The organism is Streptomyces sp. RFCAC02 (genome assembly GCF_004193175.1).
GTDB lineage: Bacteria > Actinomycetota > Actinomycetes > Streptomycetales > Streptomycetaceae > Streptomyces.
Genome location: NZ_SAUH01000001.1, coordinates 460,864 through 515,878, shown reverse-complemented (window position 1 = coordinate 515,878; position 55,015 = coordinate 460,864). Strand labels below are relative to the sequence as shown.

The window sequence follows — 55,015 nt, the reverse complement described above, 5'->3', positions numbered from 1 at the left end:
TGCTCACCGAGGAGGACGGCCGCGACGGCGTCCTGCTCGGCGTGCGCGGCTCAGCCCCGGCCGGATGACCGGCGCCGGCCACGTGACCGGCTCCCCGCCCACTCCCGTGCGCTTCGCCGTGCCCGCCTGACGCCCGCCGGGCCGCACCGCCACGCCGCACCCCGCCACGCCCCACGGAAGGCACCTGATGAAGCGCCACCTCATCTCGGCCGCCGATCTGACGCGCGACGACGCCGTCCTGGTCCTCGACACCGCCGAGGAGCTGGCCCGCGTCGCCGACCGGCCGATCAAGAAACTCCCGACCCTGCGCGGCCGGACGGTCGTCAACCTGTTCTTCGAGGACTCGACCCGCACCCGCATCTCGTTCGAGGCGGCGGCGAAACGTCTCTCCGCCGACGTCATCAACTTCTCCGCCAAGGGCTCGTCGGTCTCCAAGGGCGAGTCCCTGAAGGACACCGCCCTCACGCTGGAGGCCATGGGCGCCGACGCCGTCGTCATCCGGCACCACGACTCCGGCGCGCCGCACCGGCTGGCCACCGCCGGCTGGATCGGCGGCTGCGTCGTCAACGCCGGCGACGGCACCCACGAGCACCCCACGCAGGCCCTGCTCGACGCGTACGCGATCCGCCGCCGCCTCGTCGCGGGACCCGGCGGCGGCGCGGGCCGGGACCTGTCCGGGCGCCGCGTCACGATCGTCGGCGACATCCTGCACAGCCGCGTGGCCCGCTCCAACATCCGCCTGCTCACCACGCTCGGCGCCCAGGTCACCGTGGTGGCTCCGCCGACGCTGCTGCCCGTCGGCATCGAGGGCTGGCCCTGCGAGGTGTCCTACGACCTCGACGCCGTCCTGCCCGCGTCCGACGCCGTGATGATGCTGCGGGTGCAGCGCGAGCGGATGAACGCCGCCTACTTCCCGACCGAGCGCGAGTACGCGCGCCGCTACGGTCTGGACGGCGACCGCATGGCGCGCATGCCGGAGCACGCCATCGTCATGCACCCCGGCCCGATGAACCGCGGCATGGAGATCACCGCCGAGGTCGCCGACTCGCCCCGCTGCACCGCCGTCGAGCAGGTCTCCGGCGGCGTCAGCGTCCGGATGGCCGTCCTGTACCTGCTGCTCGGCGGCTCGGAGCCGGCCGTGAGCACCACCCGCACCGAGGAGAACACCCTGGCATGAGCGCTGAAACGAACGAAGCGACCGGCGCGAGCGGCACCACCGGCCGGACCCTCATCCGGGGCGCGAGCCTCCTCGGCGGTGCCCCGGCCGACGTCCTGATCGACGGCGGCACCGTCGCCGAGGTCGGCACCGGCGTCGCCGCCGGCACGGACACCACCGTCATCGACGCGGCGGGCCTGGTGCTGCTGCCCGGCCTCGTGGACCTGCACACCCACCTGCGCGAGCCGGGCCGCGAGGACTCCGAGACCGTCCTCACCGGCACCCGGGCCGCGGCGGCCGGCGGCTACACCGCGGTGCACGCCATGGCCAACACCTTCCCCGTCGCCGACACGGCCGGCGTGGTCGAGCAGGTGTGGCGCCTCGGCCGCGAGCACGGCTACTGCGACGTCCAGCCCGTGGGCGCCGTCACCGTCGGCCTCGGCGGCAGACAGCTGGCCGAGCTCGGCGCGATGCACGACTCGGCGGCCGGCGTCACCGTCTTCTCCGACGACGGCAAGTGCGTCGACGACGCCGTGATCATGCGCCGGGCGCTGGAGTACGTGAAGGCGTTCGACGGCGTGATCGCCCAGCACGCCCAGGAGCCCCGGCTGACCGAGGGCGCCGAGATGAACGAGGGCGTCGTCTCCGCCGAGCTGGGTCTCGGCGGCTGGCCCGCCGTCGCCGAGGAGTCGATCATCGCCCGCGACGTCCTGCTCGCGGCGCACGTCGGCTCCCGCGTCCACATCTGCCACCTGAGCACCGCCGGGTCCGTCGAACTGGTGCGCTGGGCCAAGTCCAAGGGCTGGCGGGTCACCGCCGAGGTCACCCCGCACCACCTGCTGCTGACCGACGAGCTGGTCCGTTCGTACGACCCGGTCTACAAGGTCAACCCCCCGCTGCGCACCGAGGCGGACGTCCTCGCGGTGCGGCGCGGGCTGGCCGACGGCACCATCGACTGTGTGGCCACCGATCACGCGCCCCACCCGCACGAGGACAAGGACTGCGAGTGGGGAGCCGCGGCCATGGGCATGGTGGGCCTGGAGACGGCGCTGTCCGTCGTCCAGCACACGATGGTGGACACCGGCCTCCTCGACTGGGCGGGTGTCGCCGACCGCATGGCGGTCCGCCCCGCGGCGATCGGCGGGCTCGGCGGCCACGGCCGGCCGGTCGCGGCGGGCGAGCCGGCCAACCTGACGCTGATCGACCCGGCCCACCGCGCCCCCGTCGACCCGGCGGCCTTCGCCTCCCGCAGCCGCAACTCGCCCTACCGCGGTCTCGATCTGCCGGGCCGGGTCGTGCACACGTTCCTGCGCGGGCGGCCCACCGTCCGGGACGGTGAGCTCGTATGAACGCCGCCCTGGTCCTCGCCGACGGGGGCCGCACGTCGCAGGAGGTCACCGACTGGGGTGCCCGCGTCGCCTGGATCATCGGCATCCTCCTCTTCCTCGCGCTGGTCTACTGGCTGATGCGTGAGGGCTGGAAGTGGCGCGCCACCCTCCAGGGCGACCTGCCCGAGCTGCCGGCGCCCCCGGCCGGGGACGACCCGGCGGCCGGCGCCCGGCTCACCCTCACCGGCCGCTACCACGGCTCGACCACCGCCGGCCGGTGGCTCGACCGGATCGTGGCGCGCGGCCTCGGCGTCCGCAGCCGCGTCCGGCTCGACCTGACGGACGCCGGGGTCACCGTCCGTGGCACCGGCGCGGGTGACTTCCTGATCCCGGCCGAGCGGCTGCGCGGCGCGCGGCTCGACAAGGGCATCGCCGGCAAGGTCCTCACCGAGGGCGGCCTGCTGGTGATCACCTGGGAGCACGGCGACCGCCTGCTCGACTCCGGCTTCCGCTCGGACACCGCCGCCGAGCACACCGCCTGGGTGGACGCCCTCGGCTCCTACACGCCCCCCGCCTGGGAACCCGATCCGGTCCCGGCGCAGCACCACAGCGAAGAAGGCGCACGATGACCACAGCCAGTCCGACCCCCGCGCTGCTCGTCCTTGAGGACGGCCGCACCTTCCGCGGCCAGGCGTACGGCGCTGTGGGGGAGACCTTCGGGGAAGCGGTCTTCTCCACCGGCATGACCGGGTACCAGGAGACCCTGACCGACCCTTCGTACCACCGTCAGATCGTCGTCATGACGGCCCCGCACATCGGCAACACCGGTGTCAACGACGAGGACCCCGAGTCCCGCCGCATCTGGGTCTCCGGGTACGTCGTCCGCGACCCCGCCCGTACGCCGTCCAACTGGCGGTCCGTCCGCACCCTGGACGACGAGCTGACGGCCCAGGGCGTCGTCGGCATCAGCGGCGTGGACACCCGCGCCCTCACCCGCCACCTGCGCGAGCGCGGCGCGATGCGGGCCGGGATCTTCTCCGGTCCCGCGCTCGCCGGCGCCGGCGAGGAGACACTCCTCGCACGCGTGCGGTCCGCGCCGGCGATGTCCGGCGCCGACCTGTCCGCCGAGGTGGCCGTCACCGAGCCGTACACCGTGCCGGCCATCGGCCGCAAGCGGTTCGCGGTCACCGCCGTCGACCTCGGCATCAAGGGCATGACGCCCCACCGCATGGCGGAGCGCGGCATCGAGGTCACCGTCGTGCCCGCCACCGCGAGCCTGGACGAGGTGTACGCCACGTCGCCCGACGGCGTGTTCTTCTCCAACGGCCCCGGCGACCCGGCGACCGCCGACCACCCCGTCGAGCTGATGCGCGGCGTCATGGAGCACAACACCCCGCTGTTCGGCATCTGCTTCGGCAACCAGATCTTCGGCCGCGCCCTCGGCTTCGGCACCTTCAAGCTGAAGTACGGCCACCGGGGCATCAACCAGCCGGTGAAGGACCTGGTCACCGGCAAGGTGGAGGTCACGGCCCACAACCACGGCTTCGCCGTGGACGCCCCCCTGGACGGCCCGTCCGAGACCCCCTACGGGCGCGCCGAGGTCTCCCACGTCTGCCTCAACGACAACGTGGTGGAGGGCCTGCGGCTCCTGGACCGGCCCGGCTTCTCCGTCCAGTACCACCCCGAGGCGGCTGCGGGTCCGCACGACGCCGCCTACCTGTTCGACCGTTTCGTTTCCCTGATGGAGGACCCGCGTGCCTAGGCGTTCGGATATCCAGTCCGTATTGGTGATCGGCTCCGGGCCGATCGTGATCGGCCAGGCCGCCGAGTTCGACTACTCGGGCACGCAGGCGTGCCGGGTGCTCAAGGCCGAGGGACTGCGCGTCATCCTCGTGAACTCCAACCCGGCCACGATCATGACCGACCCGGAGATGGCCGACGCCACGTACGTCGAGCCGATCACCCCCGAGTTCGTCGAGAAGATCATCGCCAAGGAGCGGCCGGACGCCCTGCTGCCGACCCTCGGCGGTCAGACCGCGCTCAACACCGCGATCTCCCTGCACGAGGCCGGCACCCTGGAGCGCTACGGCGTGGAGCTGATCGGCGCCAGCGTCGACGCCATCCAGAAGGGCGAGGACCGCGAGGCGTTCAAGGGCGTCGTGGAGGCCGTGCGCGAGAAGGTCGGCCACGGCGAGTCCGCGCGCTCCGTCATCTGCCACACGCTGGACGACGTCCTGGCGGGCGTCGACGAGCTCGGCGGGTACCCGGTCGTGGTCCGCCCCTCGTTCACCATGGGCGGCGCCGGCTCCGGGTTCGCGCACGACGAGGACGAGCTGCGGCGCATCGCCGGGCAGGGCCTCGCGCTGTCCCCGACGACCGAGGTCCTGCTGGAGGAGTCCATCCTCGGCTGGAAGGAGTTCGAGCTGGAGCTGATGCGTGACCGCAACGACAACGTGGTCGTCGTCTGCTCCATCGAGAACTTCGACCCGATGGGCGTCCACACCGGTGACTCGATCACGGTCGCCCCGGCCATGACGCTCACCGACCGCGAGTACCAGATCCTGCGCGACATCGGCATCGCCGTCATCCGCGAGGTCGGCGTCGACACCGGCGGCTGCAACATCCAGTTCGCCGTCAACCCGGACGACGGGCGGATCGTCGTCATCGAGATGAACCCGCGCGTCTCCCGCTCGTCGGCGCTCGCCTCCAAGGCCACCGGTTTCCCCATCGCGAAGATCGCCGCGCGCCTCGCCATCGGCTACACGCTCGACGAGATCCCCAACGACATCACCGAGAAGACCCCGGCGTCGTTCGAGCCGACGCTCGACTACGTCGTCGTCAAGGTCCCGCGGTTCGCGTTCGAGAAGTTCCCGGCCGCCGACGCCACGCTCACCACGACCATGAAGTCCGTCGGCGAGGCCATGGCGATCGGCCGCAACTTCACCGAGGCACTCGGCAAGGCCCTGCGGTCCCTGGAGAAGAAGGGCGCCGCGTTCGACTTCGGCGGCGACCCGGCCTCCCTCGGCGACAAGGACGCCCTGCTGCGCCTCGCCGCCGTCCCCACCGACGGCCGCCTCGCCACCGTCATGCGTGCCATCCGCGCCGGGGCGACGCCCGACGAGGTCTTCGCCGCGACGCACATCGACCCGTGGTTCGTGGACCAGCTCTTCCTCGTCCACGAGATCGCCCGGGAGATCGCCGACGCCGAGCAGCTGGAGCCCGGCCTGCTCGCCACCGCCAAGCGGCACGGCTTCTCCGACGCGCAGATCGCCGCCATCCGCGGCCTGAGCGAGGAGGTCGTCCGCCAGGTGCGGCACGCCCTCGGCGTGCGCCCGGTCTACAAGACGGTCGACACGTGCGCCGCCGAGTTCGCCGCCCGCACCCCGTACCTCTACTCGTCCTACGACGAGGAGACCGAGGTCACCCCGCGCGAGCGGCCGGCCGTCCTCATCCTCGGCTCGGGACCCAACCGCATCGGCCAGGGCATCGAGTTCGACTACTCCTGCGTCCACGCCTGCTTCGCGCTCAGCGAGGCCGGCTACGACACGGTCATGGTCAACTGCAACCCGGAGACCGTCTCCACCGACTACGACACCTCCGACCGGCTGTACTTCGAGCCGCTCACCCTGGAGGACGTCCTGGAGATCGTCCACGCCGAGACCCTCGCCGGACCGGTCGCCGGTGTCATCGTGCAGCTCGGCGGCCAGACGCCGCTGGGCCTCGCGCAGGCCCTGAAGGACAACGGCGTGCCCGTCGTCGGCACCTCGCCCGAGGCGATCCACCTCGCCGAGGACCGGGGCGCGTTCGGCCGCGTCCTCGCGGAGGCCGGGCTGCCCGCGCCCAAGTACGGCACCGCGTTCTCCTTCGAGGAGGCCGCCGAGACGGCCGCCGGCATCGGCTACCCGGTGATGGTGCGCCCGAGCTACGTCCTCGGCGGGCGCGGCATGCAGATCGTGTACGACGAGCCCGCGCTCGCCGCCTACCTGCGCGAGCACGCCGGCCTCATCGAGGAGCACCCGGTCCTCATCGACCGGTTCCTCGACGACGCGATCGAGATCGACGTGGACGCCCTGTACGACGGCGATGAGCTGTTCCTCGGCGGCGTGATGGAGCACATCGAGGAGGCCGGCATCCACTCCGGCGACTCGGCCTGCGCCCTCCCGCCGATGACGCTGGGCGCCCACGACATCAAGCGGCTGCGCGCCTCCACCGAGGCCATCGCCAGGGGCGTCGGCGTCCGCGGACTGATCAACATCCAGTTCGCCCTGGCCGGCGACATCCTCTACGTCCTGGAGGCCAACCCGCGCGCCTCCCGGACGGTCCCGTTCACCTCCAAGGCGACCGCCGTGCCGCTCGCCAAGGCGGCGGCCCGCATCTCGCTGGGCGCCACCGTCGCCCAGCTCCGCGCCGAGGGCATGCTCCCGGCCGAGGGGGACGGCGGCACCCTCCCGCTCGACGCGCCGATCTCCGTCAAGGAGGCCGTCATGCCGTGGTCGCGCTTCCGCGACGTCCACGGCAGGGGCGTCGACACGGTGCTCGGCCCCGAGATGCGCTCCACCGGCGAGGTCATGGGCATCGACACGGTCTTCGGCACGGCGTACGCCAAGTCGCAGACCGCCGTCTACGGGGTGCTGCCGACGAAGGGCCGCGCCTTCGTCTCGGTCGCCAACCGCGACAAGCGCGCGATGATCTTCCCGGCCCGCGCCCTCGTGGAGCACGGCTTCGAGCTGCTGGCCACCGCGGGCACCGCCGAGATCCTGCGGCGCAACGGCATCCACGCCACCGTCGTCCGCAAGCACGGCGACGGACCGGGTCCCGAGGGCCAGCCGACCATCGTCCAGCTCATCCACGACGGCCAGGTCGACCTCATCGTCAACACCCCCTACGGCACGGGCGGCCGCCTCGACGGCTACGAGATCCGCACCGCCGCCATCGCGCGCGGCGTGCCGTGCCTCACGACGGTCCAGGCGCTCGCCGCGGCCGTCCAGGGCATCGACGCGCTCGGCCGGGGCGACATCTCGGTGCGTTCGCTCCAGGACCACGCGCGGGACCTCACCGCCGCCCGCGCCAGGTGAGCCGCGTGAGTCTCTACGACGCGCTCTACCGGCGAGTCCTCGTCCGGATCGAGGCCGAACGCGCGCACCGGCTCGCGTTCGGGCTCATCCGCACCGCCGCCCGCGTCCCCGTGGCGCGGGCGGCGGTGGCGGCGGCCTTCGCGCCGCCGCACCCGGAGCTGGCCGTGACGGCGTTCGGCCTGCGGATGCCGGGTCCTTTCGGCCTCGCGGCCGGCTTCGACAAGAACGCGGTCGGCATCGACGGGCTCGCCCTGCTCGGCTTCGACCACGTGGAGATCGGCACCGTCACCGGCCGCCCGCAGCCCGGCAACCCGCGGCCCCGCCTCTTCCGGCTGGTCCGCGACCGCGCCCTGCTCAACCGCATGGGCTTCAACAACGACGGGTCGGCGGCCGTGGCGGTCCGCCTGGCCCGCCGGGGCCGGCGGCGCGGCGGGCCCGTCGTCGGCGTCAACATCGGCAAGACCAAGGCCGTCCCGGAGGCCGAGGCCGTCGCCGACTACGTCACCTCGGCGGAACGCCTCGCCCGGTACGCCGACTACCTGGTGGTCAACGTCTCCTCTCCCAACACCCCGGGGCTGCGCGACCTCCAGGCCACCGACCGGCTGCGGCCCCTGCTGACCGCCGTACGGGAGGCCGCCGACCGCACGGTGACCGGCCGCCGTGTCCCGCTGCTGGTCAAGATCGCGCCCGACCTCGCCGACGAGGACATCGACGCGGTCGCCGACCTCGCCGTGGAACTGGGACTCGACGGCATCATCGCCACCAACACGACGATCTCCCGCGCGGGGCTGACCACCTCCCCGGAGGCCGTCGCCGCCCTCGGCGCCGGCGGCGTCTCGGGCGCCCCGCTCAGGGCACGGTCCCTCGCCGTCCTGTCCCGCCTGTACCGGCGGGTCGGCGACCGGGTGACGCTCGTCGGCGTCGGCGGCATCGAGACCGCCGACGACGCGTGGGCGCGCATCCTCGCCGGCGCGACCCTCGTCCAGGGGTACAGCGGCTTCATCTACGCCGGCCCCGCCTGGGTCCGCACGCTGCACCGCGGCCTCGCCCAGCGGCTCGCGGCCAGCCCGTACACGACCCTCGCCGACGCGGTCGGCGCCCACGCAGGAAGGACCCCCGCATGACGGCAGCCCCCGCCCCGCGCACACCGCAGGACGCGGCAGCGCCCGAGCCGTTCGGCGCGCGCCTGCGCCGCGCCATGGACACGCGCGGCCCGCTGTGCGTCGGAATCGACCCGCACGCGGCGCTGCTGGAGCGGTGGGGCCTCACCGACGACATCGCCGGGCTCGAACGCTTCGCCGGCACCGTCGTCGAGGCCCTCGCCGAACGGGTCGCCGTCCTCAAGCCCCAGAGCGCGTTCTTCGAGCGGTTCGGCTCCCGTGGCGTGGCCGTGCTGGAGCGCACCGTGCGGGACGCCCGCGCGGCCGGGGCGCTCGTCCTCATGGACGCCAAGCGTGGCGACATCGGCTCCACCCTCGCGGCCTACGCGGCCACCTACCTCGGCGACGGCGCCCCCCTGCGCTCCGACGCGGTGACCCTCAACCCGTACCTGGGCTACGAGGCGCTGCGCCCCGCCCTCGACCTCGCCGCCGCCACCGGCGCCGGAGTCTTCGTGCTCGCCCTCACCTCCAACCCCGAGGGCGCCGAGGTGCAGTCGGCCGTCACCGCCGACGGCACACCGCTCGGCCGGCTCGTCCTGGACCGGCTGCGCGCGGAGAACGGGGACGCGGCGCCCATGGGATCGTTCGGCGCGGTCGTGGGCACCACGCTCGGTGCCGCGCCGCCCGACCCGGCCGCGCTCGCCGTCAACGGGCCGCTCCTCGCGCCCGGCATCGGCGCGCAGGGCGCCACGGCGGCCGATCTCCCGCGGGTGTTCGGCCCCGCCGTGGGGAACGCGCTGCCCTCCATCAGCCGCGGTGTCCTCAAGCACGGCCCCGACACTGGGGCGCTGCGTGACGCGGCGGCCCGTGAGGTGGAACTCATCGCGCGCCACACCGGATGCGGAGCGTGACCACCCGGAACCCCTCGCACACGGCCGGGGCGCGGCGCGGTGATATGTCCGACATGTCACCGGCGTTGCGGAGCTGACCTGGACTTTTTGTCGATTCCCGCTGACTAAACGCCGTGCGCACCGCTAGTCTCCACCGAGAGCGGGGCAGCCGGGCGCGTTGCTCGTTGCCCCGCCGGTGCGGTGCCGTTAGGTTCCTCACCGTTCCGTATCCGACAGTTCGACAACCGAGGTGACGTAGGCGTGGCTCTTCCACCCCTTACCCCTGAACAGCGCGCAGCCGCGCTTCAGAAGGCCGCCGCGGCTCGCCGGGAGCGCGCCGAGGTCAAGAATCGGCTCAAGCACTCCGGCGCCTCGCTGCACGAGGTCATCAAGCAGGGCCAGGAGAACGCTGTCATCGGCAAGATGAAGGTGAGCGCCCTGCTGGAGTCGATGCCCGGCGTCGGCAAGGTGCGCGCGCGGCAGATCATGGAGCGCCTCGGCATCTCCGAGAGCCGCCGGGTCGGCGGTCTCGGCTCCAACCAGATCGCCGCGCTGGAGCGCGAGTTCGGCTCCGGCGCCGCCTGAGGTTTCCCCCTCGTGCCGGGAACCGCGATAATCGCCGCATGACCGATCGTCCGCGACTGACCGTGCTCTCCGGCCCCTCAGGGGTCGGCAAGAGCACGGTCGTCGCCCATCTGCGCAACGCCCACCCCGAACTGTGGCTGTCCGTCTCCGCCACCACACGGCGGCCCCGGCCCGGTGAACGCCACGGTGTCCAGTACTTCTTCGTGGACGACGAGGAGTTCGACAAACTGGTCGCCAACGGCGAGCTGCTGGAGTGGGCCGAGTTCGCGGGCAACCGCTACGGCACCCCCCGCCGCGCCGTGCTGACACGGCTGGAGCGGGGGGAGCCGGTGCTCCTGGAGATCGACCTCCAGGGCGCCCGCCAGGTCCGCGCCTCGATGCCGGAGGCGCGGCTCGTGTTCCTCGCGCCGCCCAGCTGGGACGAACTGGTGCGCCGCCTCACCGGCCGCGGCACGGAGCCGCCCGAGGTCATCGAACGCCGCCTCGCCGCGGCCCGTACGGAGCTGGCGGCCGAGCCGGAGTTCGACGTCACCCTGGTGAACACCTCGGTCGAGGACGTCGCGGCCGAACTGCTAGCCTTGATTCGTTGAGTCACGACTGTCCGCAGTTGTGACCGTCCGCGGCGGGATCCGCCCGGACCGTCCGGAGATACCGTCCAGGAAAGGCGAAGCGTGTCCTCCTCCATGACCACGCCCGAGGGCATCATCAACCCGCCGATCGACGAGCTCCTGGAGGCCACCGACTCCAAGTACAGCCTGGTCATCTACGCGGCCAAGCGCGCGCGGCAGATCAACGCCTACTACTCCCAGCTCGGTGAGGGCCTCCTGGAGTACGTCGGCCCGCTCGTGGACACCCACGTGCACGAGAAGCCGCTGTCCATCGCGCTGCGCGAGATCAACGCGGGCCTCCTCACCTCCGAGGCCGTCGAAGGCGCCACGGACTAGGCCCGGGGTCTTCCACGAACCCGTCGCGAGCCCGGCAGCCGACCGCTGCCGGGCTCGACGTGTGACCACCGCCGAGTCAGAGAGGGCCGAGGATGGGCCAGCCCAGGATCGTGCTGGGGGTGGGCGGCGGAATCGCCGCCTACAAGGCGTGCGAGCTGCTGCGGCGGTTCACCGAGTCGGGGCACGCCGTACGGGTCGTGCCGACGGCGTCGGCGCTGCGGTTCGTCGGCGCAGCCACCTGGTCGGCGCTCTCGGGGCAGCCGGTCGCCACCGAGGTCTGGGAGGACGTGCACGAGGTCCCGCACGTGCGGCTCGGGCAGGAGGCCGACCTCGTCGTCATCGCCCCCGCCACCGCCGACGTGCTCGCCCGCGCGGCCGGCGGGCGGGCCGACGACCTCCTGACCAACGTCCTGCTCACCGCCCGCTGCCCGGTCGTCTTCGCGCCCGCCATGCACACCGAGATGTGGGAGCACCCCGCGACCGTGGAGAACGTCGCCACGCTCCGCCGCCGCGGCGCGCTCGTGATCGAGCCGGCCGAGGGGCGGCTCACCGGTGCCGACACCGGCCGGGGCCGGCTGCCCGACCCGGCGGAGATCTTCGCGTTCTGCCGCCGGGTCGTCGCGCGCGGCGCGGGCGCCGGCGCGCGGGACCTCGCCGGCCGGCACGTCGTCGTCAGCGCCGGCGGCACCCGCGAACCCCTCGACCCGGTCCGCTACCTCGGCAACCACTCGTCCGGCAAGCAGGGGTACGCCCTCGCGGCGACCGCCGCCGCGCGCGGTGCCCGGGTCACCCTGGTCGCCGCCAACACGGCGCTGCCCGACCCGGCCGGCGTCCGGGTCGTGCCGGTCGGCACCGCCGAGGAGCTGGGCGCCGCGGTCCGCGCGGCCGCCGCCGGGGCCGACGCCGTCGTGATGGCCGCCGCCGTCGCCGACTTCCGCCCCGCCGAGACGTCAGCGCGGAAGATCAAGAAGCGTGACGGCGAGGACCCGGCGCCCATCGCGCTGGTCCGCAACCCCGACGTCCTCGCCGGGCTCGCGGCCGACCGCAGCCCCGGCCGGGTCGTGGCCGGCTTCGCCGCCGAGACGGACGACGTCCTCGCGAACGGCCGCGCCAAGCTCGCCCGCAAGGGCTGCGACCTCCTCGTCGTGAACCGCGTCGGCGGCGGCCTCGGCTTCGGCAGCGACGAGAACGAGGCGGTCATCCTCGACGCGGACGGCGGTGAGACGCCCGTCCCGCGCGGCCCGAAGGAGGACCTCGCCGACCGGGTCTGGGACGCGGTGGCGCGCCGCTGGGCCGCGGCCTGACCGCCCGCGCGCGACCACCCGCGCCGGGAGCGCGTCTCGCGGAGCGGTCCGCGCCTTCCGGTGCCCGGACGGCGCCGGATACCCTGAACCGGCCGGTGAGGGGCGGCGGTGCCGGACACGGCCACCGCAGGTCCTTCGCGCCGGGCCGACCGCACGCCGGATAGACTGACGCCGGCCCCGTGCCCGTCACGGGCGGTCGTCAGCCATATCAGTCAGCAGCCGCTGCAACCCAGGGAGCGATGTGTCCCGCCGCCTCTTCACCTCGGAATCGGTGACCGAGGGTCACCCCGACAAGATCGCCGACCAGATCAGCGACACGATCCTCGACGCGCTCCTCAAGGAGGACCCGGCGTCCCGGGTCGCCGTCGAGACCATGATCACCACCGGTCTGGTGCATGTCGCCGGCGAGGTCACCACGCAGGCGTACGCGGACATCGCGACGCTGGTGCGGGGCAAGATCCTGGAGATCGGGTACGACTCGTCCAAGAAGGGCTTCGACGGCGCGTCCTGCGGCGTCTCGGTGTCCATCGGCTCCCAGTCGCCCGACATCGCGCAGGGCGTGGACACCGCCTACGAGACCCGCGTCGGCGGCGAGGAGGACGAGCTCGACCGGCAGGGCGCCGGCGACCAGGGCCTCATGTTCGGCTACGCCTGCGACGAGACGCCCGAGCTGATGCCGCTGCCGATCCGGCTGGCGCACCGTCTCTCCGCCCGCCTGTCCGAGGTCAGGAAGAACGGCACCATCCCCTACCTGCGGCCCGACGGCAAGACGCAGGTCACCATCGAGTACGACGGGGACAAGGCCGTCCGCCTCGACACCGTGGTCGTCTCCAGCCAGCACGCCTCCGACATCGACCTGGACTCGCTGCTCGCGCCCGACATCCAGGAGTTCGTCGTCGAGCCGGAGCTGAAGGCGCTGATCGGCGACGGCATCAAGCTCGACACCGAGGGCTACCGCCTCCTGGTCAACCCGACCGGCCGCTTCGAGGTCGGCGGCCCGATGGGCGACGCGGGCCTGACCGGCCGCAAGATCATCATCGACACGTACGGCGGCATGGCCCGCCACGGCGGCGGCGCGTTCTCCGGCAAGGACCCGTCCAAGGTCGACCGCTCCGCCGCGTACGCGATGCGCTGGGTCGCCAAGAACGTCGTGGCCGCGGGCCTCGCCGGCCGCTGCGAGGTCCAGGTCGCCTACGCCATCGGCAAGGCCGAGCCGGTCGGGCTGTTCGTGGAGACCTTCGGCACGGCCACCGTGCCCGTCGAGCGGATCGAGCAGGCCATCACCGAGGTCTTCGACCTGCGGCCCGCCGCGATCATCCGGGACCTCGACCTCCTGCGCCCCATCTACTCGCAGACCGCCGCCTACGGCCACTTCGGCCGCGAGCTGCCGGACTTCACCTGGGAGCGCACCGACCGCGTCGACGCGCTGCGGGCCGTCGCCGGGGTCTGACCGGACACCTCCGGCCCGCCGCTCCGGGCGGCGGGCCGTGTCCGAGCCGTCTGCTTCACTGGACACCGTGAGCGGGGAAGAGCGCGGGCCGGGCGGCGGGGAGCAGCTCGCCCTCGTCGGCCGGGCGGCGCACCGCGCCCGTCCGCCGCGCGCCCGGCCCCGTACCTGGCGCGACGCGCCCCTCGCCGAGCACCTGCCGGTGGCCCGTGTCCTCGTCGACAAGGGCCTCGCCCACCTCGACCGTCTCTTCGACTACGCGGTCCCCGCCGCCATGGACGCCGACGCCCGCCCCGGGGTGCGGGTGCGCGTCAGGTTCGGCGCGGGCCAGCGCGACGGCCGCCGCGAGGGCGGCCGGCTGATCAACGGCTTCGTCGTCGAGCGCCGTGCCGACAGCGACTTCCCCGGCGTCCTGGCGCCCCTCGCGCAGGTCCTGTCGCCCGAGCCCGTCCTCACGCCCGCGCTCCTCGGGCTGTGCCGGGCCGTCGCCGACCGGTACGCCGGCTCCCTCGCCGACGTGGTGCAGCTCGCCGTCCCGCCGCGGATGGCCCGCGCCGAACGGGCGCCGTCGCCCCCGGCACCGGCCCCGCCGCCCGTGCCGGAGCCCGCCGGCTGGGCACGCTACCCCGGCGCGGCCGGCTGGTTCGGGGCGCTGGCGGACGGCCGCGCGCCGCGCGCCGTGTGGACGGCCCTGCCCGGCCCCGGCTGGCCGCGTGAGCTGGCCCGCGCCCTCGCCGCCGCGCTCGCCGCCGGCCGGGGCGCCATCGCCGTCCTGCCGGACGGCCGCGCCGCCGCGCGCGTGGACGCCGCGCTCACCGGCCTGATCGGCCCGGGGCACCACGTCCTGCTGACCGCCGACGCCGGCCCCGAGGCCCGCTACCGCAGATGGCTCGCCGTCAACCGGGGCGCCGTGCGCTGCGTCGTCGGCACGCGGGCGGCGATGTTCGCGCCGGTCACCGGCCTCGGCCTGGTCGTCCTGTGGGACGACGGCGACACCGCCCACCACGACGACAACGCGCCGCGCCCCCACGCCAGGGACGTCCTCGTGCTGCGCTCAGCCCAGGAGCACACCGCCCTCCTCCTCGGCGGCCACAGCCACACCGCCGAGGCCGCCCAGCTCGTCGAGACCGGCTGGGCGCGCCCCCTCGCCGCCGACCGGGCGACGGTCCGCGCCGTCGCCCCCCTGGTCCGCACCACCGGCGACGGCGACGAGTCTCGCGACCCGGCCGCCCGTACCGCCCGGCTGCCCAGCCTCGCCTGGGGCACCCTGCGCGACGGCCTCGCGCACGGCCCGGTCCTCGTCCAGGTCCCCCGGCGCGGCTACGCCCCCCGCCTCGCCTGCGACCGGTGCCGCGCCCCCGCCCGCTGCGCGCGCTGCCACGGGCCGCTCGCCGCCACCGGCCCCGCCGAGGCCCTGGCGTGCGCCTGGTGCGGGACGCCGGAACCCGCCCGGCGGTGCCCCGAATGCGGCGCGACCGGGCTGCGCGCCGTCGTCATCGGCGCCCGGCGCACCGCCGAGGAGCTGGGCCGCGCGTTCCCCGCCGTGCCGGTGCGCACCTCCGGCCGCGACCACGTCCTCGCGACCGTGCCCGACCGGCCGGCCCTCGTCGTCAGCACCCCCGGCGCCGAGCCCGTGCCCGAGGGCTCCGGGTACGCGGCCGCGCTGCTGCTCGACGGGTGGGCGCTGCTCGGCCGTCAGGACCTGCGGGCCGGGGAGGAGGCCCTGCGCCTGTGGATGAACGCGGCCGCCCTCGTCCGGCCGCGCGCCGACGGCGGCACCGTCGTGGTGCTCGGGGAGCCGGGGGAGCGGCCCGTCCAGGCCCTCGTGCGCTGGGATCCGGCGGGCCACGCCCTGCGCGAACTGGCCGACCGCGCCGCGCTCGGTTTCCCCCCGGCCGCGCGGATGGCCGCCGTCACCGGAACGCCGGACGCCGTCGCCGGCCTGCTGGCCACGGCGGAGCTGCCGCCGGGCGCCCAGGTCCTCGGCCCGGTGCCGCTGCCCGTGCTCCCGCCGGGCCGCCCCCGCCGCGTCGGTGACCCGCCCCCCGGCGAGCAGTGGGAACGCGTGCTCGTCCGCGTGCCGACCGGCGGCGGCCACGCGCTCGCCGCCGCCCTCAGAACGGCCCAGGCCCTGCGGCTGGCCCGTCGCGACACCCCCCCGGCGCGGATCGTGATCGATCCGCGCGACATCGGCTGACCCCGCCCGCGGGCGGGGGCGGTCAGACGTTCCGCTGGCCGGGGAGCGCGCCCGCGCGGGAGTCGCCGGGCGCCGGCCGCCCCGGCAGCGCGCGGCCCGGCAGCCCCCGGGACGGCGGCGGCACCGCGGGCTGCGCCTGCTCGGCGCGGGCGCCCTCGCGCGCGGCGGTCTGCCCCTGCGGCGCGTTCGCCGGCCGCCGGGTGCCGTACCGGCGGTGCACGGCCTGCTTCGTCACCCCGAGCGCGGACCCGACGGCGTCCCAGGAGAAGCCGAGGGACCGGTCGAAGTCGACGGCCGCCGTGACGAGCGCCTCCACGCTGTCCCGCAGCTCCTGCGCGAGACGGACGGTCGGCGCGGGCGCCCGGCCGTAGACGACGAAACCGGCGGACGGGCCGGTACGGCGGGGGCGGTAGACATTGCCCAGCTGTGCGGTGAGGGTGCGCAGCGCGTCAACCTGCCGGCGCACCCGCTCGATGTCGCGTACCAGGAGGTGCAGACTGGTGCGCGCCTGTGCGTCGGGGGTGGCGTTGTCGGCCATGAACAAGCCTCTCGAACCGGTGGTCAAGGGAAACAGGCCCGGCCGGGCCCGTATCGGTCAATCTGTCTTGACCAACGCGCCATGCGTGCAGGAGTCACGCATCCGGGGCGCATCGTCAACTCCGTGGCGCCGGACGCCTCCTGCACGCCCCTGACCTGGGCGTGCGGCGGCGGACATAGACTGACCCGCCAGTCGCCCCGCTTCACCCGTCCGAGAGGTCGAACACCCACGATGAGGCTCGTCTTCGCCGGTACCCCCGAGGTCGCCGTCCCCGCCCTGGACGCCCTGCTCGCGTCGGACCGGCACGAGGTCGCCGCCGTGGTCACCCGGCCGGACGCGCCGGCCGGACGCGGCCGCCGCCTGGTCGCCAGCCCGGTCGCCGAACGGGCGCGGGAGGCGGGCATCGAGATCCTGCGCCCCGAGCGCCCGCGCGACCCCGCCTTCCAGGACCGGCTGCGCGCCATCGCGCCCGACTGCTGCCCCGTCGTCGCGTACGGCGCGCTGCTCCCGAAGTCGGCGCTGGAGATCCCGCGCCACGGATGGGTGAACCTCCACTTCTCCCTGCTGCCCGCCTGGCGCGGCGCCGCGCCCGTGCAGCACGCCGTCCTCGCGGGCGACGACATGACGGGCGCCAGCACGTTCCTCATCGAGGAGGGCCTCGACTCGGGACCCGTCTACGGCGTGCTCACCGAGGAGATCCGGCCCGACGACACCAGCGGTGACCTGCTGACCCGGCTCGCCCTCGCCGGCGCCGGGCTGCTCGCGGCGACGATGGACGGCATCGAGGACGGCTCGCTGCGGCCCGCCCCGCAGCCGGCGGACGGCGTCACCCTGGCACCCAAGCTCACGGTCGAGGACGCGGCCGTCGACTGGTCCGTCCCCGCGCTCGCCGTCCACCGCCGCGTGCGCGCCTGCACCCCGGCGCCCGGCGCGTGGACCCTTTTCCGGGGCGAACGGCTCAAGATCAGGGCGCTCACCCCCGCGCCGGATCGCGAGGGCCTCGCCCCCGGGGAACTGGCCGCCGCCAAGCAGACCGTGCACGTCGGCACCGGCTCGCACGCCGTCGCGCTGGAGTGGGTGCAGCCGCAGGGCCGGAAGCCGATGCGCGCCGCCGACTGGGCGCGCGGTGTCCGGGTGGCGGCGGGCGAGCGCCTCGGCGTCTGAGCGCGCCCCGCACCCGCCCCCCGTGACGCGGGACGGGTCGGGCGTCACCCGTACGCTTGACCGTGCCCCGCCCCGCCCGACCAGCCGGAGTGACCGTTCACGTGAGCAATCGGCCGCGCAGCCAGCCCAGGCCCTACCGCCGTCCCCGCCGCGACCCCGCGCGGATCCTCGCCTTCGAGGCCCTGCGGGCCGTCGACGAGCGCGGCGCCTACGCCAACCTGGTCCTCCCGCCGCTGCTGGCCCGCGCCAAGGAGGCGGGCGGGTTCGACAGCCGCGACGCCGCCCTCGCCACCGAGCTGGTCTACGGAACGCTCCGCCGCCAGGGCACCTACGACGCCGTCATCGCCGCCTGCGTCGACCGGCCCCTGCGCGACGTCGACCCGCCGGTCCTCGACGTCCTCGCGCTCGGCGCGCACCAGCTCCTCGGCACCCGCATCCCCGGCCACGCCGCCGTCAGCGCCACCGTCGAACTGGCCCGCTGCGTCCTGGGCGACGGCCGCGCCAAGTTCGTCAACGCCGTGCTGCGCCGCCTGTCCGCGCACGACCTCGACGGCTGGCTGGAGCGCGTCGCGCCGCCCTACGACGAGGACCCCGAGGACCACCTCGCGCTCACCCACGCCCACCCCCGGTGGATCGTCTCCGCCCTGTGGGACGCCGTCGGCGGCGGACGCGACGAGATCGAGGCCCTCCTCGCCGCCGACAACGAGCGCCCCCACGTCACCCTCGCCGCCCGGCCGGGCCGCAGCACCGCCGACGAGCTGCTGAAGGAGCCGAGCGCCGAGCCGGGCCGCTGGTCGCCCTACGCCGTCCGGCTCGCCGACGGCGGAGAGCCGGGCGCCGTCGACGCCGTGCGGGACGGCCGCGCCGGCGTGCAGGACGAGGGCAGCCAGCTCGTCGCCCTCGCGCTCGCGAACGCTCCCGTCACCGGCCGCGACGACCGCTGGCTCGACGGCTGCGCGGGCCCCGGCGGCAAGGCGGCCCTCCTCGCCGCCCTCGCGGCCGAGCGCGGCGCGACCCTCCTCGCCGCCGAGCGGCAGCCGCACCGCGCCCGCCTCGTCGCCCGCGCCCTGTCCGGCAACCCCGGCCCGTACCAGGTCGTCACCGCCGACAGCACCCGCCCCGCGTGGCGGCCCGGCGCCTTCGACCGCGTGCTCGTGGACGTCCCCTGCACCGGCCTCGGCGCCCTGCGCCGCCGCCCCGAGTCGCGGTGGCGCCGCCGCCCGGAGGACATCGACGGCCTCACCGCCGTGCAGCGCAGACTGCTGCGCGGCGCGCTCGAAGCCGTGCGGCCCGGCGGCGTCGTCGGCTACGCCACCTGCTCCCCGCACCTCGCGGAGACGCGCGTGGTCGTCTCCGACGTCCTGCGGCACCTGTCCGGCATCTCGGCGGAACGCCTCGACGCCCGCCCGCTCCTGCCCGGCGTCCCCGACCTCGGCGACGGTCCCGACATCCAGCTGTGGCCCCACCGGCACGGCACCGACGCGATGTACCTGACGCTGCTGCGCCGCACCGCGTGATCACCGGTGGGCGCAAGCCGGGGGCCGACTGTGATACTTGGCCAATGGCACAGATCAACCCCAGCATGCTGTCAGCCGACTTCGCCCGGCTCGCCGAGGAGGCGGAGGCCGTCCGGGGCGCCGACTGGCTGCACATCGACGTCATGGACAACCACTTCGTTCCCAACCTGACGCTCGGCGTGCCCGTCGTCGAGTCCCTGGCCAAGGCCACCGGGACCCCGCTGGACTGCCACCTGATGATCGAGCAGCCCGACCGCTGGGCGCCGGCGTACGTGGAGGCGGGCGCCGGGTCCGTCACCTTCCACGCCGAGGCGGCGGCGGCGCCGGTGCGGCTGGCCCGCGAGATCCGGGCCAAGGGCGCCCGCGCCTCCCTCGCCCTCAAGCCGGCCACCCCGATCGAGCCGTACGAGGACCTCCTGCCCGAGCTGGACATGATCCTGATCATGACGGTCGAGCCGGGCTTCGGCGGCCAGGCGTTCCTCGACATCATGCTGCCCAAGATCCGGCGCACCCGGCAGCTCATCGACCGGCACGGCCTCGACCTGTGGCTCCAGGTCGACGGCGGCGTCTCCGCGGCCACGATCGAGCGCTGCGCCGAGGCCGGCGCGGACGTGTTCGTCGCCGGGTCCGCCGTCTACGGGACGGACGACCCGGCCGCCGCCGTCGGCGCGCTGCGCCGGCAGGCCGAGGAGGCGGCCGCCCGCGCGGCCGCCGGGTGAACGGCGGGCGACCATCCGGCAGCGTCCCGCCCCCGCCGCGCCGGGTGCGGACCGGCATCCCCGTGGATCTGCGAGGATGAGGAACGCGACGCGTGAGCGGGATCACGAGATGCCGAGGACAGTGAGGTGAGTGCGGTGCCGACCGGGAGGTCAGCCCCACGGATGGGGCCCGCCGAACTGATGCAGGCGGCGGCCATGGCGCGCCGCTTCTATCTGGAGGGCAAGTCCAAGATCCAGATCGCCGACGAGTTCGGGGTCAGCCGGTTCAAGGTGGCGCGGGTCCTGGAGTCGGCCGTGGAGCACGACCTGGTGCGCATCGAGATCCGGGTCCCGGCCGAGCTGGACGCCGACCGGTCCGACGCCCTGCGCGCCCGCTACGGCCTGCGGCACGTGGTGGTCGCCGAGTCCCCGGCCGAGGCGGTCGACGACACCCCCGACCCGGAGCACCTGGGCGAGGTGGCCGCCGAACTCCTCGGCGAACTCGTCAGCGAGGGCGACGTCCTCGGCCTGGCCTGGGGCCGGTCCACCATCCACATGGCGCAGGCGCTGCGGTCCCTGCCGCCGTGCACGGTGGTGCAGCTCACCGGCGTCTACGACGCGGGCACCGCCGAGCGCGGCTCCGTCGAGGCGGTCCGCCGCGCGGCGGCCGTCTCCGGCGGCGAGGCGCACCCGATCTACGCGCCGATGCTGCTGCCCGACTCGGCCACGGCGGCGGCGCTGCGCCGGCAGGCCGGGATCGCCGCCGCGTTCGAGTACTTCGACAAGGTGACGATCGCGGCGGTGTCGATCGGCTCCTGGCAGCCGGGCATCTCCACCGTGCACGACATGCTCGGCCGGGCCGAGCGCGAGCAGTACGCCTCGCTCGGCATCGCCGCCGAGATGTCGGCGCACCTCTTCGCCGCCGACGGCCGCCGGATCGGCCGTGACCTGGGGGAGCGCTGCATCACCGTGGAGGCCGAGCGGCTGCGGCGCATACCGGAGGTCGTCGCGATCGCCGGCGGCCGGCGCAAGGCCGACGCGATCGGCGCGGTGCTCAGGTCCGGCCTCGTCACCAGCCTGGTGACGGACGTGGCGGCCGCGGACCGGCTGCTGTCCCAGCCGGCCGGCCGCCGCCCCGCCCTGGAGCGTGCCGACCCCGACGCCTGACGCGCGTCGCGGAACCGGTCAGGGCGCCCCGGCGGGCGCGGACAGCCCGGCCAGCACCGGTTCGATGATCTCCTCGGCCGCCCAGCGGGCGGGGGAGGGGGCGAACGGCGGCGTCAGGCTCAGCACGATGTGCGTGAAGCCGGCCGCGATCAGATCCCGCACCACGGCGCGCGTACGGCCCGGGTCGGCCGCCGACGCGTGGGTCTGCACGGAACGGACGACGGCCTCCGGCGCGCGGCCCGCGGCCTCGCAGTGCCGGTCGAGGAGGCGGGAGCGCTCGGCGAGGAACGCCACGTCGTTGTGCGGGGGGCCGGGCGCGTTCCAGATGTCGGCGTGCTCGGCGGCGACCCGCAGGGTCCGCGTCCCCGCGCCGCCGACGAGCAGCGGCAGGTGGCGGCGCGGCCGGGGTTCGAGGTGGCCGCCGCGCAGGCGGTAGTGGCGGCCGTGGAAGTCCACGCGCTCCTCGGTCCACAGGCGTCGCATGATCTCGCAGGACTCCGCCAGCCGCTCGACGCCCTCCGCGGGCGGGACGAGACCGATGCCGTACGCCGCGTACTCGTCGACCGCGGGGTTGCGCGCCGGTACGCCGCCGCCGGCACCGCCGGCGCGGGCGGTCGCGCCGACACCGACGCCGACGGTGAGCCGGCCCCCGGAGATCACCTCGACGGTGGCCGCCATCTTGGCGAGCAGCGCGGGCGGGCGCACGCGGTTCCCCGAGACGAGGAGACCGAGCCCGATGCGCCCGGTCCGCGCGGCGAGCGCCGACAGCAGGGTCCAGCCCTCGAGGACCGGGCCGTCGGCCGGGCCGAAGACCGGCAGCAGGTGGTCCCACAGCCAGGCGTGCTCGATGAGCGGGACGCCGTCGGCCTCCTCCCAGATGCGCAGCAGGTCCTCGTAGGGGATGTGGGCGGGGGTGGTCTTGATGCCGAAGCTCACACGGCCGGTGACCGTGCTCCTGTGCTGCTCGCTCATCCCGCGGGGCCGCCTTCCGTGCGTCGTGCCCCCGGTCGCCGCCGTGCGCCGGTGGAGGGGCGCTGGCACCGGCCGCGGATGCCTACCCGGGCCGGCCGGCGCCCAGACCCACCCGTTCGGGGGGACGGCGCGCCGCCGGGCTGACCGTTCCGCGCGTGTGTCCCCGCTTCGGCCCCTTGTGCGGTCATCGGTGACAATGGCGTAGGAGCCGCAGCTCCCCACCCGCCGGATCGACCTACGCAGCAGGTGAGAGAGCGACATGCAGTTTCTGAACGGTTCCGTGCCCGCGCACGACCTGACGTACGACGACGTCTTCATGGTCCCCCGCCGTTCCGCGGTCGGGTCCCGGCTCGCGGTGGACCTCGCCGCGCCCGACGGCACGGGGACGACGATCCCCCTCGTCGTCGCCAACATGACGGCCGTCGCCGGCCGCCGGATGGCCGAGACGGTCGCCCGCCGCGGCGGTCTCGCCGTCATCCCGCAGGACATTCCCCTGGACGTCGTGACCGAGGTCATCGGCTGGATCAAGCAGCGGCACCTCGTCCTGGACACCCCGATCACGCTGGCGCCGACCCAGACCGTGGGCGACGCCCTCGCGCTGCTGCCCAAGCGCGCCCACGGCGCGGGCGTCGTCGTCTCGGCGGAGCGGCCGGTCGGTGTCGTCACCGAGGCCGACCTGACCGGCGTCGACCGGTTCACGCAGGTGGGCGAGGTCATGTCGACAGATCTGCTGGTGCTGGACGCGTCGCTCGACGCGCGGGAGGCATTCGGCCGGCTGGACGCCGCGCACCGCAGGATCGCGCCCGCCGTCGGTCCTGACGGCCGGCTCGTCGGCATCATCAGCCGCAAGGGCGCCCTGCGCGCCACCCTCTACCGGCCCGCCACCGACGCCGGGGCCGGCTGCGGGTCGCCGCGGCCGTCGGCATCAACGGGGACGTCGCGGGTCGCGCGGAGGCGCTGCTCGCCGCCGGAGTGGACACCCTCGTCGTGGACACGGCGCACGGGCACCAAGAGCAGATGATCAGCGCGCTGCGCGCCGTCCGGGCGCTCCGTCCCGGGGTGCCCGTCGTCGCGGGCAACGTGGTCTCCGCCGAGGGCACGCGCGACCTGATCGAGGCGGGCGCCGACATCGTGAAGGTCGGGGTCGGTCCGGGCGCGATGTGCACGACGCGGATGATGACGGGCGTCGGCCGGCCGCAGTTCTCCGCCGTGCTGGAGTGCGCCGCCGAGGCGCGGCGCCTCGGGCGGCACGTGTGGGCGGACGGCGGGGTGCGGCATCCGCGCGATGTGGCGATGGCGCTGGCGGCGGGCGCGTCGAACGTGATGATCGGTTCCTGGTTCGCCGGCACGCACGAGTCGCCCGGGGATCTCCAGCAGGCGGCGGACGGCCGGCTGTACAAGGAGAGCTTCGGCATGGCGTCCGCCCGCGCGGTCCGCAACCGCACCGCCGAGGAGTCGGCGTACGACCGGGCGCGCAAGGGGCTCTTCGAGGAGGGCATCTCGACGTCCCGGATGTTCCTCGACCCGGCGCGGCCGGGCGTGGAGGACCTGATCGACTCGATCGTCGCGGGCGTGCGGTCGGCGTGCACCTACGCGGGAGCGGCGACGCTCGCTCAGTTCGCGGAGCGGGCCGTCATCGGTGTGCAGAGCGCGGCCGGCTACGCGGAGGGCAAGCCGCTGCACGCGAGCTGGCAGTAGCCGGTACCCGTCCCGGCGGTGGCCCGCCGCCGGGACGGGGCTCCCTTGCTTTACGCGGTCTTGACCAACTCCGGGTGGGGCTCCGATAGTTGAGTCAGGAAACGGGACGAGGGGGGCTTCTGCATGCCGAAGAGGAACACGGTACGGCTCGGTTTCGTCGGCGGGGTCGCCATGGCGGCGGCCGTCGCCGGGCTGATCATGCCGAGCACGGCGCAGGCGAGCGTCGCCCAGGGGTATGTCGTCGGCGCCGGTGTCATCACGGACGACTTCGGGGACGAGGGACCGCTGTCGACCTCGCAGAACTCGTACAACAACGTGGTGGGGATGTGGCAGGGCATCCTCTGGGCCGACGGCTATCTCGAGAGCTCGGACCGTGACTGCATGTTCGGGCCGGTGACCCACGCGGCGACCGTGGCCTGGCAGGAGGACCACGGCCTGGACGGCGACGGCATCGTCGGTCCCAAGACCTTCGGCACGGCCGACGACTTCCTCTTCTGGGACGGCAACGAGATCAAGTACGACGGGGCGGAGCGCAACCTGTCCGGCATGTACCGGGACAGCCAGGGCCGGTACTACGGCGACGGCGTTCAGGGGCAGATCGTCTACGTGTCCTACACCGCGACCGACGCCCCGATCTGCTCATAGGGCCTGTCCGGACGGCGGGCCGGTGTGGTGTGCTGGCGCGCATGACCACCACCCACCGGCCCGGGTACGGCGGCACCGGCCCAGGCGCCATCACACCGGACGGCTGCGCCGTCGACCTCTACCTGCGCCTCGCGCCGGGCGACGAGCCCGATGTCGTCGCCGGCGCCGTCCCGGCCGGCGCCCGCCTCCTCGAACTGGGTTGCGGCGTCGGCCGGATCACCCGGCCGCTGGCCGAACGCGGCTTCACCGTCACGGCGGTGGACGAGTCGGCGGAGATGCTGGCGCATGTGACGGGCGCGCGGACGGTGCGCTCGGCCATCGAGGCGCTCGACCTCGGCGAGCGGTTCGACGCCGTGCTGCTCGGGTCGTTCCTCGTGCACGCGGGCGACCCGGCGGTGCGGCGGGGGCTGCTGCGTACCTGCCGCCGCCATGTCGCGGACGACGGCTGCGTGCTGATCCAGCGCGAGGGCGCGGACTGGCACGACCGCGTGCCGAGGGAGAGCAGGTCGGGGGACATGCTGGTGCGGGTCGCCGCCGCCGAGCCGGCCGGCCCCGGGGTCTCCTCGATACGGGTGGAGTACGTCCTCCCGGACGCGGTGTGGACCCAGACGTTCCTCTCCCGCCGGTACACGGACGAGGAGTTCGCGGCGACGCTGGCCGAGGCCGGGCTCGCCGTGGACGCGTACCTCACCTCCGACCGGACCTGGGTGCGGGCACTGCCCGTCTGACGCCCCCGCGGCCAACTGCCGGGGCGGGACGACGGGTTCGCCTTGCCACTCAACACCTGGACGTCTAATATCCAGATAATGCAGGACCGCGCCCGCCCCCGGGGAACGCAACCGGGGGAGCGGCGTGCTTGCGCGCACCGAACCTGGATATCGAAGCTACAGGAACACCCGAATGAGGAGACCCGCATGCGTCTGAGCATCCGCAAGCCCGCCGCCGACGGCCTGAAGGCGATGTACGCCCTGGAGTCCTCCATCGGCGCCGGGCCGGTCCCGCGCACGACGCTCGACCTGATCCGGCTGCGGGTCAGCCAGATCAACGGCTGCGCCTTCTGTGTCGACATGCACGCCCGTGAGGCGGCCGAGGCCGGCGTGTCCGACCAGCGCCTCCACGCGCTCGCCGCCTGGCGGGACGCGCCCTTCTACTCCGAGGCGGAACGCGCGGCCCTGGCCCTCGCCGAGGCCGCCACCCGCATCCCCGACAATCCCGCGGGCGTCCCCGACGACGTGTGGGAGGCCGCGGCCGCCCACTACGACGAGGAGTCGCTGGCCGTCCTCGTGATGGCGATCGCCGCCATCAACGCATGGAACCGCATCAACGTGACCGTGCAGAACGCCCCGACCGCCGCCTGACGGCCCGGCCTCGTCTCGCGGGGGAAACTCCACATTCCGGTCGGGAAGTCGTACACGCTCGCCGAGGCCGCCGCCGCGCACATCGACAGCAAGGCCGGTCACACGCGCGGGCGCCGGGTCATCCTCGTCTGAGCCGGTCCGGCGGCGAGACGCGCCATCGCCACCGGTCGCCCGCGAGCACGGGCGGCCGGTGGCGGGACGGTGTTCTCCGAGCGGTCAACTCGTGTGCATGCGCGGAGGGTTGGCCATTGCCCCGGTCGGTCGTAGCGTCATTCTCCGGATGCGCGGCCCCTCGCGCGGGCCGCCGGAAACCGGAGGTCCCCCATGCGTACGCGCCACCGGCTCGCCACCGCCCTGTCCGCCTCCCTGCTCGCGGCCGGCACGGTCCTCGTCTCGTCGGCGCCCGCCGGCGCCGCGCCGGCCGACAAGGCCCAGGTGCTGGCCGGCTTCACGCAGTCGAGCGCCGCCAGTTACCAGTCCTGGGCCGCCGCCAGGGCCGACCGGTCCGCCTGGAGCGCCTACGGCTTCGACTGGAGCACCGACCACTGCTCCACCTCGCCGGACAACCCGCTCGGGTTCCCCTTCGAGACGTCCTGCGCGCGCCACGACTTCGGGTACCGCAACTACAAGGACCTCGGCGCCTTCGATGCCAACAAGGCCCGGCTCGACAGCGCCTTCTACGCCGACCTCGGACGGGTCTGCGACCGGTACTCCGGCATATCGGGAGCGTCCTGCGACGCCCTGGCGTGGACGTACTACCAGGCCGTCCGCGCCTTCGGCTGACCGCGCCGGCTCAGACCGCCGAGTCGCCCACTCCGGCCACCGGCACGGGGGACGCGGCGACCGGCCCCGTCCGCTCCCGGCGCGGACCGAGCACGCCGGCGGCCAGGCCGAACACGGCCGTCCCCGCCGTGACCACCACGAACGACACCCGCAGCGTCGCCATGTCACCGATCAGGCCGATCACCGTGGGGGCGAGCAGGTTCATCGTGTAGGTCACGGTGGCGACGCCGGCTATGGCCTGACCCGGGTTCGAACCGCTGCGCCCGGCGGCCGCGAAGGCCAGGGGCACCACGGTGGCGATCCCGATGCCGAGCAGCGCGAACCCCGCGATGCCCTGGACCGGCGTCCTCGCGGTCACCACGAGCAGACCGCCCGTGAGCGCCACGACCGAGCCGGTCCGCGCCGTGCGCACCGGGCCGATGCGCCGCACCACCATGTCGCCGGTGAGCCGCGCCGCGCCCATCATGCAGGCGAACGCCGTGAAGCTGGCCGCCGCTATCGTCTCGGACGCGCCCGCCATGTCCCGCAGATAGACGCCCGACCAGTCCATGCTGGCGCCCTCCGCCAGCACCGCGCTCATGCCCACGACGCCGATCAGCAGCGCGGAGCGCGGCGGGAGCGCGAACCGGGGCGGCGGCTCCTCCTCCGGTTCGGCCCGCACGTCGATCAGGTGCCGGCACACCACCGGTCCCACGAGCGTCAGGGCGAGGGCGACCAGGGGCAGGTGCACCCGGGCGTCCACGCCGATGTGCACGACGGCGACGCCGAGCGCCGAGCTGAGCAGCGTGCCGACGCTCCACAGGCCGTGCAGCCCGGACATGATCGAGCGGCCGTGGTGCCGTTCCACCTCGACGCCCTGGGCGTTCATCGCGACGTCGGACACGCCGGAGGCGGCGCCGTACACCATCAGCGCGGCGCACAGCACCGGCAGGGAGGGCGCGAGGGCGGGCAGCGCCACGGCGGCCGTCCACATCGCGAGCAGCCAGCGCAGGGCGGCCCGCGCGCCGAAGCGGTGCATCATCCGGCTCGCCAGCGGCATGGCGAGCGCGGCGCCGAAGGCGGGGAACGCGAGGGCGAGGCCGAGCTGGGCGGCGCTCAGGTCGAGCTGCTCCTGGATCCAGGGGATGCGCGTGGCGAAGCTGCCCGCCACCGCCCCGTGCAGGGCGAAGACGGTGCCGACCGCCCGGCGGGCGCGGCGTACGCGCTCCCGGTCGGGTGCGGCTGATGGCTGCGACATGTGCGGTCCGTCTTCCTGCTCGGGCCCGGGATCGGGGCGCGGGGCGTGGGTGCGAGGCGCCGCTAAACTATCAGGAAACCTTCCTGATAAAAAAACTGCGAGGATCCCCCGCATGACCGCGCGTACCGCGACGCCCAGGACAGCCCGTGCCATCAACGACCGCATCGCCCTCGACCTGCTCACCGCGCAGGGACCCCTCACGGCGGCCGCGCTGCGCGAGCTGACGGGCCTCTCCCGTCCCAGCGTCGCCGACCTCCTCGCCCGGCTCGGCGACGACGGCCTGGTCACCGTCGTCGGCGAGGCGGGCGAGGAGCGCAGGGGACCGAAGGCGCGGCTCTACGGGCTGGTCGCCGACCGCGCGCACGTCGCCGCGTTCGACGTGCGCACCACCTCGGTCGCCTTCGCCGTCGCCGACCTCGCCGGGCGGACCGTCGCCCGGCGCACCCTGCCCGTGCCGCCCGGGGGCGCCGACCCGGGGCGGCACATGGTCCCGGCGGTCCTCGGCGCCCTCGACGACGCGGTCTCGGCCGCCGGAGTCCCCGCCGTGCACACCGCCGTCGTGGGCGCGCCGGGCCTCGCCGACCCCGCGAGCGGCGCCCTGCGCCCGTCCCACTCGCTGCCCGGCTGGCACGGCGATCTCGTCACCGCCCTGCGCGCGCGGCTCGAAGGCCCCCTCGTGCTGGAGAACGAGGTGAACCTCGCCGGCATCGCCGAGCACCGCGTCGGCGCGGCCGCCGGGCGGGACACGTTCGTCCTGCTGTGGCTCGGGCACGGGATCGGCGCCGCCGTCGTCCTCGACGGCGCGCTGCGGCGCGGCGCGTCGGGCGGCGCCGGCGAGATCGGTTTCCTCCCGGTGCCCGGCACGGGGGGCCTGCCGTCCGCCGACGACTGCGACAGCGGATTCCACGCCCTGGTGGGCAGCGCCGCCGTGTGCGACCTCGCCAGGCGGCACGGCCTCGACGTGCCGGACGGGGACGACGCGCCCGCCGCCGAGGCCGCCGTGCGCGCCGCCGTGGACGGCACCGGGCCCGGGGAGGCCGCCGCGTTCCTCGACGGGCTGGCCGGCCGTGTCGCGCTCGGCGTGGCCGGCGTCGCCTCCGTCCTCGACCCCGGCTGCGTCGTCCTCGGCGGCGAGATCGGCCGGGCCGGCGGCACCGCGCTCGCCGGCCTGGTGGCGCGCGGGCTGGCCCGGCTCTCGCCGCTCGACACGGAGGTGCGCCCGGCGACGGTGACGGGCAGCCCGGTGCTCGGCGGCGGCCTCCTCACCGCCCTCGACGCGGCACGCGACGACCTGTTCGGCCCGGCGATCCCGCACTGACCGCCCGCCACGGGCTGTGACGCCGACCACAGTGGGTGTGGGGCGCGCAGCCGCGTGGCAGACTGGACGCGTACCAGTGACGAACGCGCACTCCGGGGTCGGTGAAAGTCCGAACCGGCGGTTACAGTCCGCGACCCGGCCGCTGCCAGCGGCCGGTTGACCAGGTGAAATTCCTGGACCGACGGTTAAAGTCCGGATGGGAGGCAGTGCGCGGCGGATCAGGTGCCGTCCGTGCCGCGACGCCGTGCCTCCCCCGTGGAGCGCGCCCCCGCCGGCGCGAGCGCGCCCGTTCCGTCCTGTGTCCCGCAACGCCCCGGAGTCGTGCCCAGACGGCAGGAGACCCGGTGGCAGCCCGCCAGCACGATGCCGCCCCGGCCGCACGGCCGGGGCCTCGCCGTGCCCGCGACCCTCGCACGACCGCGGACCGGCCCGGCCACGGCCGGGGAATCCCGCACGGCGCGCCGGTGTTCCCGCCGCATGCCGCACCGGACGCCCGTCGCAGGACCGCGCGGTCGCACCACCGTTCCGTCTCCCGCGAGGAGTTGTGAGATGTTCACGGGAATCGTCGAAGAGCTGGGCGAGGTCGTCGCCCTGGAGAGCACCGGCGCGTCGGCCCGGCTGCGGCTGCGCGGCCGCCTCGTCACCGAGGACGCGGGACACGGCGACTCGATCGCCGTCAACGGCGTCTGCCTCACCGTGGCCGCCCACGGGGAGGGAGAGTTCACGGCGGACGTGATGGCCGAGACCCTGCGCCGCACCACGCTCGGCTCCCTCGCCCCGGGCGACCGCGTCAACCTGGAGCGTCCCGTCGCCCTCGGCGGCCGGTTCGGCGGCCATCTCGTGCAGGGCCACGTAGACGGCGTCGGCACGGTCGTCGACCGCACCCCGGGCGACGCGTGGGAGAGCGTCACGGTGGCGCTCCCGCCCGGCCTCGCGCGCTATGTCGCGGACAAGGGCTCCGTCGCCGTCGACGGCGTGAGCCTGACCGTCGTGGCCGCCGGCGACGACAGCTTCACCGTCGGCCTCATCCCCACCACCCTCGCCTCGACCACCCTCGGCCTGCGCCGCCCGGGGGAGCCGGTGAACCTGGAGGTGGACGTCCTCGCCAAGTACCTCGCCCGGCAGTTCGACCTGCAGACGGGGGCCGCCCCGGAGCCCCGACAGGAGACCACGCGATGAGCTTCATCGACCCGCTCAACTCCGAGGCGTTCGAGGTGTTCGGCCAGCACGTCATCTGGTCCGACATGATCGGCAACCTCGCCGGCCTCGCCGCTCTCGCCCTCGGCTGGCGGCGGTCCGTCCTCACCTGGCCCGTGCAGCTCCTGTCCGGCCTGATCCTGCTCGCCGCCAACTACTCCGCCGACCTCAGCGGCGGCATGGGCAAGCAGCTCGTCGTCATCGTCGTCGCCGTGTGGGGCTGGCGGAGCTGGCGCGCGGGCCGCCGCCCCGGCGACGGCGAGGCCGCCGCCGCGGGCACGGGGGTCCGGGTCAGGTTCGCCACCTGGCGGGAGCGTGCCGTGCTGGCCGCGGGCGCCGCCGTCGGCACCCTGGCCGTCGGCTCCCTCTTCAGCGCCTACCCCGACCTCTCGTGGAACCCGTGGCCCGACGCCTACATCTTCGTCGGCACGCTCGTCGCGATGGTCGCCCAGGCCCGCGGCCTCGTGGAGTTCTGGTTCGCCTGGATCCTCGTCGACCTCGTCGGCGTCCCGCTGAACTTCGACAGCGGCCTGCCCTTCTCCGGGCTCGTCTACATCGTCTACTTCGCCCTCGTCCTGTGGGGCATGCGCGCCTGGTGGCTCCAGACCAGGACCGCGCAGGCGCCCGCCACCACCGCGCCCGCGCAGGGAGTCGCCGCATGACCGCGCCCACCGCCGCTCCCGGGCCGCCCGACCCCGCCCGGCCGCTCGACCCGGTCGACCGGGCCGTCGCCGACATCGCCGCCGGCCGGCCGGTCGTGGTCGTGGACCGCGCCGACCGGGAGAACGAGGGCGACCTCGTGGTGGCCGCCGAGCACATCACGCCCGAACTCGTCGCCTTCATGATGAGCGAGTGCCGCGGCCTGATCTGCGTGCCCATGGACGGCGACGACCTGGACCGCCTCGACCTGCCGCAGATGGTCGACAAGAACACCGAGTCGATGGCCACCGCCTTCACCGTCTCGGTCGACGCCGGCGCCGCCCACGGCGTCACCACCGGCATCTCGGCCGCCGACCGCGCCGCGACGATCCGGCTGCTCGCCGACCCGGCCGCGACACCCGCCGACCTCTCCCGCCCCGGCCACGTCTTCCCGCTGCGCGCCCGCACGGGCGGCGTCCTCGTGCGCCCCGGCCACACCGAGGCGGGCGTGGACCTCGCCCGCATGGCCGGGCTGCGCCCGGCGGCCGTCGTCGTCGAGATCGCCGGTGAGGACGGCACGATGCTGCGGCTCCCCGCCCTGCGGACGTTCGCCCGCAGGCACGGCCTCACGATCATCTCCATCGAGGACCTGATCGCCCACCGCAGGGCGGCCGAGGCCGCGGAGGCCGCCGGCGGCGAGGCGGCGCCGGCGGTGCACCGCGAGGCCGTCACCGCCCTGCCGACCACCCACGGCGACTTCCGCGCCCACGGCTACCGCGCCGGCCCGGACGGCGTCGAGCACATCGCGCTCGTCACCGGCGACCTCGGCGACGGCGAGGACGTGCTGGTCCGCATGCACTCCGAATGCCTCACCGGCGACGTGTTCGGCTCACGGCGCTGCGACTGCGGCCCCCAGCTGCGCGCCTCCCTGGAACGCGTACGGTCCGAGGGGCGCGGCGTCGTCCTCTACCTGCGCGGCCACGAGGGGCGGGGCATCGGCCTGCTGTCCAAACTCCGCGCCTACGAACTGCAGGAACGGGGCCGCGACACCCTCGACGCCAACGTCGAACTCGGCCTGCCCGCCGACGCCAGGGACTACGCGGCCGGCGCCCGGATCCTCGCCGACCTCGGCGTCAGGTCCGTCCGGCTGCTCACCAACAACCCCGCCAAGGGGGAGGCCCTCGCCCGCCACGGCCTGCGCGTCACCGGGCGCGAGGCCGTCCCCGTCACCCCCGGCGAGCACAACCTGCGCTACCTGCGCACCAAGCGCGACCGCATGGGCCACGACCTGCCCTGGCTCGACGCCGACCCGGTCGCCGGCCCCTGCCGCAACGCCTGACCCCCGACACCGACATCGCAGAATGGAGAACGCCATGAGTGGCGCAGGTGCCCCCGACGTGACCGTTGCCGAGGCCGGCGGGCTGCGCGTCGCCGTCGTCGCCGCCCAGTGGCACGAGACGGTGATGGACGGCCTGTTGGCCGGCGCACGCCGCGCCCTGGACGGCCTCGGCATCCCCGACCCCACCGTCGTCCGCGTCCCCGGCAGCTTCGAACTCCCCGTGGCCGCCGAGGCCCTGGTCCGCTCCGGCCATGACGCGGTCGTCGCCCTCGGCGTCGTCATCCGCGGCGGCACACCGCACTTCGACTACGTCTGCCAGGGCGTCACCCAGGGCCTCACCCGCGTCGCCGTCGACCACGCGGTCCCCGTCGGCTTCGGCCTCCTCACCTGCGACACCGAGGAGCAGGCCCGCGACCGCGCCGGCCTGCCCGGCTCGCGCGAGGACAAGGGCCACGAGGCCGCCACCGCCGCCGTCGCCACCGCCGCCGCGCTGCGCGCCGTCACCGTACCCGCGCGCGTCCCGGCCTCCGGCACGCCGTAGGGTTGGTACCACCATGGCCAACAAGACATTCGACGAGCTGTTCGCCGAACTGCGGCAGAAGGCCGCCACCGGCGACCCAGGAACCTCCCGCACTGCGGAACTGGTGGCCGCCGGCGTCCATACGATCGGCAAGAAGGTCGTCGAGGAGGCCGCCGAGGTGTGGATGGCCGCCGAGCACGAGAGCACCGACCGCACGGCCGAGGAGATCTCGCAGCTCCTCTACCACCTCCAGGTCATGATGGTCGCCCGGGGCATCTCCCTGGACGACGTATACGCTCACCTCTGACGCCCGCCGGCCGCGTCCGCACGCGACGCGGCCGCCGTCGCCCCGCCCGCTCCGCACCCCACCGACACCAGGAAAGAAGCCCGACCCATGCTGCGCATCGCCGTTCCCAACAAGGGGTCTCTCTCCGAGCCTGCGGCGGCCATGCTCCATGAGGCCGGCTACCGGCAGCGCAAGGACCGCCGCGAGCTGGTCCTCATCGACCAGGACAACCAGGTCGAGTTCTTCTACCTGCGGCCCCGCGACATCGCCATCTACGTCGGCTCCGGACGCCTCGACATCGGCATCACCGGCCGCGACCTGCTCCTCGACTCGCGCGCCGACGCCGAGGAGATCATGCAGCTCGGGTTCGCCGCCTCGACCCTGCGCTACGCCACCCGCCCCGGCGGCGTGACGGACGTGAGCGAGTTCGGCGGCCTCTCGATCGCCACCTCCTTCGCCGGCGTCGTCGCCGCCCACCTCGCCGAGCACGAGGTCGACGCCTCCGTCGTCCACCTCGACGGCGCGGTCGAGACGGCCATCCAGCTCGGGGTCGCCGAGGTCATCGCCGACGTCGTGGAGACCGGGACCACCCTGCGCAACGCCGGCCTGGAGATCATCGGCGAGCCCATCCTCCACTCCGAGGCGGTCGTGATCCGCCGCGCCGGCGAGGAGACGCAGGAGGCGAAGGTCCGGCAGTTCCTGCGCCGCCTCCAGGGCGTCCTCGTCGCCCGCCGCTACGTGATGATGGACTACGACATCCGCGCCGAACTGGTCGACAAGGCGGTCGCCCTCACCCCGGGCCTCGAATCGCCGACCGTCTCCCGCCTGCACGACGAGGGCTGGGTCGCCGTCCGCTCGATGGTGCCCGTCCAGGACGCCCAGCGCGTCATGGACGAACTGTACGAGCTGGGCGCCCGCGCCATCCTCAGCACCGGCATCCACGCCGCCCGCCTGTGACCGCCCCCGGCCCCCGGCAGGCCGTCCCCGCACTCCCCGTCACGTTCCGCCCGACCGTGACCCGGGCCGTGCTGCTCACGATCGGCGTGGCCGTCCTCCTCGCCCTGACGCTGGTCGCCGTCCTCCTGCCGCAGGAGGGCGCGGTCAGCTGGGGCTGGGGCGACCGGAGCGCGTTCATCGGCTGCGGCCTCCTCGTCCTCGCCGGCACCGTGCTCCTCAGCAGGCCCCGCGTCACCGCCGACCGCGACGGCGTCACGGTCGTCAACCTCACGACGACGCGCCGCCTCGCCTGGGCGCAGGTGCTCCGTGTCACGCTGCGCCCCGGCGACCCCTGGGCCGGCCTCGACCTGGCGGACGGCACGACCCTGCCCGTCATGGCCATCCAGCCCGGCGTCTCCAGGGCCCGCGCGCTCTCCGACGCCCGCGCCCTGCGCGCGCTCGTCGAGTCCGGCGGGGCGCGGGAGGCGTCAGGGCAGGGGTAGTCCGCCCTCGGGCGGGCGCGCCCTGCCGCGCGACGCCAGCACCTCCCCGTACGCCTGCATGAGGTCGGGGAGGCGGAGCGTCGCCAGCTCCTGCCGCGTGGGGGCGCCCGCCGACTCCGCGAGCCGCAGGTCGCGGAAGGCGCACGCCGCCTCGTACAGCGTGCGGACGAAACGCCCGTTGCCCAGCTCGTCGATCCAGCCCTGCCCCACCACATGGCCGGCGATGCTGCGCAGCTCCTCCAGCGCCTCCGGGTCCCAGGTGTCGCCCTGCCCGGACGCCAGCAGCTCCCCGATCGCCGTCAGCTCGTCGGGCCGGTAGCTCGGGAACTCCACGCGCGTGGAGAAGCGGGAGCCGAGCCCGGGGTTGGCCGCGAGCAGCCGGTCCATGCCCTCGGGGTAGCCGGCGAGGATGACGACGAGGTGCTCCCTGCTGTCCTCGGCACGCTTCAGCAGCACCTGGAGGGCCTCGTCGCCGTACGCGTCGCCCTTGCTGTAGCCGGAGTGCACCAGGCCGTACGCCTCGTCGACGAACAGCACGCCGCCGAGCGCCGAATCGATGAGCCGGTTCGCCTTGACCGCCGTCTGGCCGAGGAACTCGCCCACCAGATCGGCCCGCTGCGCCTCCACGAGCCGGTCCGACGCCAGCAGCCCCAGCGCGTGGAACACCCGGCCGAGGAGCCGCGCGACGGTCGTCTTGCCGGTGCCGGACGGGCCGGAGAAGACGAAGTGCCGCTTCGGCGGCTGCACCGGCAGGCCCTGTCCCGACCGCAGCCGCGCCATCCTGAGCTGCGCCGACAGGGCGCGGACCTGCTCCTTCACGGGACCGAGGCCGACCATGCGCTCCAGCTCGGCCAGCGCGCTGGCCAGCAGCTCGGGGTCGGCGGGCACCGGCGCCGCGCGCAGCCCGGACGGGACGGGGCCGCCGTACGGGTCGTCGCCGGTGCTCGTGCCTCGGGCCGCGGGCGGGCGGCCGCCGCCCGCCGGCGGCCACCGCACGGGACCGTCACCGCCGGACGGAAGGGCCGCGTCCGGTGGCAGCGGGTCCGCCGCGTCGGCCTGGGCGGCGTCGGGGTCCTCGCCGGTGAGTGCGGCGAGACGCTGCGCCGTGTCCATGAACTCCGGGTCGGCGTCGTGCACCGCCCGGTACAGCGGCAGCGCGGCCGGGCTCCGGCCGCTGCCCTCCCTGGCGCGGGCCAGCCAGTACCGCAGTTCCTTGCGCTGCGGAAGCTCGCTGCGGCAGCGGGCCAGGGCGGTGCTCAGCAGCGGCTCCGCCTGTTCGTACATCTCCAGGCGCACCCGCGCCATGCCGGCGAACAGCCCGGCCTCCACGCCGAGCCGGTCGTCGTCGGTGAGGGAGGCCGTGTAGTGGCACAGGCCGTCCCAGTCCTTCGAGAGGTAGCACCGGCAGGCGTGCAGGAAGCGGGCGAACGGGTCCGACTCCGGGGACGGGCACTCGGCGAGCGCCCGGTCCAGCTCGGCCGGCCGGCGGCCGTCCAGCAGGTGCGACGCGTGGGCGAGGAGCAGGTCGCGCTCCGTCTCCAGGACGGGCTGCACCCACCAGCCGAGCCAGTACCAGGACGACAGGGGCCGCCCGTGGCGGGCGCGCTGGTCGCCGAACCGGGCGCGGTGCCGGTGCATCTGCCGCAGCGCCACGGTGACATCGGCGCGCAGGGCGTGCAGGCCGAGCCAGGCGTCGGCCATCCCCGGGTCCTCGCGCACCGCGGCGCGGAACTCCTCCTCGGCCTCCGGATAGGCCGCGGCGGCGTACGCGTCCACGCCGCGCAGCCACGCGAGATCGGCGGCGGGGTGGGGTATCCGGTCCAGCGATCCGTACGTGTCGTGTGCGTCGTGTGTGCCAGACATCGTGATGGCGACCCCCAACAGCGGAAACCGCACCGGCCCCGGCGCCCGGCCGGGGCCCGCCCCGCGGCCTCACCCGGTGGCGCGGTACCCGGCGCCCGCCGGGGCGATCAGGATATCCGCAAAGGGACGTGACGGGTCGTCGGCGAAGTGACGGCGCTCGGCCCCGACCCAGTCCCGCCAGAATCCGGCCAGCCCGGGACCGTCGCGCCGCAGCCCTCTGGCCCACGCGGTGTCCGCCGGCACGTCCATCCACACTAGCAGGGACAGGTGCGGGCGCAGCGCGCGGCGTCCGGCGCCGACCCCCTCCAGCAGCACGACCGGTGCCGGGGGGCAGGCCGCCCGGGCGGTGAACGCCCGGCGTTCCCAGTCGTACACGGGGTAGCGGGCCGTCGTGCCGTGCGCGAGCGGCGCGAGGAGGTGGCGGGCGAGCGGTGCCGTCCAGTCGAAGAAGGCCGCATGGCTCGCGAAGTCGTCGAGCCGTACGACGGGCGCGCCGTCCAGGGCGGCGGCGAGGCGGCGGGCGAGGGTGCTCTTGCCGGACCCGGCGTGCCCGTCGATGCCGATCAGCCGCACGCCGCCGAGCCGGGGCGGGGCGCTCCGCGCGCGGCCGGGGAGTCCGGCGAGCGTGTCGTCGGGGGCGGGGGCGGGGGGCACCGGGTCAGCGTAGCCGGGCGCGGCGCGGCGGCCGTCAGAGGTCGGGACCAATATTGCTTCGGCGGCTCCGCGGGGAATTACTGGCCGTCACGGTCCCGAGCGGTGATAGTGGTGGCCAGCCGCGCCGGGCCGTCCGCCCGGCGCACCGGCGGCCCCTGCCGGAGACGAGACCGGGAGACAGCACCGTGACCACAACGCCGCGCCGAACCGTACTCGCCGCCGTCGCAGCCGCGGTCGGCACCTCCATGACGCTCGGGGCGGCCACCGCCACCGGCGCCGACCGCGAAGGGCGGGGCCACGGCCACGGCCGGGGCCGCGGCCGGGACGACGACGCACCCGCCACGGAGTCCACCATCGAGTACACCGCCTGGGTCACGGCCGCCGACTGGCGGGCCGGCACCGGCCGGGGTGTCGCCGTCCGCCCGTCGGGCCGCGCCGGCATCACCCTCGCCCGCCCCGAGGGCACCGTCGACTACACCGACCCGCACACCGGGCGGACGGCGGCCTGGGAGTACGCCACCTGGCTCTCCCCGGTCCACACGGCGGCCGTGCCGGCCACCGAACTGATCGCCTCCTGGAACGCCGACACCCCCGCCGGAACGTTCCTGCGCATCGAGGCGCTGGCGACCTACGCGGACGGCACCGACAGCCCCTGGTACACGCTGGGCGTCTGGGCCGCGGGCGACGAGGACATCCGCCGCACCTCCGTCGACGGTCAGGGGGACGGCACGTCCTCCGTGTGGACGGACACCCTCGCCGTCGACGACGCGGCGAGCGGCTCGCGCATCGCCGCGTGGCGGCTGCGGCTCACCCTGCACCGCGCCCCCGGCTCGGCCGCGACGCCGACGGTGTGGCGGCTCGGCGCGATGACGTCGGACGTACCGGACCGCTTCGAGGTGCCCGCCAGCGAGCCGGGCGCCGCCGCCGGGCGGGAGGTGTCCGTGCCCCGCTACTCGCAGAACATCCACATCGGTCAGTACCCGGAGTACGACAACGGCGGCGAGGCGTGGTGCAGCCCGACGTCGTCGCAGATGATCATCGAGTCCTGGGGGCACCGGCCGACCGCCGAGCAACTGGCCTGGGTGGACCCGGCGTTCGCCGATCCCCAGGTGTGCCACGCGGCCCGGTACACGTTCGACCACCAGTACGGCGGCTGCGGCAACTGGCCGTTCAACGCCGCCTACGCCGCCACCTACGAGGGGCTCCAGGGCGTCGTCACGCGCATCGCCTCCCTCGCGGACGCCGAGCGCCTCGTGGCGGCCGGGATCCCGCTCATCACCTCGCAGTCCTTCCACGAGGCCGAGCTCGACGGCGCCGGCTACGGGACCTCGGGCCACCTGATGACGGTCATCGGCTTCACGGCGGACGGCGACGTCGTCGCGAACGACCCGGCGAGCGACTCCAACGACGCCGTCCGCCGGGTCTACCCGCGCCGGCAGTTCGAGAACATCTGGCTGCGGACGAAGCGCCACGACGCGTCCGGCGCGGTGCGCAGCGGCACGGGGGGCGTCTGCTACCTGTACTTCCCGGCCCGCCCCACACACGCCCAGCGGGCGGCCCTGGCGGCCGTGGGCGTGCGCTGACGCCGGGACGCCGGGCGCGGCCACGGGCGCAACTGCCCCCGGAGCACGGGGAGTCGGTGCGTGCGCCGGCGTGCGCCCGGCGTGCGTAGGGGGCGTGCGCGATGGGTAGGGCGCAGGCGTGGTCGCGCGGTGCACGCGCGGAGTGGTGCGACATGGAGGAGGGGCCATGGAGAAACGTTCCGGCGCGCGGGGGAGAGGCATCCGGGGGCGGCATGGCGTCCTGGCGGCCGCCGGAGCGGCGGCGCTCGCCCTCGTCCCCGCGTCAGCGGGCGCCACGCCCGGTACGGGAGTCACCGCGTACACGGTCGCGGAGGGCAGCGCCCCCGACGGCATCAGCATCACCACCGACGGACCTACCGACGTGACCGTCCGCGTCATCACCATCGAGCCCGGGGGCACCACCGGCTGGCACTACCACGAGGGACCCCTGCTCGCCGTCGTCGTCTCCGGGACCCTCACCCGCGTCCTGGAGGACTGCTCCGTCGAGGTCTCCACGGCCGGCGACACGGTCGTCGAGACACCCGGCGCGGGGCATGTGCACACGGGCCGCAACCTCGGCACCGAGCCCGTCGTTCTCCACGCGACGTACGTGGTTCCCGAGGGCAGCCCGCTCGCGACCGACGCCGATCCGCCGGCCTGCGCCTCCTGAACTCCGTGCCCGCCCACCGCAGCGCAACGGCGCGCCCGACGTGTGGAGGAGCCCGATGCCGAACGCTGGACAACCCGCCCCGCCCGCACCCCGCCGGCCCCCGCCGACCCCGGAGGCCGGGGAACTGCTGGCCCGCGTGAGGGATTTGGCCGCGCGGGAGATCGCCCCGCGGGCCGCCCCCGAGGAGGCGGCCGGGACCTTTCCCCGCGAGACGTTCCGCCGCCTGTCCGCCGCCGGACTCCTCGGCCTGCCCTACCCGGCCGAGCACGGCGGCGGCGCGCAGCCGTACGAGGTGTACCTCCAGGTCCTCGAGGAGCTGGCCGCCGCCCGCCTCACCGTCGGCCTCGGCACCAGCGTCCACACCCTGGCGTGCCACGCGCTCGCCGGCCACGGCACGCCGCGGCAGCGCGCCGAGCACCTCCCGGCCATGCTGGGCGGCGGTCTCCTCGGCGCCTACTGCCTCTCCGAGCCGGGCGCGGGCTCGGACGCCTCGTCGCTGCGCACCCGCGCCGAACGGGACGGCGACACCTGGGTGATCGACGGCACCAAGGCGTGGATCACCCACGGCGGGGTCGCCGACTTCTACACCGTCCTCGCGCGGACGGGCGGCGAGGGGCCGCACGGCATCACGGCGTTCCTGGTCGCCGCCGGCACGCCGGGGCTCGGCGCCGCCCCGCCCGAGCGCAAGATGGGGATGAACGGGTCGCCCACCGCCCAGGTGCGGTTCGACGGTGTCCGGGTCCCCGACGCGCGGCGCCTCGGCGACGAGGGCCGCGGCTTCGCCATAGCGATGGAGGCGCTCGACGCCGGCCGCCTCGGGATCGCCGCCTGCTCGGTCGGCGTGGCGCGTGCCGCGTTCGACGAGGCGCTGGCGTTCGTCACCCGGCGGGGCGCGGCGGGGCGCCGCGTGGCCGATTTCCAGGCGACACGGTTCACGCTCGCCGACCTGGCCACCGGCATCGAGGCGGGGCGTGCCCTGTACCTGGAGGCCGCGCGCCTGCGGGACGCGGGAGCGCCGTTCGGCCGGCAGGCGGCGATGGCGAAGCTGTTCTGCTCCGACACGGCGATGCGGGTGACCACCGAGGCGGTCCAGCTCATGGGCGGCCACGGCTCTTCGGCCGATCTCCCCGCCGAACGCTATCTGCGGGAGGCGAAGGTCCTGCAGATCGTGGAGGGCACCAACCAGATCCAGCGCCTGGTCATCGCGCGTCACCTGGTCCCGCCGGAGCCGGCGGCCTGAGCCGCCCGCCCGCGCCGTCCGTGCGTCAGGCCGCCGTCCGCAGCGTCTCGACGCGCGGCTCGGCGGCGTCGGGACCGGTCGCGTGGGAGAACGGCTGGAGCCGCCAGTGCAGCGAGTCGGGGAGGGCCGCCAGCGTCACCGGCTCCACGAGCGGCGGGACCGGGACGCGCGCCAGGCCCTCGGCGTCGGCCGCGTGCCCCGACCCGGGGCAGACCGTCAGACCGAACGGATCCCACGGTGAGGGGCACACCGCGTGCTGCGGGACGACGCCGTCCTCCGGGTCGAGGGCGACCGCCCGCGCGCAGCCGGGGCACAGGACCCTGGGGAGGTCGTCGTCACCGTCGAAGTCCTCGTAGAGGTCGTCCTCCTCCTCGGGGACGGAGCGGTGGAGCTGCTTCACAGTGCGCATGGAAAATCCCCCTCGGGCGGCGCAGTGGCGTGGGCCACAGCAAGCACTTCCCGTCCGTTTGGGTGAATAATCGCCCCACTGAACGGCACACCCGCCCACGTTTGTGGCGTTCGTCACACAACTGTTGTGGAACCGTGTCCGTGCGCCCTCCCCGCGCCCGGCGGGGGGTGCGCCGGGCGCGCGGGCCGCCCGCCGGGTAGGTTACGGAGCCGTGGAGGAACTCGACCGGCGCATCGTCGAACTGCTCGTCAGGGACGGGCGCATGAGCTACACCGACCTGGGCAAGGCCACCGGCCTGTCCACCTCGGCCGTGCACCAGCGCGTCCGCAGGCTGGAGCAGCGGGGCGTCATCCGCGGCTACGCCGCCATCGTCGCGCCGGAGGCGGTCGGGCTGCCGCTGACGGCGTTCATCTCCGTGAAGCCGTTCGACCCGAGCGCACCCGACGACATCGCCGACCGCCTCGCCGGCGTCCCGGAGATCGAGGCGTGCCACAGCGTCGCGGGCGACGAGAACTACATCCTCAAGGTCCGCGTCGCCGAGCCCGCCGAACTCGAACTGCTCCTCGCCCGCATCCGGTCCCTCGCCGGCGTCTCCACCCGCACCACCGTCGTCCTGTCCACGCCGTACGAGTCGCGACCGCCCCGCGTGTGACCCCGCCCGGCGCCGCCGCGGGCCGGACCGCGAGACTGGGCGCATGACCGACAGCACCACCCCGGGCGCGCCTGGCCGCACCGTCCTGCTGCGCCGCGGCGAGGTCCACAGCCCCGCCGACCCGTTCGCCACCGCGATGGCCGTGGAGGGCGACCGCATCGCCTGGATCGGTTCCGAGGCCGCGGCCGACTCCCTGGCCGCGACGGCCGACGAGGTCGTCGACCTCGACGGCGCCCTCGTCACCCCCGCGTTCACCGACGCGCATGTGCACACCACGGCGACCGGGCTCGCGCTGACGGGCCTCGACCTCGCCGGCGCCGCGTCCCTGCCCGACGCCCTCGCCGCCATCGCGGCCCACGCCGCCGCGCACCCCACCGACCGGGTGCTCATCGGCCAGGGCTGGGACGCCACGCGCTGGCCCGAGCGGCGGCCCCCGACCCGCGCCGAACTCGACCGGGCCGCCGGCGGCCGCCCCCTGTACCTCGTCCGTGTGGACGCCCACTCGGCGCTCGCCACCACCGCGCTGCTCGACCTCGTCCCCGGCGTCACCGACCTGCCGGGCCACCACCCCGGCGGACCGCTCACCGGCGACGCCCACCACGCCGTCCGCCGCGCGGCCGACGCCTCCGTCGGCCCCGCCCAGCGCGCCGCCGCGCAGCGGGCCGCCCTCCGGCACGCCGCGTCCCTCGGCATCGGCAGCCTCCACGAGTGCGCGGGCCCCGAGATCTCCAGCGAGGACGACCTCACCGCGCTGCTCGCCCTCGCCGCCGCCGAGCCCGGCCCCCGCGTCCACGGGTACTGGGCCGAGGCCCTCACCGCCCCCGGCGACGCCGCACGCGTCCGCGCCCTCGGAGCCGTCGGCGCCGCGGGGGACCTCTTCGCCGACGGCTCCCTCGGCTCCCGCACGGCGCACCTGCACGCCCCCTACGCGGACGCGCCGCACACCGGCACCGCGTACCTCGACGCCGACGCCATCGCCGCCCACGTCACCGCCTGCACCGAGGCGGGCCTCCAGGCCGGGTTCCACGCCATCGGCGACGCCGCGGTCGACGCCGTGCTGCGCGGCTTCAGGACCGCAGCCGACCGCCTCGGCATCGCCCGCGTCCGCGCCCTGCGCCACCGTGTCGAGCACGCCGAGATGCTGAGCGCCGAAGCCGTCGCCGCCTTCGCCGACCTCGCGCTCACCGCCTCCGTCCAGCCCGGCTTCGACGCCGCCTGGGGCGGCCTCGACGGCATGTACGCCGAGCGGCTCGGCGCCGACCGGGCCGCCGCGCTGAACCCGTTCGCCGCCCTCCTGAAGGCCGGGGTGCCCCTCGCGTTCGGCTCCGACGCGCCCGTCACCCCGCTCGGCCCGTGGGCCGCGGTCCGCGCCGCCGCGCACCACCGCACCCCGGAGCACCGCGTCTCCGTCCGCGCCGCCTTCACCGCCCACACGCGCGGCGGCTGGCGTGCCATCGGCCGCGACGACGGCGGCGTCCTCGTGCCCGGCGCACCGGCCGACTACGCCCTGTGGGACACCGGGCCGCTACTGGTCCAGGCCCCCGACGACCGGGTGGCCCGCTGGTCGACCGACCCGCGCTCCGGCACGCCGGGCCTGCCGGACCTCGCGCCCGGCGCGCCGCTGCCCGTGTGCCTGCGGACCGTCGTCGGCGGCCGGGTGGTCCACGACCGGCTGAACGAGTGATCCCGGCCCGCCGCATACCGCCGAACGACGTGCGATCCCCGGCGCCCTGCGCGCCGCAAGCTCCGCACTGACCAGCCGGTTTGCGGCGAAGACGCAGGTCAGAGGGCTGTTGACACACCGCGGTCGTCGGGGGGTAGGTTCGGCCGGGTCCACCACAGGACGTCCGGCCGGCGCTCCCCTCCGCGCAGTCGTCGAACGCCGCTGGGCCACGGGGCGGAACGCCGCGCAGGCGCGCCGCCCGCGGGAGCCAGGTCCAGTGCGCCTGCGGCACGGGGGCGGATGGTTCCGTCCGGCCGGCTGGTGCGACCCGGGCCGGGCCCGGACGCTCAGTAGACAACGGCTTTCGGTCGACCCGCAGCCAGCGGGCACCGGGTCGGACCGAAGAGCGCCGGGTCCCGGTCCGCAGCCCGTCCCCCGTTCGCGGTACCGTCGTGTGTCATCGCCCGCTCAGCCCAGCAGGAGGGCCACGACCGTGCCAACGGGCTCAGAGACGACCACGGCCGGCGACGCGGCCGCCGGCGGCACGCCCGCCGGGACCGACGCCGCCCCCGACACGCCCGCGCCCCCGGCCGGGCGGCGTCCGGGCCGACTGCGCCGGATCGGCGCCTCGGCGCGCCGGCACTGGCGCGTCTCGCTGGTGGCGGCTCTCGCGGGGCTCGCGCTGACCGCCGCGTTCCCGCCCTACGACGTGTGGCCCCTGTCGATCGCGGCGCCGGCCGTGCTCGCCGTCCTGGTCCACGGCAGGACGGGGCGGCAGGGCGCGTGGCTCGGCTTCGCGTTCGCCGTCCCCTTCTTCGTGACCCTGCTGAGCTGGCTGCGGGTCATCGGCTGGGACGCCACGGTCGGGCTGTCCGTCGCCGAGGCCGCGTTCTTCCTGCCGATGGGCGCCGCGATGGCCGCCACGTCACGGCTGCGGTACTGGCCGCTGCTGACCGCCTGCCTGTGGGTGGCCCAGGAGTGGGCGCGGGACCGGGTGCCGTTCGGCGGCTTCCCCTGGGGCCGGCTCGCGTTCGCCAACACCGGCACGCCCTTCACGCCGCTGGCCGCGCTGGGCGGCGCGCCGCTGGTCACCTTCGCCGTCGCGCTGTCCGCCGCGCTCCTCGCCTGGGCCGCGCTGCGGCTGTACGCCCGCCGTGGCGCCCTCCGCACGGCGGACGGGGAGCGGCCCGCGCCGTCCTGGCGGCCGGCGGCGGGCGCCGCCGCCCTGGCGGTCGCCGCCGGCGCCGCCGGCTACGCCGTGCCGGTCCCCACCGACGCCGACGACACGGTCTCCGTGGCCGTCGTCCAGGGCAACGTGCAGCAGGCCGGCATGGACTTCCTCGGCCGGCCCATGATGATCCTGAACAACCACGTCGAGGCCACCCTCGAGCTGGCCGAGGACATCGACGCGGGCCGCGTGGAGCGCCCCGACCTCGTCCTGTGGCCGGAGAACTCCTCCGACCTCGACCCGTACCGCGAGCCCGAGGCCGCCGAGGCCATCGAGCGGGCCGTGCGCGCGGTCGGCGTCCCGGTGCTCGTCGGCGCCCTCGTGGACCACCCCACGGAGGAGGGGTACGTCGAGAACCAGGGCATCGTCTGGGACCCGGAGACCGGCCCCGGCGCGTCGTACACGAAGCAGCACCCCGTCCCGTTCGGCGAGTACGTGCCGTTCCGCGACCAGCTCAGCACGTTCATCTCGCGCCTGGAGCGCGTTCCCCGCGACTTCTGGCCGGGCGACCACACGGGCGTGCTGGACGTCGGACCGGCCCGCCTGGGCGACGTCATCTGCTTCGAGGTGGCGTACGACGGCATCGTCCGCGACACGGTGAACGCCGGCGCCCGCGCCCTCGTCGTCCAGACCAACAACGCCACCTACGGCCGCACCGGCCAGCCCGAGCAGCAGCTCGCCATGTCCCGGCTGCGGGCCGTCGAGCACGGCCGGGCCGTCGTGACGGTCGCGACCAGCGGCATCAGCGCCGTCGTGGCGCCCGACGGGACCGTCGAGCAGCGCACCGAGGAGTTCACGCAGGACGTCCTCCTCGCCGACCTGCCGCTGCGGGACGGCCGGACCGTCGCCGACCGCGTGGGCGCCGTGCCCGAGTGGGTGATCACGGCCGGCGGCCTGGCCGCGTGGGTCCTGGTCCTCGGCCGGCGGACCGCGGCCCGCCGCCGGGCACGGGCCGCGGCGTCCGACACCGCCGGCGCCTGACGGTCCCCCCGGCCCGCCGGAGGGGCGAGGCCGGGCGTGCCACGGCGTCGCGGACGGCGGCCGGGGTCCCCTGACCGCAGGCTCCGGACGGTGGCGTTCCCGGTCGGTTCCGCGCGGCCGGCCTGCGAGCCGCGGTTCGCCGCCCCGCCCCGGCGGTGACCAGGACAGTCCGGCTCCGGCGTCGGGCGAGGGACTGCCCGCACCCTTCGGTGCCCCGGTGAGCCGGTCCCGGTCGGACGCCGGGCGCGCGCCCGGGGCAGACTGGAGCCATGACGACCGGTTCCCCCTCCCCGTACCGAGACACCGGCCGCGGCACGGCCGGGTCGCCCACCGGACCGCGCCGCCGGCGCCGTCGCCCGTGGGCACCGATCGCCGTCGCTGTGTGGGCGCTGCTGGAGATCTGGCTCCTGACGCTCGTCGGCCGGGCCGCCGGCGGTATGACCGTGTTCCTGCTGCTCGTCGCCGGTGCGGTGGTGGGCGCGATCGTCATCAAACGGGCCGGCCGGCGCGCCTGGGCGCGGTTGACCGAGGGGCTGCGGCCGCCCGGGGCCGGGACGCAGGGGGGCGCCACCGCCACCCGCGGCGGCAACGGGCTCACGATGCTCGGCGGCCTCTTCCTGATGGTGCCGGGCATCATCTCGGACGTCGTGGGGCTGCTGTGCGTCTTCCCGCCCACGGCGCGGCTGCTGCGCCGCACCGCCGGCGGCTACCTGGCCCGCAGGAGGGGGCCGGTGGGCGAGGCGTTCCGCGACGCGCGGTGGGCGCGGGACCGCGCGCGTGTCCGGCGGCCCGACGGCCGGGTCGTCCCCGGCGAGGTCGTGCGCGACGAGACCGGCGACGGCTCAGCGCCGCGCGACGGGCGCCACGACGACTGACACCGCGGGGCGCCGGTCCCGGCGCCGGAGCAGCCACCCCCGTACATCTGTTCGTGGGGTGGCCGCGTCACCGGCGGGTGACGTGCCGCACGGCATGCGGAAGGGCCGACCCGCGCCGTCGGCGCGAGCCGGCCCTCCGGCGACCGGTCAGGCCGTCTTGCGGCTGTCCCTGGGGTGCACCGCGATGTTCATCGCACCCGAGCGCAGGACGGCGAGGCGCTCGGCGAGCACCTCCTCCAGCTCCTCGCGGGTGCGGCGCTCCATCAGCATGTCCCAGTGCGTGCGCGCGGGCTTGCCCTTCTTCTCCTCCGGCCCCTCGCCGTCCACCAGCAGGGCCTGGGCGCCGCACACCTTGCATTCCCACTCCGGTGGGATCTCCGCCTCGACCGAGAACGGCATCTCGAATCGATGGCCGTTCCGGCATGCGTACTCCACCGCCTGCCGCGGCGCCAGGTCGATGCCGCGGTCCGTCTCGTAGCTGGTCACCACGAGCCGCGTGCCGCGAAGAGCTCGCTCACTCATGAATCGTGCCTCCCGGGCTGGTCGCCCTCAGGACAGGTGTCGCTGTCGTCATCAGTCAGGTCAACGTCCGGTCGGCGGTGAAGATTCCCGATGCGGGGTCTGCGTCGCCCGTCGTGCCGCCCCTTCTTGTACCCACCGGCGTCCGGTTTGTCACATCTGTTCGGGGATGTCACCCGGCGTCCGCACAGGATGCCCCGGGGTAACGGCTCATCCGGCGGGACCGAAGGCGAAGGATACCCGGCCGTCGTCGCCCGTCGAAATCCATTCCGGTCTCCGTCCCCGATTCCGTTCCGCGTCGCCCTGCCGCCCCCCGCTCGGGAACGGTGAACACCCGGAGGAAGAGCTGGGCCAGCGGCCCGATGCCCAGGGCGTACACGACAGTACCCGCCCCGACGGTTCCCCCGAGCAGCGCCCCCGTCGCCAGGACGGTGACCTCGATCGCCGTGCGCATCGCGCGGATGGAACGTCCCGTGCGCCGGTGCAGCGCCGTCATCAGGCCGTCCCTGGGGCCGGGGCCGAAGCGGGCCGTGATGTACATGCCGGTGGCGGCGCCGTTCAGCACCACGGCGGCCAGCAGCAGGGCAATCTGCGCGGGCAGCGCGGTGGCGCGGGGGACGACGGTGAGGGCCGCGTCCATGACGGCGCCGACCAGCACGACGTTGGACACGGTGCCGAGCCCCGGCCGTTCGCGCAGGGGCAGCCACAGCAGCAGGACGGCGGCGCCCGCGATGATCACCACGGTGCCGATGGACAGCCCGGTGCGTTCGGCGACGCCCTGGTGGAACACGTCCCACGGATCGAGGCCGAGGCCGGCCCGCACCATCATGGCCATCGTCACGCCGTACAGGACGAGCCCGCCGTAGAGCTGGGCGAGACGGCGCGGATACTGCTGCATTGGCATCTCCTCTGGCGTCAGTGGCCCGATCGAAGGCAGGATGTGGCCTGATGGGAGGGGCGGTAAAGAGCCAATTCGGCAAAGGTGGTCGGAATCGATGACGGAGTGGACCTCGACGGTGGGTGCCGGGCAGCTCGCCCGTCTCCTCGGTTCCCAGGGACCCGGCGGCGACGCGCCGGGGCGGCGCGGCCGGCCCGCGTACCGCGCCCTCGCCGACGGGATCAGGCTGCTCGTACTGGAGGGCCGGCTGCCCGTCGCCGCCCGGCTCCCCGCCGAGCGGGAGCTGGCCGGCGCGCTCCGTGTCAGCCGCACCACGGTGGCGACCGCGTTCGAGAGCCTGCGGGCCGACGGCTTCCTGCGCTCCCGCCGCGGGTCGGGGAGCTGGACCGCCGTCCCGGCCGGCCGCGCCCTGCCCGCCCGCGGCCTCGAACCGCTGCCGCCCGAGGCCCCCGGCGGGGCCATCGACCTCGGCTGCGCGCAACTGCCCGCCCCCGAGCCCTGGCTCTCCCGCGCCTTCGCCGCCGCCCTGACCACGCTGCCGCAGGCGGCCCGCACCCACGGCGACTACCCGGCGGGACTGCCCGCGCTGCGGCAGGCGCTGGCCGACCGCTACACCGCGCGCGGCGTGCCCACCATGCCCGAGCAGATCATGATCGCCACCGGCGCCATGGGTGCCGTCGGCGCGATCTGCCGGCTCTTCGCGCCCGGCGGCGACCGGGTGGCCGTCGACCAGCCGTCCTACGCCAACGTTCTCCAGCTCCTGCGGGAGAACGGCGCGCGTCTCGTGCCGGTGCCGATGGGGGAGGGGCTCACCGGCTGGGACCTGCCCGCGTGGCGCCGCGTCCTGAGCGAGGCGGCCCCCCGGCTGGCGTACGCGATCGCCGACTTCCACAACCCGACCGGCGCGCTGGCCGACGAGGAGCGCCGCCGCGATCTCGTCGCCGCGGCCCGCTCGGCCGGCACCGTCCTCGTCGTCGACGAGACGATGGCCGACCTGACCATCGACCGCGATCCGGGCGCGCTGCCCCTGCCGGTGAGCGCCTTCGACCCGGGCGGGTCCACGGTCGTCACGGTCGGCTCGGCCAGCAAGTCGGTGTGGACCGGGCTGCGCATCGGGTGGGTGCGGGCCGCGCCCGAGCTGATCCGCCGCCTGGTGGCCGCGCGGGCGTGGGCCGACCTCGGCAGTCCCGTGATGGAGCAGCTCGCCGTCACCTGGCTGCTCACCGAGGGCGGCTGGCGTGCGGCCCTCGCCGAGCGGCGCGAGGAGCTGCGGCGCAACCGCGCCGCGATGGTGACGGCGCTGCGGGACCGGCTGCCGGAGTGGGACTTCGCGGTGCCGGGCGGCGGGCTCACGCTGTGGGTGCGCACCGGCGGGCTGTCGGGGTCGCGGATCGCCGACGCGGCGGAGCGGCTCGGGGTCCGGGTGGCGTCGGGGCCGCGCTTCGGGGTGGACGGGGCGTTCGAGGGGTACGTCAGGGTGCCGTTCGTCGTGGCCGGGCCGGTCGCCGCCGAGGCCGCCGATCGGCTGGCGGCGGCGGTCGAACGGGTCGCGGGCGGCACGGTCGCCGGCGCCGGCCTGACGACGCCCGCGGGCTACATCTCCTGACCCCGCATCAGCGGGCACCGCGGGAGGGGCGGCGGCGGTCGGGCACGGCAGGCTCGATGCTGCGGGACTGGACGTGCTCGTAGGCCATGGTGGTCTGCACGTCGGCGACCTCGCGGCGCTCGGTGAGCCGGTCGATGACGAAGGCGTACACGCTGTCCACGTCCGGGACGGCCACGTGGATGAGGAAATCGTGGCTGCCCGAGGTGACGAACAGGCCGATCACCTCGGGCAGCCGCGCCGCCCACTCCCTGAACCCCTCGATGACGGGGCGGGCCGGCGGCCGGATGCGCACCTGGATGAGGGCCTGCACCGGGCGGCCGGCCGCGTCGAGGTCGAGGGCCGCGTGGTAACCGGTGATGACGCCGCGCTCGCGGAGCAGCCGCACCCGCTCCAGCGACGTGGAGGGCGACACCCCGGTCTTGGCGGCGAGGTCGCGGTTGGTCTGCCGTGCGTCGTTCTGCAGCTCCCGCAGGAGCGCGCGGTCCAGCGCATCCAGTTCCATGGGCCGCACTGTATGCCGAACGAAGTGCGGTGCGGCGGGCGAGCACCCGGGGCTCGCTCCGGGGACTCAGGGGTCATCCGTCCGCCGCCCCGCACGAACGGGGAGTGTTCGCCGGGATCGCCGCATCTCGTTCGGCGGTCATGGCGGGTGACGGCTGATCGGAAGACGATGTGCGGCATCCCGTCTTCGTCTCCACACTTCTGCTTACCGTTGCGGTGAACAGCCGAACGATTGCGGGAGATCAGATGTCTGTGGTGAACGAGTCCGGTGCGGCAGTGGTCGGCTTCGCGCCCGATGAGGTGGACTTCAGCCTCTCCACCCGGCAGGCGCGGCTGAAATGGGTCGTGGTCGTCGACGCCGGCCTGCCCCCCGGGCGAGCCGTCAACGCGGCCGTCTGCGCCGCGGCCCCCACGGCGGCCGCCGTCGCCGGTCTGCTGGGGGCCGGGGCGCCCGACGCGGAGGGCACCGTGCACGCGGGGCTGCCCTGGCTGGGCTGCTCGGTGCTCGCCGCCGACACCGCCACACTGCGTGCCGTACGGGACCGGGCGGCCTCCCGTGCCGACACGTTCGTCGCTGACGTGCCGGCCGCCGCCCAGAGCACCCGCGTCTACGGCGACTTCCTCGCCGCCGTGGGTGGAAGCCGGACCGGGGACCTGGAGTACTGCGCGGTCAGCATCGTCGGCCCGCGCAACCCGGTCGACCGGATCGTCGGCCGGCTGCCCCTCCTGTCCTGAACCTGCGGCGCCCGGGCGGACGGGCGCCCGGCACGCGTCAGTCCTTCGCGTCCGCGTAGCAGTCGACGACGGCCGTGGTGCAGGGGAAGCGGACCGGTGTCGCGCCGAACGTCATCCGGCCCGCCTCGTCCGCCGCCGCCCCGATGGCGTCGGCGACCGCCGCCGCCTCCTCGGCCGGGCAGTGCACGATCACCTCGTCGTGCTGGAAGAACACCAGCTCCGCCCGGTGGCCGCGCAGCCGGCTCCGCAGCGCCGCGAGCATCAGCAGCGCCCACTCGGCGGCGCTGCCCTGGACGACGAAGTTGCGCGTGAAGCGGCCCCTGGCGCGGGCCGCCGGAGTCGTACCGGGACGGGACGGTCCGGCGGCGCCGCCGTCGGGTGCCCCGCCCTCGTCCTCCCAGGTGCCGTCCGGTGGGGCCGCGGGGCAGGTGCGCCCGAGCCAGGTGCGGACGAGGCGGCCCTGCTCGCCCGCCCGGGCGGCGTCGTCCACGTAGGCCACCGCCCGGGGGAAGCGGCGCCGCAGATCGGCCAGGCGGGCCGGTCCATCGCCCGACGTCTGCCCGTAGATGGCGCCGAGCAGCGCCAGTTTCGCCGCGGCGCGGTCGCCGGAGAAGCCGCGCCGGGACAGCGCCGTGTAGAGGTCGCCGCCGTCCCCGGCCGCCGCCATGAAACCGGGGTCGCGCGAGACGGCGGCGAGGACCCGCGGTTCCAACTGGTCCGCGTCCGCGACGACGAGCCGCCACCCCGGGTCCGCGACGACCGCCCGCCGCAGCACCCGGGGGATCTGCAGCGCGCCGCCGCCGTGCGTCGTCCACCGCCCGGACGGTGCGCCGCCGGGGACGTACGCCGTGCGGAAGCGGCCGTCGCGCACCCAGGAGCGCAGCCACGACCAGCCGTGCGCCGTGTGGATGCGGTACAGCTTCTTGTACTCGAGGAGGGGCTCGACCGCCGGATGGTCGACCGACCGCAGCTCCCAGGCGCGCGTCGAGCGGAGCCTGATCCCCGCGCCCGCGAACGCCCGCAGCACGTCCGCCGGCTGGTCGGGCCGCACCCGGACCCCCGGCCCGAACGCCGCCGAGACGCGGTCCGCCAGCTCCCCGAGCCGCCGGGGCGGGGCGCCTCCCGGGTAGCGCTCACCGAGGAGGTCGTCGAGCAGCGCCCGGTGCACGTCGGCCCGCCAGGGGAGCCCGACCCGGCCCATCTCGGCGGCCACCAGGGTGCCCGCCGACTCCGCCGCGAGCAGCAGCCGCATCCGGCCCGGCTCGGCGACGGCCGCCGTCCTCGCGAGCTGTCCGGCGTACACGTCGAGCAGGGCGGTCAGCGGGTCGGCGTCGCCCGGCAGGGGAGCGGGGGCCGTCTCGAACAGGGACGGCTGCCCCATGTCCGGCGCGCCCGCGGGCAGGTCGGCGGGGACCGGCAGGCGGTGGCGCCGGGCGTAGGCGGCGCTCAGCGAGCGCGGCAGGCCGTGGGCGCCCTCGTGGCCGAGCAGGAGGGCCTCGGCGGCCTCCACGTCGTAGCACCGCTCGACGCGCCCGCCCGTCTCCAGGATCCGCGGATAGACGGCCGCGGTGGACCGCCACACCCACCGGGACACCCGGGGGCGGGCGCGGACGGCCGCCGCAGGGCCGGGCTCGGCGGTGACCGGACCGGCCCGGCCGCCCCGCTCGTCCAGCGGGCAGACGCGGACCGAGCCGTCGGCGTGCTCCGCCATCGCCCACCGCGCCCCCGGCACCTCGCTCTCGCTCATGTGTGCGAGTGTGGCATCCGGCACTGACAGCGCACGCGCTCCCTGCCGGGCGGTCACCCGTACGGCGTCACGGGCGGTCGGTGGCCGCCGCGCCGCCGGTCCGTACCGCCGCGACCGCCACGGTTGCGTAGCCCATCACGAAGCTGCCCCCTGCCGCGTCGATGACGGAGCCGATGCCGGCGAGCACCTCGTCCAGCTCGGCCGGCGGGAACCGGGTGAAGGCGCCCTGGGTGGGGAGCTGGTCGAGCCACTCGTCCCGCGTGTAGGTGTGCTCCCAGTCGAAGCGCCACCGCTCGGGTCCGGCGAACGCGCCGGTGCCCCGTATGCCGTCGGCCGCCCGGTCGCACAGCGTCCCGTACCCGTCGACGGCGGATCCGGCCCACTGGCGGGCGGCGAGCGAACCGGGCGCCACCCGCTCGCAGACCCCGGCGAAGGACTCGGCCATGCCGGCGAGGGGCCGGCCCGCGTTCCAGAACAGGGCCAGCAGGCCGCCGGGGCGCAGTGTCCGCGCGGCCGTCGCCGCGCCGGCCTCCGGGTCCACCCAGTGCCAGGTCTGGCCGGCGACGACGGCGTCGAACGTCCGCCCCGCCGGATCCCAGGTCTCGAACGGCGCCACCTCCGTCTCAAGGCCGCGGCGCCGCGCGAGTTCGGCCATCCGGGGGTCGGCGTCGACGCCGAGCACGCGGCAGCCGGCGGCTTCGAGCTGCCGGGCCACGATGCCGGTGCCGCAGCCGACGTCGAGCACGTCGGGTCCCGGGGCGGCGGCGGTGATCCGGTCCACCAGGGCCTGGGGGTAGCGGGGGCGTGCGCGGTCGTAGCGTTCGGCGTCGGCGCCGAACGACTCGGCCACCTGCCGCTGCCGATGGATCGCGTGGTCGGGACGGGGGGAACTCCCCGGAGGTAGAGTGGGCATGCGCCCACTATGAGTGGGCAAGTGCCCACTCGTCAAGGAGGAGATGCGCGGTGCCCACGGGAACAGCCATCCGCGACGTCCGTGACCAGCTCTTCGACGCCGCGGAACGCGTCCTGCTCCGGGACGGGCCGAGCGCGCTCACCAGCCGCGCGGTCACCGCCGAGGCCGGGTGCGCCAAGGGCGTCCTGCACCGGCACTTCGCCGACTTCGACGCCTTCCTCGCCGAACTCGCGCTGGACCGGGCCGCCCGGATGGAGCGCCGGGCCGCCGACCTGCGCGAGTCCGCCGGGACCGGCACCGTCGCCGACAACCTCGCCACGGCGCTGACGGACCTGCTCGGCCCCGTCGCGGTGGCGATGGTCGGCCTCATCACCTCACGGGACGGCCTGCGCGCCCGGCTGCGCCAGACCTGGCCCGTCGGTGTGCCCCTCCTCACCGACGCGGCGGCCGCGGTCGCCGCCTATCTGGCCGCCGAGTCGCGGCTCGGCCGCGTCCCCGCCGACGCGGAGACCGGAACGCTCGCCCCCACCCTCATCGGGGCCGCGCACATGCTCCTCGCCGACCGGCAGGCCGGCCCGCCGGACGCGGGCGCCGTCCGCAGGATCGTGCTCACGGTCGTCCCCGGTGCGGAGCAGGAGCCCCCGGGGTGACGCCACGGAGCACGGCGGGACGCCGGACCGGCTGAACGTTCATGCGTGCGCCGACCAGGGGAGACGCCGGGCGCGCTCCCCGGGCTGGTCCGGCATGCCCGGCAGCGGCAGCGTGAGCCACAGGGTGCGCCCCGCGGCGTCCTCGTGCGCGCGGACGCCGCCGCTGTCGCGCGCCGCGGCGATCGGGGCCGCCGCGCCGCACACGCCCGGCGTGTGGTCGCACACCACCAGGGCGAGCCGGTCCCGCAGCAGCAGGACCTGCACGCGGCAGCGCGCCCCGGGGCCGGCCGGGCGCCGGATGTCGGCGAGGAGCAGGGCGAGAGCCTCGCCGGCGCGGTCGGCGAGCTGGGGGAGCCGCCAGTACCGCAGGTGCGCGGCGAGGATGCGGCGCGCCTGGCCGGCGCGGTCGGGTGCGAGGTCGAAGGCGACGGCGCGATGCGGGCCGGTATCGGCCGGGAGACGGGACACGGCGCACTCACCGATCTGCCGGCCTCGGCCGGCTGCGACGACGGCTGAAGTGTCCGAGTATGGCAGTCCTTGTGGCCCTTCGCCGGAGCTGTCACACGATCGTGTGCTATCGCCTTTCTGGTCGATCCATCACCGTTGCGCGCACGCTGCCCGACCTGTCCCTACGTGTCCTGGCCGCCGGCGATGACCAGCTCCGCGAGGTGGGCCGCAATCTCCTCCCGGTCCGCGTCCGGCAGGGCGGCGTCCGTCACCAGCGTGTCGACCTCGTCCAGCGTCGCGAACGAACTCAGCCCGGTCGTACCCCACTTGGTGTGGTCGGCGACGACCACCACCCGGCGCGCCGAACGGATGAAGTGACGGTTCGTCTCCGCCTCGGCCAGGTTCGGCGTCGACAGGCCCGCCTCCGCCGAGATGCCGTGCACGCCGAGGAACAGGACGTCGAAGTGCAGCGACGCGATCGCCGCGTCCGCCACCGGACCCACCAGCGCGTCGGAGGGGGTGCGCACCCCGCCGGTCAGCACCACGGTCGCCGCGTTCGGCAGCGCGCCGGTCCCCTCCTCGGGCCGCGCGCCGTGGAAGACGTCCGCGACACGCACCGAGTTGGTGACCACCGTGAGATCGGGGATGTCGAGCAGCTCCC

At 75.3% G+C, this 55,015-nt stretch carries 53 protein-coding genes, 2 pseudogenes and 1 riboswitch (2 of these 56 running past the window's edge); of the genes and pseudogenes, 42 read left to right on the top strand and 13 right to left on the bottom strand.

Annotated features, from left to right (window positions below; all coding sequences use genetic code 11):
* From pyrR to EMA09_RS02145, 14 genes are all read left to right on the top strand, one after another.
* Positions 1 to 68 carry the 3' end of a bifunctional pyr operon transcriptional regulator/uracil phosphoribosyltransferase PyrR gene (gene pyrR / locus EMA09_RS02210; protein ID WP_240796194.1) on the top strand. The gene continues 547 nt to the left of window position 1, outside the view, so 68 of the gene's 615 nt are visible here — the last part of the coding sequence; its start codon lies beyond the left edge, outside the window; its stop codon occupies positions 66 to 68.
* Positions 69 to 187: 119 nt separating this feature from the next.
* A complete protein-coding gene (locus EMA09_RS02205) occupies positions 188 to 1,177 on the top strand; it encodes an aspartate carbamoyltransferase catalytic subunit (RefSeq protein WP_129838355.1) in 990 nt (329 codons plus the stop codon).
* The gene (locus EMA09_RS02200) at positions 1,174 to 2,505 is read left to right on the top strand and encodes a dihydroorotase (RefSeq protein WP_129838353.1); all 1,332 of its coding nucleotides are present in this window, start codon (positions 1,174 to 1,176) and stop codon (positions 2,503 to 2,505) included. The genes EMA09_RS02205 and EMA09_RS02200 overlap by 4 nt, the downstream gene beginning before the upstream one ends.
* Positions 2,502 to 3,113, top strand: coding sequence for a hypothetical protein (locus tag EMA09_RS02195; protein WP_129838351.1), 612 nt, complete (start codon positions 2,502 to 2,504; stop codon positions 3,111 to 3,113). The genes EMA09_RS02200 and EMA09_RS02195 overlap by 4 nt, the downstream gene beginning before the upstream one ends.
* Positions 3,110 to 4,246 carry a glutamine-hydrolyzing carbamoyl-phosphate synthase small subunit gene (gene carA / locus EMA09_RS02190; RefSeq protein ID WP_129838349.1) on the top strand — a complete coding sequence of 379 codons (1,137 nt, stop codon included), beginning with the start codon at positions 3,110 to 3,112 and terminating at the stop codon, positions 4,244 to 4,246. The genes EMA09_RS02195 and carA overlap by 4 nt, the downstream gene beginning before the upstream one ends.
* Entirely contained in the window at positions 4,239 to 7,559 is a 3,321-nt protein-coding gene (carB, locus tag EMA09_RS02185) for a carbamoyl-phosphate synthase large subunit (protein ID WP_129838347.1), read from the top strand. Before carA ends, carB begins: the two co-directional genes overlap by 8 nt.
* 5 nt (positions 7,560 to 7,564) lie before the next feature.
* On the top strand, positions 7,565 to 8,683 hold the full coding sequence (locus EMA09_RS02180; RefSeq protein WP_129838345.1) for a quinone-dependent dihydroorotate dehydrogenase: 1,119 nt from the start codon (positions 7,565 to 7,567) through the stop codon (positions 8,681 to 8,683).
* Positions 8,680 to 9,570: an orotidine-5'-phosphate decarboxylase gene (pyrF, locus tag EMA09_RS02175; protein ID WP_129838343.1), complete on the top strand. Its 891-nt coding sequence runs from the start codon at positions 8,680 to 8,682 to the stop codon at positions 9,568 to 9,570. The genes EMA09_RS02180 and pyrF overlap by 4 nt, the downstream gene beginning before the upstream one ends.
* 240 nt (positions 9,571 to 9,810) lie before the next feature.
* Positions 9,811 to 10,134 (top strand): integration host factor, encoded by a 324-nt coding sequence (locus EMA09_RS02170; RefSeq protein WP_129838341.1) that lies wholly within the window; start codon positions 9,811 to 9,813, stop codon positions 10,132 to 10,134.
* Positions 10,135 to 10,172: 38 nt separating this feature from the next.
* On the top strand, positions 10,173 to 10,724 hold the full coding sequence (gene gmk, locus EMA09_RS02165) for a guanylate kinase (protein ID WP_129838339.1): 552 nt from the start codon (positions 10,173 to 10,175) through the stop codon (positions 10,722 to 10,724).
* A gap of 81 nt (positions 10,725 to 10,805) precedes the next feature.
* Positions 10,806 to 11,078 (top strand): DNA-directed RNA polymerase subunit omega, encoded by a 273-nt coding sequence (gene rpoZ, locus EMA09_RS02160; RefSeq protein WP_052850834.1) that lies wholly within the window; start codon positions 10,806 to 10,808, stop codon positions 11,076 to 11,078.
* 92 nt (positions 11,079 to 11,170) lie between these two features.
* Positions 11,171 to 12,382: a bifunctional phosphopantothenoylcysteine decarboxylase/phosphopantothenate--cysteine ligase CoaBC gene (coaBC, locus tag EMA09_RS02155; protein WP_129838337.1), complete on the top strand. Its 1,212-nt coding sequence runs from the start codon at positions 11,171 to 11,173 to the stop codon at positions 12,380 to 12,382.
* A gap of 241 nt (positions 12,383 to 12,623) precedes the next feature.
* On the top strand, positions 12,624 to 13,832 hold the full coding sequence (gene metK / locus EMA09_RS02150; protein WP_129838336.1) for a methionine adenosyltransferase: 1,209 nt from the start codon (positions 12,624 to 12,626) through the stop codon (positions 13,830 to 13,832).
* Positions 13,833 to 13,899: 67 nt separating this feature from the next.
* Complete coding sequence (locus EMA09_RS02145) at positions 13,900 to 16,026, top strand: primosomal protein N' (protein ID WP_129838334.1); 2,127 nt, start codon at positions 13,900 to 13,902, stop codon at positions 16,024 to 16,026.
* Between the two features lie 22 nt (positions 16,027 to 16,048).
* Here EMA09_RS02145 and EMA09_RS02140 read toward each other — a convergent pair whose 3' ends face one another.
* Positions 16,049 to 16,564 carry a hypothetical protein gene (locus EMA09_RS02140; RefSeq protein WP_129838332.1) on the bottom strand — a complete coding sequence of 172 codons (516 nt, stop codon included), beginning with the start codon at positions 16,562 to 16,564 and terminating at the stop codon, positions 16,049 to 16,051.
* Positions 16,565 to 16,795: 231 nt separating this feature from the next.
* Between EMA09_RS02140 and fmt the strand changes: the two genes are divergently transcribed.
* The 4 genes from fmt (at position 16,796) to EMA09_RS02120 (ending at position 21,110) form a co-directional block, all read left to right on the top strand.
* Positions 16,796 to 17,728, top strand: a complete 933-nt coding sequence (gene fmt / locus EMA09_RS02135) for a methionyl-tRNA formyltransferase (protein ID WP_129838330.1) — start codon at positions 16,796 to 16,798, stop codon at positions 17,726 to 17,728.
* A 101-nt stretch (positions 17,729 to 17,829) separates the two neighbouring features.
* Complete coding sequence (locus EMA09_RS02130; protein WP_129838328.1) at positions 17,830 to 19,245, top strand: transcription antitermination factor NusB; 1,416 nt, start codon at positions 17,830 to 17,832, stop codon at positions 19,243 to 19,245.
* A gap of 44 nt (positions 19,246 to 19,289) precedes the next feature.
* Complete coding sequence (gene rpe / locus EMA09_RS02125; protein ID WP_129838326.1) at positions 19,290 to 19,964, top strand: ribulose-phosphate 3-epimerase; 675 nt, start codon at positions 19,290 to 19,292, stop codon at positions 19,962 to 19,964.
* Between the two features lie 162 nt (positions 19,965 to 20,126).
* On the top strand, positions 20,127 to 21,110 hold the full coding sequence (locus tag EMA09_RS02120) for a sugar-binding domain-containing protein (protein WP_129838324.1): 984 nt from the start codon (positions 20,127 to 20,129) through the stop codon (positions 21,108 to 21,110).
* 18 nt (positions 21,111 to 21,128) lie between these two features.
* On the opposite strand, the gene EMA09_RS02115 is transcribed toward EMA09_RS02120, so the two are convergent.
* Positions 21,129 to 22,082: an LLM class flavin-dependent oxidoreductase gene (locus EMA09_RS02115; protein ID WP_129838322.1), complete on the bottom strand. Its 954-nt coding sequence runs from the start codon at positions 22,080 to 22,082 to the stop codon at positions 21,129 to 21,131.
* A 259-nt stretch (positions 22,083 to 22,341) separates the two neighbouring features.
* On the opposite strand from EMA09_RS02115, the pseudogene EMA09_RS02110 reads away from it, so the two are divergent.
* The 6 genes and pseudogenes from EMA09_RS02110 (at position 22,342) to EMA09_RS02085 (ending at position 26,566) form a co-directional block, all read left to right on the top strand.
* Positions 22,342 to 23,780: pseudogene (locus EMA09_RS02110) on the top strand (GuaB1 family IMP dehydrogenase-related protein).
* A gap of 123 nt (positions 23,781 to 23,903) precedes the next feature.
* Positions 23,904 to 24,425: a peptidoglycan-binding protein gene (locus EMA09_RS02105; protein ID WP_129838320.1), complete on the top strand. Its 522-nt coding sequence runs from the start codon at positions 23,904 to 23,906 to the stop codon at positions 24,423 to 24,425.
* 41 nt (positions 24,426 to 24,466) lie between these two features.
* Entirely contained in the window at positions 24,467 to 25,153 is a 687-nt protein-coding gene (locus tag EMA09_RS02100; protein ID WP_129838318.1) for a class I SAM-dependent methyltransferase, read from the top strand.
* A 186-nt stretch (positions 25,154 to 25,339) separates the two neighbouring features.
* Positions 25,340 to 25,783, top strand: a complete 444-nt coding sequence (locus EMA09_RS02095) for a carboxymuconolactone decarboxylase family protein (RefSeq protein ID WP_129838316.1) — start codon at positions 25,340 to 25,342, stop codon at positions 25,781 to 25,783.
* 6 nt (positions 25,784 to 25,789) lie between these two features.
* Positions 25,790 to 25,915 (top strand): annotated as a pseudogene (locus EMA09_RS02090) (zinc-binding dehydrogenase); the annotation flags it as partial.
* Between the two features lie 192 nt (positions 25,916 to 26,107).
* Positions 26,108 to 26,566 carry a phospholipase gene (locus EMA09_RS02085; RefSeq protein WP_129838314.1) on the top strand — a complete coding sequence of 153 codons (459 nt, stop codon included), beginning with the start codon at positions 26,108 to 26,110 and terminating at the stop codon, positions 26,564 to 26,566.
* Between the two features lie 10 nt (positions 26,567 to 26,576).
* On the opposite strand, the gene EMA09_RS02080 is transcribed toward EMA09_RS02085, so the two are convergent.
* Positions 26,577 to 27,803: an MFS transporter gene (locus tag EMA09_RS02080; RefSeq protein WP_129838312.1), complete on the bottom strand. Its 1,227-nt coding sequence runs from the start codon at positions 27,801 to 27,803 to the stop codon at positions 26,577 to 26,579.
* Between the two features lie 112 nt (positions 27,804 to 27,915).
* Here EMA09_RS02080 and EMA09_RS02075 point away from each other — a divergent pair, with 112 nt between their 5' ends.
* The 8 genes from EMA09_RS02075 to EMA09_RS02040 all read left to right on the top strand — a co-directional run bounded on the left by EMA09_RS02075 (position 27,916) and on the right by EMA09_RS02040 (position 34,541).
* Positions 27,916 to 29,121: an ROK family transcriptional regulator gene (locus tag EMA09_RS02075; protein ID WP_129838310.1), complete on the top strand. Its 1,206-nt coding sequence runs from the start codon at positions 27,916 to 27,918 to the stop codon at positions 29,119 to 29,121.
* A gap of 83 nt (positions 29,122 to 29,204) precedes the next feature.
* A riboswitch (FMN riboswitch) is annotated at positions 29,205 to 29,335 on the top strand.
* A gap of 335 nt (positions 29,336 to 29,670) precedes the next feature.
* A complete protein-coding gene (locus EMA09_RS02070) occupies positions 29,671 to 30,300 on the top strand; it encodes a riboflavin synthase (protein ID WP_129838308.1) in 630 nt (209 codons plus the stop codon).
* A complete protein-coding gene (locus tag EMA09_RS02065) occupies positions 30,297 to 30,980 on the top strand; it encodes a nicotinamide mononucleotide transporter family protein (RefSeq protein WP_129838306.1) in 684 nt (227 codons plus the stop codon). The genes EMA09_RS02070 and EMA09_RS02065 overlap by 4 nt, the downstream gene beginning before the upstream one ends.
* Positions 30,977 to 32,296, top strand: a complete 1,320-nt coding sequence (locus tag EMA09_RS02060) for a bifunctional 3,4-dihydroxy-2-butanone-4-phosphate synthase/GTP cyclohydrolase II (protein WP_129838304.1) — start codon at positions 30,977 to 30,979, stop codon at positions 32,294 to 32,296. The genes EMA09_RS02065 and EMA09_RS02060 overlap by 4 nt, the downstream gene beginning before the upstream one ends.
* A gap of 34 nt (positions 32,297 to 32,330) precedes the next feature.
* Complete coding sequence (gene ribH, locus EMA09_RS02055; RefSeq protein WP_129838302.1) at positions 32,331 to 32,837, top strand: 6,7-dimethyl-8-ribityllumazine synthase; 507 nt, start codon at positions 32,331 to 32,333, stop codon at positions 32,835 to 32,837.
* Positions 32,838 to 32,850: 13 nt separating this feature from the next.
* Positions 32,851 to 33,123 carry a phosphoribosyl-ATP diphosphatase gene (locus EMA09_RS02050; protein ID WP_129838300.1) on the top strand — a complete coding sequence of 91 codons (273 nt, stop codon included), beginning with the start codon at positions 32,851 to 32,853 and terminating at the stop codon, positions 33,121 to 33,123.
* Between the two features lie 87 nt (positions 33,124 to 33,210).
* Positions 33,211 to 34,059 carry an ATP phosphoribosyltransferase gene (gene hisG / locus EMA09_RS02045; RefSeq protein WP_129838298.1) on the top strand — a complete coding sequence of 283 codons (849 nt, stop codon included), beginning with the start codon at positions 33,211 to 33,213 and terminating at the stop codon, positions 34,057 to 34,059.
* Positions 34,056 to 34,541: a PH domain-containing protein gene (locus EMA09_RS02040; RefSeq protein ID WP_129838296.1), complete on the top strand. Its 486-nt coding sequence runs from the start codon at positions 34,056 to 34,058 to the stop codon at positions 34,539 to 34,541. Before hisG ends, EMA09_RS02040 begins: the two co-directional genes overlap by 4 nt.
* Here the strand turns inward: EMA09_RS02040 and EMA09_RS02035 are convergent.
* Positions 34,527 to 36,404 carry an AAA family ATPase gene (locus EMA09_RS02035; protein WP_129838294.1) on the bottom strand — a complete coding sequence of 626 codons (1,878 nt, stop codon included), beginning with the start codon at positions 36,402 to 36,404 and terminating at the stop codon, positions 34,527 to 34,529. The two genes, EMA09_RS02040 and EMA09_RS02035, sit on opposite strands and share 15 nt — an antisense overlap.
* Before the next feature lie 69 nt (positions 36,405 to 36,473).
* A complete protein-coding gene (locus tag EMA09_RS02030; RefSeq protein ID WP_129838292.1) occupies positions 36,474 to 37,058 on the bottom strand; it encodes a hypothetical protein in 585 nt (194 codons plus the stop codon).
* Between the two features lie 245 nt (positions 37,059 to 37,303).
* Here EMA09_RS02030 and EMA09_RS02025 point away from each other — a divergent pair, with 245 nt between their 5' ends.
* The 3 genes from EMA09_RS02025 (at position 37,304) to EMA09_RS02015 (ending at position 40,530) form a co-directional block, all read left to right on the top strand.
* The gene (locus tag EMA09_RS02025) at positions 37,304 to 38,641 is read left to right on the top strand and encodes a peptidase C39 family protein (protein WP_129843783.1); all 1,338 of its coding nucleotides are present in this window, start codon (positions 37,304 to 37,306) and stop codon (positions 38,639 to 38,641) included.
* Between the two features lie 166 nt (positions 38,642 to 38,807).
* A complete protein-coding gene (locus EMA09_RS02020; protein WP_129838291.1) occupies positions 38,808 to 39,290 on the top strand; it encodes a cupin domain-containing protein in 483 nt (160 codons plus the stop codon).
* 55 nt (positions 39,291 to 39,345) lie between these two features.
* The gene (locus tag EMA09_RS02015) at positions 39,346 to 40,530 is read left to right on the top strand and encodes an acyl-CoA dehydrogenase family protein (RefSeq protein WP_129838289.1); all 1,185 of its coding nucleotides are present in this window, start codon (positions 39,346 to 39,348) and stop codon (positions 40,528 to 40,530) included.
* 25 nt (positions 40,531 to 40,555) lie between these two features.
* On the opposite strand, the gene EMA09_RS02010 is transcribed toward EMA09_RS02015, so the two are convergent.
* Positions 40,556 to 40,939, bottom strand: coding sequence for a hypothetical protein (locus tag EMA09_RS02010; RefSeq protein ID WP_129838287.1), 384 nt, complete (start codon positions 40,937 to 40,939; stop codon positions 40,556 to 40,558).
* 211 nt (positions 40,940 to 41,150) lie between these two features.
* Between EMA09_RS02010 and EMA09_RS02005 the strand changes: the two genes are divergently transcribed.
* The 4 genes from EMA09_RS02005 to fxsA all read left to right on the top strand — a co-directional run bounded on the left by EMA09_RS02005 (position 41,151) and on the right by fxsA (position 46,338).
* Complete coding sequence (locus EMA09_RS02005) at positions 41,151 to 41,591, top strand: Lrp/AsnC family transcriptional regulator (RefSeq protein ID WP_129838285.1); 441 nt, start codon at positions 41,151 to 41,153, stop codon at positions 41,589 to 41,591.
* Positions 41,592 to 41,634: 43 nt separating this feature from the next.
* Positions 41,635 to 43,275: an amidohydrolase gene (locus tag EMA09_RS02000; RefSeq protein ID WP_129838283.1), complete on the top strand. Its 1,641-nt coding sequence runs from the start codon at positions 41,635 to 41,637 to the stop codon at positions 43,273 to 43,275.
* Between the two features lie 472 nt (positions 43,276 to 43,747).
* Positions 43,748 to 45,463, top strand: coding sequence for an apolipoprotein N-acyltransferase (lnt, locus tag EMA09_RS01995; protein WP_129838281.1), 1,716 nt, complete (start codon positions 43,748 to 43,750; stop codon positions 45,461 to 45,463).
* A 269-nt stretch (positions 45,464 to 45,732) separates the two neighbouring features.
* Entirely contained in the window at positions 45,733 to 46,338 is a 606-nt protein-coding gene (gene fxsA / locus EMA09_RS01990) for an FxsA family membrane protein (RefSeq protein ID WP_129838279.1), read from the top strand.
* A 147-nt stretch (positions 46,339 to 46,485) separates the two neighbouring features.
* On the opposite strand, the gene EMA09_RS01985 is transcribed toward fxsA, so the two are convergent.
* Both EMA09_RS01985 and EMA09_RS01980 read right to left on the bottom strand, forming a co-directional pair.
* Complete coding sequence (locus EMA09_RS01985; protein WP_129838277.1) at positions 46,486 to 46,860, bottom strand: RNA polymerase-binding protein RbpA; 375 nt, start codon at positions 46,858 to 46,860, stop codon at positions 46,486 to 46,488.
* Between the two features lie 169 nt (positions 46,861 to 47,029).
* A complete protein-coding gene (locus tag EMA09_RS01980) occupies positions 47,030 to 47,755 on the bottom strand; it encodes a hypothetical protein (protein ID WP_346655801.1) in 726 nt (241 codons plus the stop codon).
* Positions 47,756 to 47,852: 97 nt separating this feature from the next.
* Here EMA09_RS01980 and EMA09_RS01975 point away from each other — a divergent pair, with 97 nt between their 5' ends.
* A complete protein-coding gene (locus tag EMA09_RS01975) occupies positions 47,853 to 49,361 on the top strand; it encodes a PLP-dependent aminotransferase family protein (protein WP_129838273.1) in 1,509 nt (502 codons plus the stop codon).
* A 7-nt stretch (positions 49,362 to 49,368) separates the two neighbouring features.
* Here the strand turns inward: EMA09_RS01975 and EMA09_RS01970 are convergent, their stop codons facing one another.
* Positions 49,369 to 49,863 carry an Lrp/AsnC family transcriptional regulator gene (locus tag EMA09_RS01970; RefSeq protein WP_129838271.1) on the bottom strand — a complete coding sequence of 165 codons (495 nt, stop codon included), beginning with the start codon at positions 49,861 to 49,863 and terminating at the stop codon, positions 49,369 to 49,371.
* A 254-nt stretch (positions 49,864 to 50,117) separates the two neighbouring features.
* On the opposite strand from EMA09_RS01970, the gene EMA09_RS01965 reads away from it, so the two are divergent.
* Positions 50,118 to 50,597, top strand: a complete 480-nt coding sequence (locus EMA09_RS01965) for a DUF2000 domain-containing protein (protein WP_240796193.1) — start codon at positions 50,118 to 50,120, stop codon at positions 50,595 to 50,597.
* A 37-nt stretch (positions 50,598 to 50,634) separates the two neighbouring features.
* On the opposite strand, the gene EMA09_RS01960 is transcribed toward EMA09_RS01965, so the two are convergent.
* Positions 50,635 to 52,344, bottom strand: a complete 1,710-nt coding sequence (locus tag EMA09_RS01960; protein ID WP_129838267.1) for a bifunctional 3'-5' exonuclease/DNA polymerase — start codon at positions 52,342 to 52,344, stop codon at positions 50,635 to 50,637.
* 67 nt (positions 52,345 to 52,411) lie between these two features.
* On the bottom strand, positions 52,412 to 53,257 hold the full coding sequence (locus EMA09_RS01955; protein WP_129838265.1) for a class I SAM-dependent methyltransferase: 846 nt from the start codon (positions 53,255 to 53,257) through the stop codon (positions 52,412 to 52,414).
* Positions 53,258 to 53,307: 50 nt separating this feature from the next.
* Here EMA09_RS01955 and EMA09_RS01950 point away from each other — a divergent pair, with 50 nt between their 5' ends.
* The gene (locus EMA09_RS01950) at positions 53,308 to 53,907 is read left to right on the top strand and encodes a TetR/AcrR family transcriptional regulator (protein ID WP_129838263.1); all 600 of its coding nucleotides are present in this window, start codon (positions 53,308 to 53,310) and stop codon (positions 53,905 to 53,907) included.
* A gap of 39 nt (positions 53,908 to 53,946) precedes the next feature.
* On the opposite strand, the gene EMA09_RS01945 is transcribed toward EMA09_RS01950, so the two are convergent.
* Positions 53,947 to 54,375, bottom strand: coding sequence for a hypothetical protein (locus tag EMA09_RS01945; RefSeq protein ID WP_129838261.1), 429 nt, complete (start codon positions 54,373 to 54,375; stop codon positions 53,947 to 53,949).
* A gap of 161 nt (positions 54,376 to 54,536) precedes the next feature.
* Positions 54,537 to 55,015: the 3' portion of a DeoR/GlpR family DNA-binding transcription regulator gene (locus EMA09_RS01940; protein ID WP_206305885.1), read on the bottom strand. It continues 346 nt past the right edge of the window; the window shows 479 of its 825 coding nt (coding positions 347–825); its start codon lies off the right edge, out of view; its stop codon occupies positions 54,537 to 54,539.

Bases quoted from the DNA above. Each gene is read 5' to 3' on its own strand.
- EMA09_RS02205 (WP_129838355.1), top strand. From the start codon at position 188: ATGAAGCGCCACCTCATCTCGGCCGCCGATCTGACGCGCGACGACGCC.
- EMA09_RS02200 (WP_129838353.1), top strand. From the start codon at position 1,174: ATGAGCGCTGAAACGAACGAAGCGACCGGCGCGAGCGGCACCACCGGC.
- EMA09_RS02195 (WP_129838351.1), top strand. From the start codon at position 2,502: ATGAACGCCGCCCTGGTCCTCGCCGACGGGGGCCGCACGTCGCAGGAG.
- carA (WP_129838349.1), top strand. From the start codon at position 3,110: ATGACCACAGCCAGTCCGACCCCCGCGCTGCTCGTCCTTGAGGACGGC.
- pyrF (WP_129838343.1), top strand. From the start codon at position 8,680: ATGACGGCAGCCCCCGCCCCGCGCACACCGCAGGACGCGGCAGCGCCC.
- gmk (WP_129838339.1), top strand. From the start codon at position 10,173: ATGACCGATCGTCCGCGACTGACCGTGCTCTCCGGCCCCTCAGGGGTC.
- coaBC (WP_129838337.1), top strand. From the start codon at position 11,171: ATGGGCCAGCCCAGGATCGTGCTGGGGGTGGGCGGCGGAATCGCCGCC.
- EMA09_RS02140 (WP_129838332.1), bottom strand. From the start codon at position 16,564: ATGGCCGACAACGCCACCCCCGACGCACAGGCGCGCACCAGTCTGCAC.
- fmt (WP_129838330.1), top strand. From the start codon at position 16,796: ATGAGGCTCGTCTTCGCCGGTACCCCCGAGGTCGCCGTCCCCGCCCTG.
- rpe (WP_129838326.1), top strand. From the start codon at position 19,290: ATGGCACAGATCAACCCCAGCATGCTGTCAGCCGACTTCGCCCGGCTC.
- EMA09_RS02120 (WP_129838324.1), top strand. From the start codon at position 20,127: ATGGGGCCCGCCGAACTGATGCAGGCGGCGGCCATGGCGCGCCGCTTC.
- EMA09_RS02115 (WP_129838322.1), bottom strand. From the start codon at position 22,082: ATGAGCGAGCAGCACAGGAGCACGGTCACCGGCCGTGTGAGCTTCGGC.
- EMA09_RS02105 (WP_129838320.1), top strand. From the start codon at position 23,904: ATGCCGAAGAGGAACACGGTACGGCTCGGTTTCGTCGGCGGGGTCGCC.
- EMA09_RS02100 (WP_129838318.1), top strand. From the start codon at position 24,467: ATGACCACCACCCACCGGCCCGGGTACGGCGGCACCGGCCCAGGCGCC.
- EMA09_RS02095 (WP_129838316.1), top strand. From the start codon at position 25,340: ATGCGTCTGAGCATCCGCAAGCCCGCCGCCGACGGCCTGAAGGCGATG.
- EMA09_RS02085 (WP_129838314.1), top strand. From the start codon at position 26,108: ATGCGTACGCGCCACCGGCTCGCCACCGCCCTGTCCGCCTCCCTGCTC.
- EMA09_RS02080 (WP_129838312.1), bottom strand. From the start codon at position 27,803: ATGTCGCAGCCATCAGCCGCACCCGACCGGGAGCGCGTACGCCGCGCC.
- EMA09_RS02075 (WP_129838310.1), top strand. From the start codon at position 27,916: ATGACCGCGCGTACCGCGACGCCCAGGACAGCCCGTGCCATCAACGAC.
- EMA09_RS02070 (WP_129838308.1), top strand. From the start codon at position 29,671: ATGTTCACGGGAATCGTCGAAGAGCTGGGCGAGGTCGTCGCCCTGGAG.
- EMA09_RS02065 (WP_129838306.1), top strand. From the start codon at position 30,297: ATGAGCTTCATCGACCCGCTCAACTCCGAGGCGTTCGAGGTGTTCGGC.
- EMA09_RS02060 (WP_129838304.1), top strand. From the start codon at position 30,977: ATGACCGCGCCCACCGCCGCTCCCGGGCCGCCCGACCCCGCCCGGCCG.
- ribH (WP_129838302.1), top strand. From the start codon at position 32,331: ATGAGTGGCGCAGGTGCCCCCGACGTGACCGTTGCCGAGGCCGGCGGG.
- EMA09_RS02050 (WP_129838300.1), top strand. From the start codon at position 32,851: ATGGCCAACAAGACATTCGACGAGCTGTTCGCCGAACTGCGGCAGAAG.
- hisG (WP_129838298.1), top strand. From the start codon at position 33,211: ATGCTGCGCATCGCCGTTCCCAACAAGGGGTCTCTCTCCGAGCCTGCG.
- EMA09_RS02035 (WP_129838294.1), bottom strand. From the start codon at position 36,404: ATGTCTGGCACACACGACGCACACGACACGTACGGATCGCTGGACCGG.
- EMA09_RS02025 (WP_129843783.1), top strand. From the start codon at position 37,304: ATGACGCTCGGGGCGGCCACCGCCACCGGCGCCGACCGCGAAGGGCGG.
- EMA09_RS02020 (WP_129838291.1), top strand. From the start codon at position 38,808: ATGGAGAAACGTTCCGGCGCGCGGGGGAGAGGCATCCGGGGGCGGCAT.
- EMA09_RS02015 (WP_129838289.1), top strand. From the start codon at position 39,346: ATGCCGAACGCTGGACAACCCGCCCCGCCCGCACCCCGCCGGCCCCCG.
- EMA09_RS02010 (WP_129838287.1), bottom strand. From the start codon at position 40,939: ATGCGCACTGTGAAGCAGCTCCACCGCTCCGTCCCCGAGGAGGAGGAC.
- EMA09_RS02000 (WP_129838283.1), top strand. From the start codon at position 41,635: ATGACCGACAGCACCACCCCGGGCGCGCCTGGCCGCACCGTCCTGCTG.
- fxsA (WP_129838279.1), top strand. From the start codon at position 45,733: ATGACGACCGGTTCCCCCTCCCCGTACCGAGACACCGGCCGCGGCACG.
- EMA09_RS01985 (WP_129838277.1), bottom strand. From the start codon at position 46,860: ATGAGTGAGCGAGCTCTTCGCGGCACGCGGCTCGTGGTGACCAGCTAC.
- EMA09_RS01980 (WP_346655801.1), bottom strand. From the start codon at position 47,755: ATGCAGCAGTATCCGCGCCGTCTCGCCCAGCTCTACGGCGGGCTCGTC.
- EMA09_RS01975 (WP_129838273.1), top strand. From the start codon at position 47,853: ATGACGGAGTGGACCTCGACGGTGGGTGCCGGGCAGCTCGCCCGTCTC.
- EMA09_RS01970 (WP_129838271.1), bottom strand. From the start codon at position 49,863: ATGGAACTGGATGCGCTGGACCGCGCGCTCCTGCGGGAGCTGCAGAAC.
- EMA09_RS01960 (WP_129838267.1), bottom strand. From the start codon at position 52,344: ATGAGCGAGAGCGAGGTGCCGGGGGCGCGGTGGGCGATGGCGGAGCAC.
- EMA09_RS01955 (WP_129838265.1), bottom strand. From the start codon at position 53,257: ATGCCCACTCTACCTCCGGGGAGTTCCCCCCGTCCCGACCACGCGATC.